The sequence below is a fragment of the Sulfitobacter sp. M05 genome, from assembly GCF_029285175.1.
In the GTDB taxonomy this organism is placed as follows: Bacteria; Pseudomonadota; Alphaproteobacteria; order Rhodobacterales; family Rhodobacteraceae; genus Sulfitobacter.
Genome location: NZ_JABEDH010000001.1, coordinates 1,192,605 through 1,248,114, shown reverse-complemented (window position 1 = coordinate 1,248,114; position 55,510 = coordinate 1,192,605). Strand labels below are relative to the sequence as shown.

At 57.2% G+C, this 55,510-nt stretch carries 59 protein-coding genes (2 of these 59 only partly in view); 37 read left to right on the top strand and 22 right to left on the bottom strand.

Annotation, left to right across the window (positions count from 1 at the left end; genetic code table 11):
- The 24 genes from HKX44_RS06285 to HKX44_RS06170 form a co-directional block, all read left to right on the top strand.
- On the top strand, positions 1–27 hold the 3' end of the coding sequence (locus HKX44_RS06285) for an NADH-quinone oxidoreductase subunit C (protein WP_276150418.1). It extends 582 nt beyond the left edge of the window; only the last 27 of its 609 coding nucleotides appear in the window; its start codon lies beyond the left edge, outside the window; the stop codon is at positions 25–27.
- Positions 27–200: a hypothetical protein gene (locus HKX44_RS06280; protein ID WP_276150417.1), complete on the top strand. Its 174-nt coding sequence runs from the start codon at positions 27–29 to the stop codon at positions 198–200. The genes HKX44_RS06285 and HKX44_RS06280 overlap by 1 nt, the downstream gene beginning before the upstream one ends.
- 115 nt (positions 201–315) lie before the next feature.
- On the top strand, positions 316–1,560 hold the full coding sequence (locus tag HKX44_RS06275) for an NADH-quinone oxidoreductase subunit D (RefSeq protein ID WP_276150416.1): 1,245 nt from the start codon (positions 316–318) through the stop codon (positions 1,558–1,560).
- 73 nt (positions 1,561–1,633) lie between these two features.
- Positions 1,634–2,824, top strand: coding sequence for an NADH-quinone oxidoreductase subunit E (locus HKX44_RS06270; protein WP_276150415.1), 1,191 nt, complete (start codon positions 1,634–1,636; stop codon positions 2,822–2,824).
- Between the two features lie 34 nt (positions 2,825–2,858).
- A complete protein-coding gene (locus HKX44_RS06265) occupies positions 2,859–3,851 on the top strand; it encodes an endonuclease (RefSeq protein ID WP_276150414.1) in 993 nt (330 codons plus the stop codon).
- An 18-nt stretch (positions 3,852–3,869) separates the two neighbouring features.
- The gene (locus tag HKX44_RS06260) at positions 3,870–4,121 is read left to right on the top strand and encodes a DUF5337 domain-containing protein (RefSeq protein WP_276150413.1); all 252 of its coding nucleotides are present in this window, start codon (positions 3,870–3,872) and stop codon (positions 4,119–4,121) included.
- Positions 4,122–4,204: 83 nt separating this feature from the next.
- The gene (nuoF, locus tag HKX44_RS06255) at positions 4,205–5,500 is read left to right on the top strand and encodes an NADH-quinone oxidoreductase subunit NuoF (RefSeq protein ID WP_276150412.1); all 1,296 of its coding nucleotides are present in this window, start codon (positions 4,205–4,207) and stop codon (positions 5,498–5,500) included.
- On the top strand, positions 5,500–5,907 hold the full coding sequence (locus tag HKX44_RS06250; RefSeq protein WP_276150411.1) for an MAPEG family protein: 408 nt from the start codon (positions 5,500–5,502) through the stop codon (positions 5,905–5,907). Before nuoF ends, HKX44_RS06250 begins: the two co-directional genes overlap by 1 nt.
- A gap of 41 nt (positions 5,908–5,948) precedes the next feature.
- Positions 5,949–6,308, top strand: a complete 360-nt coding sequence (locus HKX44_RS06245) for a DUF5333 family protein (RefSeq protein ID WP_276153699.1) — start codon at positions 5,949–5,951, stop codon at positions 6,306–6,308.
- A gap of 209 nt (positions 6,309–6,517) precedes the next feature.
- Complete coding sequence (locus HKX44_RS06240) at positions 6,518–6,850, top strand: hypothetical protein (protein ID WP_276150409.1); 333 nt, start codon at positions 6,518–6,520, stop codon at positions 6,848–6,850.
- Between the two features lie 116 nt (positions 6,851–6,966).
- Complete coding sequence (locus tag HKX44_RS06235) at positions 6,967–7,368, top strand: DUF5333 domain-containing protein (RefSeq protein WP_276150408.1); 402 nt, start codon at positions 6,967–6,969, stop codon at positions 7,366–7,368.
- A gap of 4 nt (positions 7,369–7,372) precedes the next feature.
- Entirely contained in the window at positions 7,373–9,388 is a 2,016-nt protein-coding gene (nuoG, locus tag HKX44_RS06230) for an NADH-quinone oxidoreductase subunit NuoG (protein ID WP_276150407.1), read from the top strand.
- A gap of 5 nt (positions 9,389–9,393) precedes the next feature.
- Positions 9,394–9,780: a hypothetical protein gene (locus tag HKX44_RS06225; protein ID WP_276150823.1), complete on the top strand. Its 387-nt coding sequence runs from the start codon at positions 9,394–9,396 to the stop codon at positions 9,778–9,780.
- 6 nt (positions 9,781–9,786) lie between these two features.
- Positions 9,787–10,821: an NADH-quinone oxidoreductase subunit NuoH gene (nuoH, locus tag HKX44_RS06220; RefSeq protein ID WP_276150406.1), complete on the top strand. Its 1,035-nt coding sequence runs from the start codon at positions 9,787–9,789 to the stop codon at positions 10,819–10,821.
- Between the two features lie 7 nt (positions 10,822–10,828).
- Positions 10,829–11,323: an NADH-quinone oxidoreductase subunit NuoI gene (gene nuoI / locus HKX44_RS06215; RefSeq protein WP_025045074.1), complete on the top strand. Its 495-nt coding sequence runs from the start codon at positions 10,829–10,831 to the stop codon at positions 11,321–11,323.
- Positions 11,320–11,751 (top strand): carboxymuconolactone decarboxylase family protein, encoded by a 432-nt coding sequence (locus HKX44_RS06210; protein ID WP_276150405.1) that lies wholly within the window; start codon positions 11,320–11,322, stop codon positions 11,749–11,751. Before nuoI ends, HKX44_RS06210 begins: the two co-directional genes overlap by 4 nt.
- The gene (locus HKX44_RS06205) at positions 11,748–12,350 is read left to right on the top strand and encodes an NADH-quinone oxidoreductase subunit J (RefSeq protein ID WP_276150404.1); all 603 of its coding nucleotides are present in this window, start codon (positions 11,748–11,750) and stop codon (positions 12,348–12,350) included. Before HKX44_RS06210 ends, HKX44_RS06205 begins: the two co-directional genes overlap by 4 nt.
- A 74-nt stretch (positions 12,351–12,424) precedes the next feature.
- The gene (gene nuoK / locus HKX44_RS06200; protein WP_025062630.1) at positions 12,425–12,730 is read left to right on the top strand and encodes an NADH-quinone oxidoreductase subunit NuoK; all 306 of its coding nucleotides are present in this window, start codon (positions 12,425–12,427) and stop codon (positions 12,728–12,730) included.
- Between the two features lie 4 nt (positions 12,731–12,734).
- A complete protein-coding gene (gene nuoL / locus HKX44_RS06195) occupies positions 12,735–14,834 on the top strand; it encodes an NADH-quinone oxidoreductase subunit L (protein WP_276150403.1) in 2,100 nt (699 codons plus the stop codon).
- Positions 14,834–16,396 carry an NADH-quinone oxidoreductase subunit M gene (locus HKX44_RS06190; protein ID WP_276150402.1) on the top strand — a complete coding sequence of 521 codons (1,563 nt, stop codon included), beginning with the start codon at positions 14,834–14,836 and terminating at the stop codon, positions 16,394–16,396. Before nuoL ends, HKX44_RS06190 begins: the two co-directional genes overlap by 1 nt.
- Positions 16,397–16,407: 11 nt before the next feature.
- Positions 16,408–17,850, top strand: coding sequence for an NADH-quinone oxidoreductase subunit NuoN (nuoN, locus tag HKX44_RS06185; protein ID WP_276150401.1), 1,443 nt, complete (start codon positions 16,408–16,410; stop codon positions 17,848–17,850).
- Between the two features lie 49 nt (positions 17,851–17,899).
- Positions 17,900–18,634, top strand: coding sequence for a biotin--[acetyl-CoA-carboxylase] ligase (locus tag HKX44_RS06180; protein WP_276150400.1), 735 nt, complete (start codon positions 17,900–17,902; stop codon positions 18,632–18,634).
- Positions 18,635–18,647: 13 nt separating this feature from the next.
- Positions 18,648–19,424, top strand: a complete 777-nt coding sequence (locus tag HKX44_RS06175) for a type III pantothenate kinase (protein WP_276150399.1) — start codon at positions 18,648–18,650, stop codon at positions 19,422–19,424.
- Positions 19,424–21,094: a ribonuclease J gene (locus HKX44_RS06170; RefSeq protein ID WP_276150398.1), complete on the top strand. Its 1,671-nt coding sequence runs from the start codon at positions 19,424–19,426 to the stop codon at positions 21,092–21,094. Before HKX44_RS06175 ends, HKX44_RS06170 begins: the two co-directional genes overlap by 1 nt.
- An 86-nt stretch (positions 21,095–21,180) precedes the next feature.
- On the opposite strand, the gene HKX44_RS06165 is transcribed toward HKX44_RS06170, so the two are convergent.
- The 4 genes from HKX44_RS06165 to HKX44_RS06150 all read right to left on the bottom strand — a co-directional run bounded on the left by HKX44_RS06165 (position 21,181) and on the right by HKX44_RS06150 (position 26,640).
- Entirely contained in the window at positions 21,181–22,755 is a 1,575-nt protein-coding gene (locus HKX44_RS06165; RefSeq protein ID WP_276150397.1) for a DEAD/DEAH box helicase, read from the bottom strand.
- A gap of 157 nt (positions 22,756–22,912) precedes the next feature.
- The gene (locus tag HKX44_RS06160; protein WP_276150396.1) at positions 22,913–23,833 is read right to left on the bottom strand and encodes a glycosyltransferase family 2 protein; all 921 of its coding nucleotides are present in this window, start codon (positions 23,831–23,833) and stop codon (positions 22,913–22,915) included.
- Positions 23,830–25,437 carry a peptide chain release factor 3 gene (locus HKX44_RS06155; RefSeq protein ID WP_276150395.1) on the bottom strand — a complete coding sequence of 536 codons (1,608 nt, stop codon included), beginning with the start codon at positions 25,435–25,437 and terminating at the stop codon, positions 23,830–23,832. The genes HKX44_RS06160 and HKX44_RS06155 overlap by 4 nt, the downstream gene beginning before the upstream one ends.
- Before the next feature lie 189 nt (positions 25,438–25,626).
- Positions 25,627–26,640, bottom strand: coding sequence for a Hint domain-containing protein (locus tag HKX44_RS06150; RefSeq protein ID WP_276150394.1), 1,014 nt, complete (start codon positions 26,638–26,640; stop codon positions 25,627–25,629).
- 237 nt (positions 26,641–26,877) lie between these two features.
- Between HKX44_RS06150 and HKX44_RS06145 the strand changes: the two genes are divergently transcribed.
- The 6 genes from HKX44_RS06145 (at position 26,878) to HKX44_RS06120 (ending at position 32,118) form a co-directional block, all read left to right on the top strand.
- Complete coding sequence (locus HKX44_RS06145; RefSeq protein WP_276150393.1) at positions 26,878–27,657, top strand: SDR family oxidoreductase; 780 nt, start codon at positions 26,878–26,880, stop codon at positions 27,655–27,657.
- A gap of 5 nt (positions 27,658–27,662) precedes the next feature.
- Entirely contained in the window at positions 27,663–28,784 is a 1,122-nt protein-coding gene (locus HKX44_RS06140; RefSeq protein ID WP_276150392.1) for a hypothetical protein, read from the top strand.
- A gap of 98 nt (positions 28,785–28,882) precedes the next feature.
- A complete protein-coding gene (locus tag HKX44_RS06135) occupies positions 28,883–30,241 on the top strand; it encodes a sodium:proline symporter (RefSeq protein ID WP_276150391.1) in 1,359 nt (452 codons plus the stop codon).
- A gap of 34 nt (positions 30,242–30,275) precedes the next feature.
- Entirely contained in the window at positions 30,276–31,385 is a 1,110-nt protein-coding gene (locus HKX44_RS06130) for an ABC transporter ATP-binding protein (protein WP_276150390.1), read from the top strand.
- A gap of 9 nt (positions 31,386–31,394) precedes the next feature.
- Entirely contained in the window at positions 31,395–31,757 is a 363-nt protein-coding gene (locus tag HKX44_RS06125) for a Lin0512 family protein (RefSeq protein WP_276150389.1), read from the top strand.
- Positions 31,750–32,118, top strand: a complete 369-nt coding sequence (locus HKX44_RS06120) for a Lin0512 family protein (RefSeq protein ID WP_276150388.1) — start codon at positions 31,750–31,752, stop codon at positions 32,116–32,118. The genes HKX44_RS06125 and HKX44_RS06120 overlap by 8 nt, the downstream gene beginning before the upstream one ends.
- Here HKX44_RS06120 and HKX44_RS06115 read toward each other — a convergent pair.
- Entirely contained in the window at positions 32,115–32,780 is a 666-nt protein-coding gene (locus tag HKX44_RS06115) for a YafY family protein (RefSeq protein WP_276150387.1), read from the bottom strand. The genes HKX44_RS06120 and HKX44_RS06115 overlap by 4 nt on opposite strands.
- A gap of 1 nt (position 32,781) precedes the next feature.
- A complete protein-coding gene (locus HKX44_RS06110) occupies positions 32,782–33,105 on the bottom strand; it encodes a hypothetical protein (RefSeq protein ID WP_276150386.1) in 324 nt (107 codons plus the stop codon).
- 223 nt (positions 33,106–33,328) lie between these two features.
- Between HKX44_RS06110 and tatA the strand changes: the two genes are divergently transcribed.
- From tatA to HKX44_RS06090, 4 genes are read left to right on the top strand one after another with little or no spacing between them, the layout of a single operon-like run.
- A complete protein-coding gene (gene tatA / locus HKX44_RS06105) occupies positions 33,329–33,550 on the top strand; it encodes a twin-arginine translocase TatA/TatE family subunit (protein WP_276150385.1) in 222 nt (73 codons plus the stop codon).
- Positions 33,551–33,553: 3 nt separating this feature from the next.
- Entirely contained in the window at positions 33,554–34,012 is a 459-nt protein-coding gene (gene tatB / locus HKX44_RS06100; RefSeq protein ID WP_276150384.1) for a Sec-independent protein translocase protein TatB, read from the top strand.
- A gap of 3 nt (positions 34,013–34,015) precedes the next feature.
- Entirely contained in the window at positions 34,016–34,894 is an 879-nt protein-coding gene (gene tatC / locus HKX44_RS06095) for a twin-arginine translocase subunit TatC (protein WP_276150383.1), read from the top strand.
- Positions 34,895–34,919: 25 nt separating this feature from the next.
- Positions 34,920–35,762, top strand: a complete 843-nt coding sequence (locus HKX44_RS06090; RefSeq protein WP_276150382.1) for an ATP-binding protein — start codon at positions 34,920–34,922, stop codon at positions 35,760–35,762.
- A 96-nt stretch (positions 35,763–35,858) separates the two neighbouring features.
- Here the strand turns inward: HKX44_RS06090 and HKX44_RS06085 are convergent, their stop codons facing one another.
- The 9 genes from HKX44_RS06085 to radA all read right to left on the bottom strand — a co-directional run bounded on the left by HKX44_RS06085 (position 35,859) and on the right by radA (position 45,604).
- Positions 35,859–36,797: a Hint domain-containing protein gene (locus tag HKX44_RS06085; RefSeq protein ID WP_276150381.1), complete on the bottom strand. Its 939-nt coding sequence runs from the start codon at positions 36,795–36,797 to the stop codon at positions 35,859–35,861.
- A gap of 397 nt (positions 36,798–37,194) precedes the next feature.
- Positions 37,195–38,421: a peptidoglycan DD-metalloendopeptidase family protein gene (locus HKX44_RS06080; protein WP_276150380.1), complete on the bottom strand. Its 1,227-nt coding sequence runs from the start codon at positions 38,419–38,421 to the stop codon at positions 37,195–37,197.
- Between the two features lie 62 nt (positions 38,422–38,483).
- The gene (locus HKX44_RS06075) at positions 38,484–39,146 is read right to left on the bottom strand and encodes a protein-L-isoaspartate(D-aspartate) O-methyltransferase (protein WP_276150379.1); all 663 of its coding nucleotides are present in this window, start codon (positions 39,144–39,146) and stop codon (positions 38,484–38,486) included.
- Positions 39,143–39,928, bottom strand: a complete 786-nt coding sequence (surE, locus tag HKX44_RS06070) for a 5'/3'-nucleotidase SurE (RefSeq protein ID WP_276150822.1) — start codon at positions 39,926–39,928, stop codon at positions 39,143–39,145. The genes HKX44_RS06075 and surE overlap by 4 nt, the downstream gene beginning before the upstream one ends.
- 173 nt (positions 39,929–40,101) lie before the next feature.
- On the bottom strand, positions 40,102–40,737 hold the full coding sequence (locus HKX44_RS06065) for an SDR family NAD(P)-dependent oxidoreductase (protein WP_276150378.1): 636 nt from the start codon (positions 40,735–40,737) through the stop codon (positions 40,102–40,104).
- 42 nt (positions 40,738–40,779) lie between these two features.
- Positions 40,780–42,264, bottom strand: a complete 1,485-nt coding sequence (purF, locus tag HKX44_RS06060) for an amidophosphoribosyltransferase (protein ID WP_276150821.1) — start codon at positions 42,262–42,264, stop codon at positions 40,780–40,782.
- A 160-nt stretch (positions 42,265–42,424) separates the two neighbouring features.
- On the bottom strand, positions 42,425–43,543 hold the full coding sequence (locus tag HKX44_RS06055) for a PAS domain-containing sensor histidine kinase (protein WP_276150377.1): 1,119 nt from the start codon (positions 43,541–43,543) through the stop codon (positions 42,425–42,427).
- A gap of 108 nt (positions 43,544–43,651) precedes the next feature.
- Positions 43,652–44,206, bottom strand: coding sequence for a CvpA family protein (locus tag HKX44_RS06050; RefSeq protein WP_276150376.1), 555 nt, complete (start codon positions 44,204–44,206; stop codon positions 43,652–43,654).
- A gap of 30 nt (positions 44,207–44,236) precedes the next feature.
- Positions 44,237–45,604, bottom strand: a complete 1,368-nt coding sequence (gene radA / locus HKX44_RS06045) for a DNA repair protein RadA (RefSeq protein WP_276150375.1) — start codon at positions 45,602–45,604, stop codon at positions 44,237–44,239.
- Positions 45,605–45,836: 232 nt separating this feature from the next.
- On the opposite strand from radA, the gene HKX44_RS06040 reads away from it, so the two are divergent.
- Complete coding sequence (locus HKX44_RS06040) at positions 45,837–46,100, top strand: hypothetical protein (RefSeq protein WP_276153196.1); 264 nt, start codon at positions 45,837–45,839, stop codon at positions 46,098–46,100.
- 64 nt (positions 46,101–46,164) lie between these two features.
- Positions 46,165–47,553 carry a PepSY domain-containing protein gene (locus tag HKX44_RS06035; protein WP_276150373.1) on the top strand — a complete coding sequence of 463 codons (1,389 nt, stop codon included), beginning with the start codon at positions 46,165–46,167 and terminating at the stop codon, positions 47,551–47,553.
- A 131-nt stretch (positions 47,554–47,684) separates the two neighbouring features.
- On the opposite strand, the gene HKX44_RS06030 is transcribed toward HKX44_RS06035, so the two are convergent.
- The 3 genes from HKX44_RS06030 to alr form a co-directional block, all read right to left on the bottom strand.
- Positions 47,685–48,467 carry a DNA repair protein gene (locus HKX44_RS06030; RefSeq protein WP_276150372.1) on the bottom strand — a complete coding sequence of 261 codons (783 nt, stop codon included), beginning with the start codon at positions 48,465–48,467 and terminating at the stop codon, positions 47,685–47,687.
- A gap of 146 nt (positions 48,468–48,613) precedes the next feature.
- Complete coding sequence (locus HKX44_RS06025) at positions 48,614–49,063, bottom strand: paraquat-inducible protein A (RefSeq protein ID WP_276150371.1); 450 nt, start codon at positions 49,061–49,063, stop codon at positions 48,614–48,616.
- Positions 49,060–50,094, bottom strand: coding sequence for an alanine racemase (gene alr, locus HKX44_RS06020; protein ID WP_276150370.1), 1,035 nt, complete (start codon positions 50,092–50,094; stop codon positions 49,060–49,062). Before alr ends, HKX44_RS06025 begins: the two co-directional genes overlap by 4 nt.
- A 242-nt stretch (positions 50,095–50,336) precedes the next feature.
- Here alr and HKX44_RS06015 point away from each other — a divergent pair, with 242 nt between their 5' ends.
- Entirely contained in the window at positions 50,337–51,659 is a 1,323-nt protein-coding gene (locus HKX44_RS06015) for a dienelactone hydrolase (protein WP_276150369.1), read from the top strand.
- Between the two features lie 143 nt (positions 51,660–51,802).
- Here the strand turns inward: HKX44_RS06015 and HKX44_RS06010 are convergent, their stop codons facing one another.
- The 4 genes from HKX44_RS06010 to HKX44_RS05995 all read right to left on the bottom strand — a co-directional run.
- Positions 51,803–53,299, bottom strand: coding sequence for a replicative DNA helicase (locus HKX44_RS06010; protein ID WP_276150368.1), 1,497 nt, complete (start codon positions 53,297–53,299; stop codon positions 51,803–51,805).
- Between the two features lie 169 nt (positions 53,300–53,468).
- Positions 53,469–54,146: an orotate phosphoribosyltransferase gene (locus HKX44_RS06005; RefSeq protein WP_276150367.1), complete on the bottom strand. Its 678-nt coding sequence runs from the start codon at positions 54,144–54,146 to the stop codon at positions 53,469–53,471.
- Between the two features lie 68 nt (positions 54,147–54,214).
- Positions 54,215–55,249: a dihydroorotase gene (gene pyrC, locus HKX44_RS06000; RefSeq protein WP_276150366.1), complete on the bottom strand. Its 1,035-nt coding sequence runs from the start codon at positions 55,247–55,249 to the stop codon at positions 54,215–54,217.
- A 33-nt stretch (positions 55,250–55,282) separates the two neighbouring features.
- Positions 55,283–55,510, bottom strand: partial view of a phosphoadenosine phosphosulfate reductase gene (locus tag HKX44_RS05995; protein ID WP_276150365.1) — the final stretch only. The gene runs 729 nt beyond the window's last position; the window shows 228 of its 957 coding nt (coding positions 730–957); its start codon lies beyond the right edge, outside the window; it ends in the stop codon at positions 55,283–55,285.

Sequence of the window (55,510 nt, the reverse complement as noted above, 5' to 3'; positions counted from 1 at the left end):
GATGACAAAGCTGAAGGTGCCAAGTAATGGGCGGCATTTGGTGGCTGATCATGTCTGCATTGACAGCGATCCCGATGCTGAAACTCTTGCCGTTTTTCGGCATCAATAAATACTGGGCCGCAGTCTGTCTGGTGCCCCTCGGTCCCGTCGCCCTGTTGTGGTGGATGGGCATGAAGCTGCAAGAATTGGAGAAGCTATGATTGACCTTCTTGAAGAGATGATAGCCAAGCTGTTCGGTCAGCGTGAACAACAGCCCATTCGCGTGCGTGCGGATGACGAGCGGCCGATTGACAAGCAGTTGAAGGGGCGGAAATAATGGACGGCGATATGCGCGTGAACACCTATGATGACGGGTCTACAGATGCCGTCACGGGTGAACAGAAGATCCGCAACTTCAACATCAACTTTGGCCCGCAACACCCTGCGGCGCACGGTGTTTTGCGCCTTGTGCTTGAGCTGGACGGCGAGATTGTAGAACGTTGCGACCCGCATATTGGTCTGCTGCACCGTGGCACTGAAAAGCTGATGGAAAGCCGGACGTATCTGCAAAACCTGCCGTACTTTGACCGGTTGGATTACGTGGCCCCGATGAATCAGGAACATGCCTGGTGCTTGGCGATCGAGAAACTGACGGACACGGTTGTGCCGCGCCGCGCCAGCCTGATCCGCGTGTTGTTCTGTGAAATCGGTCGTGTTCTCAACCACTTGCTGAACGTCACAACGCAGGCGTTGGACGTGGGCGCCTTGACCCCGCCGCTTTGGGGCTTCGAAGAGCGCGAACAGCTTATGGTGTTCTATGAGCGTGTCTGTGGCGCGCGTCTGCATGCCGCATACTTCCGCCCCGGTGGGGTGCATCAGGACCTGCCTGCCGGTTTGCTGGACGATATTCAGGCCTGGTCTGAACAGTTCATGACCAAGTTCATGGTCGATATCGACGAGTTGTTGACCGAAAACCGGATTTTCAAACAGCGTAACGTCGATATTGGCATCGTGACTGAAGAAGACATTCTGAACTACGGGTTTTCCGGTGTGATGGTACGCGGCTCCGGCCTTGCATGGGATTTGCGCCGCTCGCAACCTTATGAATGTTACGATGAATTCGAGTTTGAAATTCCTGTTGGCAAGAACGGCGATTGTTTTGACCGCTATCTCTGCCGGATGGAAGAAATGCGCCAGTCGGTGCATATCATCCAGCAGGCCATCGTGAAGCTGAACGCACCCGAAGGGCAGGGCGATGTCCTTGCGCGTGGCAAAATCACGCCGCCGGCCCGTACCGCGATGAAAACCAATATGGAAAGCCTGATCCACCACTTCAAGCTTTACACCGAAGGGTTCCACGTGCCCGCTGGCGAAGTTTATTGCGCTGTGGAGGCCCCCAAGGGCGAGTTCGGCGTTTATCTTGTGGCAGATGGCAGCAACAAACCTTATCGCTGCAAAATCCGCGCCCCTGGCTTCCTGCATTTGCAGGCGATGGACCACATTAGCAAAGGCCACCAACTGGCTGATGTTGCTGCGATTATCGGCACGATGGACGTGGTCTTTGGAGAGATTGACAGGTAATGCAGCATCCGCTGCATTTCCTTTTTGAAAATACCGGGCGGTACGCCGCCATCAGATACGAAGGCTAGGATTCATGCTCCGCCGACTACACCCAGATCAACCGCAGGCATTCGCCTTTACCCCCGCCAATCAGGCTTGGGCCGAAGCGCAGATCACAAAATACCCCGAAGGCCGTCAGGCCTCTGCCATCATTCCACTGTTGTGGCGTGCGCAGGAGCAAGAGGGCTGGTTGACCCGTCCGGCAATTGAACATGTTTCCGAAATGCTGGGGCTGGCCTATATTCGGGGCCTTGAGGTGGCGACTTTCTACTTTATGTTTCAGCTGCAACCGGTTGGTTCTGTTGCCCATATTCAGATCTGTGGCACCACGACCTGCATGATCTGCGGGGCCGAGGATCTTGTGGCAGTATGCCGTGAAAAGATCGCCGAACAGCCGCATGTGTTGTCTACGGATGGTAAGTTCTCTTGGGAAGAAGTCGAATGTCTGGGGGCTTGCGCTAATGCGCCGATGGCCCAGATCGGCAAGGACTACTACGAGGATCTGACCGCCGACAAGTTGCGCGCCCTGCTGGATGATCTGTCTGCCGGCAAAGTGCCGACACCAGGACCGCAGAATGGCCGCTATGCCGCAGAGCCGGCGTCCGGGTTGACCAGTTTGACCGAATTCGAAAGCGGCAAGAAACAGCATAACGCCTCCGTGCAGCTGGCTGTGGACATCGGTGATACGGTCAAGCGGATCGATGGTACCGAAGTGCCCTTGCTTACCCCATGGCAGGGGACTGCGGCGAATGCCTCTGCGAAGCCGAAGGCCAAAAAAGCCGCGGCACCAAAGCCGGCCAAGGGTGCAACTGCGGATAAGACTGGCGTGACCAAGCAAGAAGCAGTTGCGACATCCAAGGCAAAACCGGTTTCCAAAGCCGAGCCCAAGGCAACAGCGGCAGATGCGCCGGCAACAGCGGCGGTGGGCAAGAAACCCAAGATGATGAAGGCACCGCGCAAGTCGGGACCGGATGATCTGAAGATGATCAAAGGTGTGGGACCAAAGCTTGAAACCATGTTGCACGACATGGGAATTTTCCACTTTGACCAAATCTCCAAATGGGGGGCGGCAGAAGTGGCTTGGGCCGATGAGAATCTGAAAGGGTTCAAGGGCCGTGTGACCCGTGACACATGGGTGGATCAGGCACAGAAGTTGGCGGCTGGCGAGGAAACGGCCTTTTCCGCCAAGGCCCGAACGGACGGGCGTTACGACAGCGAGGAGTAAGCCCGCGCTGTCGCCATAGGGGGTGTGAACGAAGATGACACAGACGGAAAAACGTTCTGAATGTAAGACCATGTGTTGGATCATTGCTGCCATTGCAGGTCTTGTGCTGATGCTGCTGTTGTACAAATTTATCGGGCTGGGCGGTTTTTGGTCGTGTCTTCTCGGGCTGATCGGCGGTCTTCTTATTGCGTATTTTCTGCCACGTTCAATCTGTCGCGATGCCGCTGCTTCTGCGGATGCCCCACGGGCCGCGGCCCTTGACGTTGGCCAGAACAGCCCCGCCGTTGCCAGCGCAGTTACCGGTGATACTGGCGTCACAAATGCAACCGTGGCCACGCCAGAGACAGCTGCATCAGAAGGTGCCGCTGAGACTGCCGATGGTGAGATTGCAACCGGGGCAACGGATAGTGATACACCAAGCGCAGCACCGTTGAAGGCGGTCGAGATCAAGCCGTCGACCGCGCTTGCAGGAGAGGCTGAATTGGCCGCGCGCAAAGGGACATGGAAGTACGAAGCCCCTGCCGTCGAAGAAAAATCTGCGGTGAAGTCAACCGCGGCAAAGGCCACGGCGGCTGTGACACCGGCAGAGGTAAAACCAGCGAAAGGTGCAGCCGCAAAGAAGGCCGCCCCAAAAGCTGCCGCGAAAAAGGCCCCGGCAAAAACCGAGGCAAAAGCAGCGACCAAGGCTTCAGCCAAAACACCGGCCAAGAAAGCACCGGCAAAAACCGCGGCGAAACGCACACCGGTTGCGGCGGATGGCAAACCGCTGGTCTATGATGCTCCACCGGCAGAGGGCAGTGACGATCTGAAGTTGATCAGCGGCGTAGGCCCTAAACTGCAACAGACTTTGAATGAATTGGGCATCTACCGGTTTGACCAGGTGGCTGGTTGGCGTAAGAAAGAAATCGAATGGGTCGATGCCCGTTTGCGTTTTAAAGGCCGGATCAAACGTGACGACTGGATGTCACAGGCCAAGATTTTGGCCAAGGGCGGCGAGACAGAGTTCTCAAAGCGCAAAAAGACGTAAGAACGATCGGACCCGAGTGTGAACCAACAGGAAAACAGTGGCTCCGCACAGGATCAGGCCCTTGCAAAAAAGGGCCGGATGGTGGGGCTGGTTATTGCGATTACCATGATACTTTGGGTGATTGCGAATTTCTCGGTGGCGAAGCTAGGGCTGGAAATGCGCTATTCGCTGCTGTTTGATTTTGCCGCACTGGCTGCGCTGTTTTGGGCGATGGTCGTGATCTGGCAGATGTGGCAGGCACGGCAGGCTGACAGAAAGTCGGGCCGTTAGATAAGTTTAACCGGCCTGCACGTTGGGCCGAGATACCAAAGACCGGCCCGAAGGGGCCGCGCAAGAATAGATAGGGTGCAGCAATGCTTGCAGATCAGGACCGCATTTTTACCAACATCTACGGGATGCATGACCGCACGCTGAAGGGCGCGCAAAGCCGTGGCCATTGGGATGGCACGGCGGATATCATCAAGAAAGGTGCGCCTTGGATCGTTGACCAGATGAAGGCATCCGGTTTGCGTGGGCGCGGTGGTGCGGGCTTTCCAACTGGCCTGAAGTGGTCGTTTATGCCAAAGGAAAGCGATGGCCGTCCCAGCTATCTGGTGATCAACGCCGATGAATCCGAGCCTGGCACATGTAAAGACCGCGAAATCATGCGCCACGATCCGCATACGTTGATCGAGGGCTGTCTGATTGCCTCTTTCGCGATGAATGCCCATGCCTGCTATATCTACATTCGCGGCGAATACATCCGCGAGCGCGAGGCGCTTCAGGCGGCGATTGATGAAGCCTATGATGCAGGCTTGGTTGGTAAGAACGCCTGTAAATCCGGTTGGGATTTTGACATTTACCTGGCGCATGGCGCTGGTGCCTATATTTGCGGTGAAGAAACCGCCTTGCTGGAAAGCCTTGAGGGCAAAAAGGGTATGCCGCGGATGAAGCCGCCGTTCCCTGCGGGGGCGGGGCTTTATGGGTGCCCGACCACCGTGAACAACGTGGAATCAATTGCCGTGGTGCCTACGATCCTGCGCCGTGGCCCTGAATGGTTCGCCGGATTTGGCCGCGCCAACAACGCCGGCACCAAGCTGTTTGCGATTTCTGGCCATGTGAACAACCCCTGCGTTGTGGAAGAGGCGATGTCGATCACCTTTGAAGAGCTGATCGAGACCCATTGCGGCGGCATCCGCGGCGGCTGGGACAACCTCAAGGCCGTGATCCCCGGCGGCTCCTCGGTGCCGATGATCCCCGGAGCGCAGATGAAAGACGCGATCATGGATTTCGACTATCTGCGCGAGCAGCGTTCGGGTCTGGGCACCGCGGCGGTGATTGTCATGGACAATTCTACCGATGTGATCAAAGCGATCTGGCGTCTGGCGAAGTTTTATAAACATGAATCCTGTGGCCAATGTACGCCTTGCCGTGAAGGTACTGGCTGGATGATGCGGGTTATGGACCGTCTGGTGACAGGGGATGCGGAACCCGAAGAAATCGACATGTTGCTGGACGTGACCAAACAGGTTGAGGGGCATACAATTTGCGCCCTTGGTGATGCTGCAGCATGGCCTATTCAGGGTCTGATCCGGCATTTCCGCGACGAGATTGAGGACCGGATCAAGCATAAGCGTACCGGCCGTGTCTCTGCTGTGGCCGCTGAATAATGGACGCTTTTGCAGCCTACAATCATGCGCTTTTGGCGCTGGCCATCTGGGCGTTGCTGTCGATTGTCCTTTCGGGGTTGTCAACCGTGGGCCGCACGCCGGAAAACCGAAGTGATTGCGGTAAGCCAATTCGTGATTACGCAAGTGTCTCTTATCGGCGCGAACGGGCTTTTGCGAATGCGGTCGAAGTCTCCGGACCGTTTATTGCTGCCACATTGGCCGCGATTCTGGCAGGGGCCTCGCCGTTCATGGTAAACCTGTTGGCCTCTGTTTTTGTTGTATCGCGCATTGCGATGGCGGTTGTTCATATCAGGACCGAAAACCAACCACTACGTTCGATCACCTTTTTGATCGGCTGGGTTTGCATGATTGGGCTGGCAATCACGGCAATTGGGGCGGTTCTCTGAAACCGCTCCGGCTTTCCTTTTTCGCCGCGGTCTTGCCGGTGATGGCGCTGGCACAGGGCAAAGCGCCCTTGCCAGAGTTTGCTGTTGAAATGAACTTTCAATCGACCATGGCCGAACGTCTTGCGGAACGTTGCGACGGGCTTGACTTTGATCATGCCGGATCAAAGCGCCACATGCTGGCTTTGCTGGCAAAATTCAGCGACAGGGGCATTCCGGCGCGCGAATTGGGCACCTATTTCGCCCCAGTGGCTCCTGAACGTTATGATCCCTATTTCGCCGCCTTTCTAAAAAAATATGACCTGACAGAAGACAGCCCCCAGCAAGGGTATTGCAACGCGGGATATGCGGCTGCCGAGTGGCGCACGCCAATTGGGCGGATGTTAAAGATTGTCGCGCAATGAAGGGGCCGGGGGGGCACGGCAGAAGGCGAGTGCGAAAGCGGTGACGATACAAAGGTTGCCTGACGCGCGAATTTAGCAAATATGTGGGGCAAATGGAAAACCCATGAACAAGAACAGGAAAGCCAGTCAAAAGATGGTTCCGATTCCCTCAAAGGTAGCGGACCGCAGGCTAAACCAAGCAAGAGTTTAGAAATGAAGAGGGCGCAGAAATGAAGAAGCGTTGTTTAACGATTGCCCTGATATTGGGGGTGATGGCAGGCTGTACAGACAGCAAGAACCGCATTGCCTTTGACGGCCAGTACTTCCGCGTGAAAGTGGCCAAGGTTGATGGGCAGAGGGATGTGTTCTCTGTGCGCATTCGCGATGTGGCGCGGTCGCTTGATGGCGCGCGCGAGGCGGGACGCCATGCAGGCACAGCTTATTGTGTCGAACATTATGGCAGTTCCAAGATCACTTGGGCGGTGGGGCCGGACACACCACCCGAGCAATTGCAGATCACGGATAATACGCTGGTGTTTCAGGGGGCTTGCCCTCAGCTTTGAAACCCGGCGACACGGGGGCGTTGATGGCAGGTTAGGGACCTGTTATTGCATAACAATGGGGCCAAACCCATGTGGGACAAGGGCAAACTCGCCCGCACTACATGAGGAACTAAGTGATGAAAATTCTGGTTGCAGCATTTCTGGGCGCAAGCCTGCTGGCCGTTCCGGCCATTGCCAAACCGCCCCTTCGGGAGGTCGCCGCCATTGACGATGCCTTGTTTGATCTAGGTATCGCCGACCGTATCCGTAAGAATTGCCCAGTGATCAGCGCCCGGATGTTCCGGGCCATCGGGTATGTCCGAAATTTGGAGAAAAAAGCCCGCGACATGGGGTATACTCAGGCAGAGATTGAAGCCTATACGGACAGTGATGTCGAAAAGGACCGGCTGCGCGCAAAAGCGGCTGAATTTTTCCGCGCACGGGGGGTCGATACTTCTGACCCGCAAAGCTATTGTGCGTTAGGACAGCAAGAGATTCAAAAATCGAGCCGGATCGGTTCGTTACTAAGAGCAAAGTGAACCAATGAGCGACCTGCGCAAGATCATCATCGACGGTAAAGAAGTTGAAACTGAGGGGGCGATGACGCTCATTCAGGCGTGTGAGCAAGCGGGGGTCGAAATTCCGCGTTTCTGTTACCACGAACGCCTGTCGATTGCGGGCAACTGCCGCATGTGTCTGGTCGAGGTTGTCGGTGGGCCGCCAAAACCCGCAGCCTCCTGTGCGATGCAGGTCAAGGATTTGCGCCCCGGTCCCGAAGGTCAGCCGCCGGTTGTAAAGACCAATTCACCTATGGTGAAAAAGGCCCGCGAAGGGGTGATGGAATTCCTGTTGATCAACCATCCGCTGGATTGCCCGATTTGCGATCAGGGCGGCGAATGTGACTTGCAGGATCAGGCGATGGCATACGGTGTCGACTTCAGCCGTTATCGCGAGCCGAAGCGGGCGACCGAAGATCTTGATCTGGGTCCTTTGGTTGAAACCCATATGACGCGCTGTATCTCCTGCACGCGTTGCGTCCGTTTTACCACCGAAGTGGCTGGCCTGCATATGATGGGTCAGACGGGGCGTGGCGAAGATGCCGAGATTACGTCCTATCTGGGTCAGACACTTGATTCGAACTTGCAGGGCAACATCATTGACCTGTGTCCGGTTGGCGCGCTGGTCAGTAAACCATATGCCTTTACCGCGCGGCCTTGGGAATTGACCAAGACCGAATCCATCGACGTGATGGATGCACTGGGGTCCAACATCCGTGTGGATACCAAAGGTCGTGAAGTGATGCGGATTCTGCCGCGCAACCATGACGGCGTGAATGAGGAATGGATTTCCGACAAAACCCGCTTCGTCTGGGACGGTCTGCGTCGCCAGCGTCTGGACACACCTTATATTCGTGAAAACGGTAAACTGCGCAAAGCGGACTGGCCCGAAGCGCTGGCGGCTGCGGCTGCGGCGATGAAGGGCAAGAAAGTCGGCGGTCTGGTCGGTGATCTGGCCTCTGCGGAAGCGGCCTATGCGCTGAAGGCGTTGATCGAGGGGCAGGGCGGTTCTGTTGAATGCCGCACCGATGGTGCGAAACTGCCCGCCGGTAACCGCTCTGGCTATGTTGGGACGGCGACGGTTGAAGATCTGGACAATGCACAGGCGATCATGCTGATTGGCGCGAATCCTGCGGTCGAAGCGCCGGTGTTGAACGCACGCATTCGCAAAGCCTGGACCAAAGGCTGCGGTATTGGCGTGGTCGGTCCTAAAGCTGACCTGACTTATGAAACCATGCACATCAGCGATGATCCGGCGATGATGACAGAACTATTGTCGCGGGATCATTCCGAGGTGCAGGACAAGCCGTCTGTGATTATCATCGGGCAGGCGGCCCTGTGCCGTGAGGATGGCGCGGCGATCCTGGCCGAAGCGATGGCACTGGCCGAATCGACCAAATCCACCTTCATGGTGCTGCATACGGCAGCGGGCCGTGTTGGCGCGATGGATGTCGGCGCAACAAGCGAAAATGGCATTACCGATGTGCTGGCGGCAGAGGTTATCTATAACCTTGGTGCCGACGAGGGTGACATTCCTGCCGGACCATTTGTGATTTATCAAGGTTCGCACGGGGATCGTGGCGCACATCGCGCGGATATCATTCTGCCCGGTGCCGCCTATACCGAAGAGGCCGGTCTTTTTGTGAATACTGAAGGACGCCCACAATTGGCCGCGCGGGCAAGTTTTGCACCGGGGCAGGCCAAGGAAAACTGGGCAATCCTGCGGGCCCTGTCTGCGGAACTGGAGGTGACACTGCCGTTCGATTCCCTTGCCGATTTGCGCAAGGCCTTGGTCAAGGATGTACCGCATCTTGGGCAGGTTGACGTGGTGGCGCAAAACGATTGGCAGCCCCTTGCACGTGGCAAGGTTGGCTCTGATCCTTTCGTGCCGGCGATTGCCGATTTCTATCTTAGCAACCCGATTGCACGGGCCAGCCAGCTGATGGCCGAGCTATCCGCCAATGCGGCGGCGCGGGCTGCGGCACCTTTGGCAGCCGAGTGAGAACGATGGCAGCCTTTGCCCTCTCAACGGCCGCAATGGGGCTGGCTGGTTGCGCGCCGCAAGCGCCGCTTGCATCGGATTTTATCCCTGAATATAGGGGCGTAGAAACCGCGCTTCTGGATGGGGATCTGGTGCAATTCAATGTTGCAATGACCAAAGCACAAAGCGGTCAGGACGTGGCTGACTATGCGGAATGTGCGGCGGCGCAATACACGCTTATCCGTGGATACGGATTTGCACGACATGTGCGCACAAATGTGGCGCAAGAGGCTGGCCTTTGGCGGGGCGATGCTGTTTATACGATCTCGCCGAGCTTGCCACGTGGCATAAAGACAATCGATGCCGAAGTGACCGTTGCACATTGCGTCGAAAAGGGCATTCCGAGGGTATGACAAACAATGGTTGAATTCTTTACACAAACCGGCCTCGGCATGGGGCTTTTGTTGGTCGGGCAGGTGTTGCTGTTGGTGGTGCCTTTGCTGCTGGCATTGGCGTTTCTGATGTATGCAGACCGCAAGATCTGGGCCGCTGTTATGATGCGGCGCGGCCCCAACGTGGTTGGCGTATTTGGCCTGCTACAGTCCTTTGCGGACTTCCTGAAATATATCGTTAAAGAGGTCGTCGTGCCCGCCGGTGCCGACCGCGCGGTGTTCTTCCTGGCCCCGATGATTTCTTTCGTCATGGCAATGATTGCATGGGCGGTTATCCCGTTTAATGAAAACTGGATTCTCGCCGATATCAATGTCGCAATCCTCTATGTCTTCGCGATTTCCTCGCTTGAAGTATATGGTGTGATCATGGGCGGTTGGGCATCCAACTCGAAATACCCGTTCCTTGGCTCGCTGCGCTCTGCGGCGCAGATGATCTCTTACGAGGTCTCAATTGGTTTGATCATCATCGGTGTGATTATCTCAACGGGGTCGATGAACTTTGGCGCGATCGTTCAGGCACAAGAGGGCGGTGGCGGTCTGCTACACTGGTACTTCCTGCCGCATTTCCCGATGCTGATCCTGTTCTTTATCAGCGCCTTGGCTGAAACCAACCGTCCGCCGTTCGATTTGCCAGAGGCGGAATCAGAACTGGTTGCCGGCTATCAGGTTGAATATTCATCCACGCCGTTTCTGTTGTTCATGATCGGTGAATTGGTTGCAGTTGTGCTGATGTGTGCGCTGGTGTCGCTCCTGTTCCTTGGTGGTTGGCTGTCACCTGTGGCGTTCCTGCCGGATGGCTTCTTCTGGATGTTCATCAAGATGTTGGGCGTGTTCTTTGTCTTCTCAATGGTGAAGGCAATCACCCCGCGCTACCGATATGACCAACTGATGCGTCTGGGGTGGAAAGTCTTCCTGCCGTTCTCATTGTTCTGGGTGGTGTTTGTGGCCTTCGCGGCGAAATTCGAATGGTTCTGGGGCATCTACGCCCGCTGGCCGATGTGAGGATGATATGAGTCAAACCGATTTTTCCCGCAAAGCCGGATATTTCCTGCTCACTGACTATGTCAAAGGCTTCATGCTGGGCATGCGTTACTTCTTCGCGCCCAAGGTCACGCTGAACTATCCCCACGAAAAAGGGCCGCTGAGCCCGCGTTTTCGCGGTGAACATGCGCTGCGTCGCTATCCCAACGGGGAGGAGCGCTGTATTGCCTGTAAACTGTGTGAAGCCGTGTGTCCTGCGCAGGCCATCACAATTGATGCCGAGCCGCGGGATGACGGCAGCCGTCGCACAACACGTTACGACATCGACATGACCAAATGCATCTACTGCGGTTTCTGCCAAGAAGCTTGTCCCGTGGATGCGATTGTCGAAGGGCCGAATTTCGAGTTCTCGACCGAGACGCGCGAAGAGCTGTATTATGACAAGGACAAGTTGCTGGACAACGGTGCCCGCTGGGAAGCCGAGATTGCCCGCAACCTCGAAATGGATGCACCTTACCGATGAGCGATCCGAGCAACCCCTTTGAAGCGATGATGAAGCAGGCGCAGGAAATGGCGAAAGCCGTGCCTGCGATGGATGCTTTTTCGCCGAAGGTGTTCGAAGCCATGATGGGCACGATGCCAAAGGACATGATGGAAATGATGTTCGGCAACGGTCTGAATGCTGGTGGTCTGGACGCGCGGACGCGACTGTTGCTAACGCTGGCCGGTCTGACAATGCAGGGCGCACAAAATGATGTTGCAGTCCGTCAAACAGTGCGCCATGCGATCGAGGCAGGGGCCACACGACAGCATGTAACTGAAACAATTGCACAAATGTCTGTCTTTGCCGGTCTGCCGGCGATGACCCGTGCGACGGAGCTGGCCAATCAGGCCATGGACGAGAAAGAAAACGACATGAAGGGCGACGACATGAAGGGCAGCGGAGCATGATTGTTTTTGCATTTTACCTGTTTTCGATTTGCGTAATTACCGGGGGGCTGTTCACCGTGGTCAGCCGTAACCCAGTGCATTCCGTATTGTGGCTGATCCTCGCATTCCTGTCTTCGGCAGGTCTGTTCGTGCTGTTGGGTGCGGAATTCGTGGCGATGTTGTTGATCATTGTCTACGTCGGCGCGGTGGCCGTGTTGTTCCTGTTTGTGGTGATGATGCTGGATGTCGACTTTGCCGAACTGAAGGCAGAGATGGCCAAATACATGCCGCTGGCCTTGCTGATCGGGATGATCATTCTGATGCAGTTCGTGATGGCCTTTGGCGCATGGGAAACCAATGCCGCGGCCGAAGGATTGCGCACGCAGGTCACTGATCTTGATGTGCAAAACACTGCGGCTTTAGGTCTGATCCTGTATGATGACTATTTCCTGATCTTCCAACTGGCGGGCATGATCCTGCTGGTGGCGATGATCGGTGCGATTGTCTTGACCCTGCGCCATCGTGTGGATGTCAAACGTCAGGATGTCGTCGCGCAGATGATGCGTGATCCGGCCAAGACGATGGAACTGAAAGATGTGAAGCCTGGGCAAGGGCTTTGAGGGACCTGGAATTTTTAAAAATTCCTACCGTTTTCTTTTGAAGAAAACGAATAACGACGGAAAGACAGTGAACGATGATCGGACTTGAACATTACCTGACAGTGGCGGCAACGCTATTTGTCATCGGCATCTTCGGGCTATTCCTAAACCGGAAGAACGTGATCATTCTGTTGATGAGCATCGAATTGATGCTTTTGGCGGTGAATATCAATCTGGTCGCTTTCTCCAGTTTCCTTGGGGATATGGTGGGGCAGGTTTTCACACTGTTCGTGCTGACCGTTGCAGCGGCAGAGGCCGCGATCGGTCTTGCCATCCTTGTTTGTTTCTTCCGCAACCGTGGCACTATCGCGGTTGAAGATGTCAATGTGATGAAGGGCTAACCACATGGAAACCATCATCCTTTTCGCACCCCTTGTCGGGGCCATCGTTGCCGGCTTCGGTTGGAAGATCATCGGCGAGGCGACAGCCCAGTGGTTGACCACCGGCTTGTTGTTTCTGGCTGCGGCCCTGTCTTGGGTCGTCTTCCTGACGCTGGAAGGGCCGACCGAACACATCCAGATCTTGCGGTTCATTGAATCCGGAACAATCAGCACGGATTGGTCCATTCGCATGGACCGGCTGACCGCGATCATGTTGATTGTTGTCACCTCGGTTTCGGCGCTCGTGCATCTCTATTCCTTCGGCTACATGGCGCATGACGACAATTTCAACGGCGAAGGCGAAAGCTATCGCGCGCGCTTCTTTGCCTATCTGTCGTTCTTTACTTTTGCGATGCTGATGCTGGTGACGGCGGATAACCTTGTCCAGATGTTCTTTGGCTGGGAAGGTGTGGGCGTTGCCTCCTATCTGCTGATCGGTTTCTATTACAAAAAACCCAGCGCCAATGCGGCTGCGATCAAGGCCTTTGTGGTCAACAGGGTAGGGGATTTCGGCTTTATCCTGGGTATCATGGCGCTGTACTTTATGACGGACAGCATCCGCTTTGATGATATTTTCGCGGCGGCCCCTGATCTGGCCGAGCAAACTATCAGCTTTTTGTGGACCGATTGGAACGCGGCAAACCTGATTGCCTTCCTGTTGTTCATCGGGGCGATGGGTAAATCGGCGCAGTTGTTCCTGCACACTTGGTTGCCTGATGCGATGGAAGGTCCGACACCAGTGTCCGCCCTGATCCACGCGGCCACAATGGTTACGGCGGGCGTCTTCCTTGTGTGTCGTATGTCACCTTTGATGGAATTCGCACCAGAAGCCATGATGTTTGTCACCTTCATCGGTGCAACCACGGCATTCTTTGCCGCAACTGTCGGGCTGGTGCAGACTGATATCAAACGGGTCATCGCCTATTCCACCTGTTCGCAGTTGGGGTATATGTTCGTTGCCGCTGGTGTTGGCATGTATTCAGCAGCGATGTTCCACCTGTTCACCCACGCGTTTTTCAAGGCGATGTTGTTCCTTGGCGCAGGGTCGGTCATCCACGCGATGCACCACGAACAGGACATGCGGAATTATGGCGCGCTGCGCAAAAAGATCCCGTTTACCTTCGCTGCGATGATGATCGGCACCTTGGCGATCACCGGTGTTGGCATTCCATTGACGCATTTCGGCTTTGCCGGTTTCCTGTCCAAGGATGCGATTATTGAAAGCGCTTGGGCCGGTGGTTCTATGTATGGGTTCTGGTTGCTGGTGGTAGCCGCAGCGATGACCAGCTTTTACAGCTGGCGCCTGATCTTCCTTACTTTCTATGGCACCGCGCGCGGCGACAAACATACGCATGAACATGCGCATGAAAGCCCGATGGTGATGCTTGTGCCTCTGGCAGTGCTGGCCGTTGGGGCGATCTTTGCCGGTATGATCTGGTTCAAGCCATTCTTTGGCGATCACAAATATGTCGCGGACTTTTACAACATCCCGCTGGTGGAAATGGCCGAAGGTTCTGACACCCATGCAAGCGGTGCCGAGGACAGCCACGGCAAATCCGATGAAGGGCACGATGCCCACACCGGTCACCATGCGGCCTTTGGCGGCGCGCCGGGTGAGGGGGCTTTGTTCTTTGGTCCTGACAACACGGTATTGGCGGATGCCCATGGCGCGCCCAAGTGGGTCAAGGTTGCACCGTTCATCGCAATGTTGTTCGGCCTGATCATGGCGCTTTGGTTCTACATCTGGAACCCAAGCCTGCCCAAGAGACTGGCCGAGAACCAAAAGCCGCTTTACCTGTTCTTCCTGAACAAATGGTACTTTGACGAGCTGTATAATGTGGTCTTTGTCAAACCCGCCAAAGCGATCGGTCGGTTTTTCTGGAAACGTGGTGATGGCAACGTCATCGACGGTTCACTGAATGGCATCGCCATGGGCATTGTCCCGTTTTTCACACGGCTCGCCGGTAAGGCGCAGTCTGGCTATATCTTCACCTATGCTTTCGCCATGGTGATCGGCATCGCGGTGCTGGTGACATGGATGACGATGTCCGGAGGGGCGCACTAATGGACACCCACTTGCTTTCCATTATCACGTTTTTGCCGGCTCTAGCGGCAGTGATCCTTGCCGTTTTCCTGCGCGGCGATGATGCAGACGCGCAGCGCAATGCCAAATGGCTGGCGCTGATCACCACCACAGCGACTTTTGTGATCTCGCTGTTTGTGTTGTTCGAATTCGACCCGCAAAACCCGGGCTTCCAATTCGTAACTGAGGCAGAGTGGTTGCTGGGCCTGAAATACCGCCTTGGTGTTGATGGGATTTCCATCCTGTTCGTTATGCTGACCACCTTTATGATGCCGCTGGTGATTGCCGCGTCGTGGAATGTCGACAAGCGCGTCAAAGAATACATGATCGCCTTCCTGCTGTTGGAAACGCTGATGCTGGGCGTGTTCATGGCGCTGGACCTGATCCTGTTCTACCTGTTCTTCGAGGCAGGCCTTATCCCGATGTTCCTTATCATTGGCATCTGGGGCGGTGCGAACCGGATTTACGCCAGCTTCAAGTTCTTCCTTTACACCTTCTTCGGGTCGGTTCTGATGTTGGTCGCGATGGTTGCAATGTTTGCAGACGCGGGTACAACCTGCATCGGCGGCTGCGACGTCAGCCTGCTGAACCATCAGTTCGGTTCCGAGAGCTTTAGCTTGCTGGGCATTCAGATTGTCGGCGGTATGCAGACCCTGATGTTCCTCGCCTTCTTTGCCAGCTTCGCGGTTAAAATGCCGATGTGGCCAGTGCATACATGGTTGCCCGATGCCCACGTACAGGCGCCAACAGCGGGGTCTGTTGTCCTTGCGGCTATCCTGCTGAAAATGGGCGGCTATGGCTTCTTGCGCTTTTCGCTGCCGATGTTCCCGGTAGGGTCGGATGTCATGGCACCGATGGTGTTGTGGATGTCGGCGATTGCCATTGTCTATACCTCGCTGGTTGCACTGGTGCAGGAAGACATGAAAAAGTTGATTGCCTATTCATCGGTTGCACATATGGGTTTCGTGACCATGGGTATCTTTGCGGCAAATCAGCAGGGCATTGACGGGGCAATTTTCCAGATGATCAGCCACGGGTTTATCTCTGGTGCGTTGTTCCTTGCGGTGGGCGTGATCTATGACCGGATGCATACCCGCGAGATCGACGCTTATGGCGGTTTGGTTAACCGGATGCCGGTCTACGCGCTGATTTTCCTGTTCTTCACCATGGCCAATGTCGGCCTGCCGGGAACCTCTGGTTTTGTCGGTGAATTCCTGACGCTGGTTGCGGTCTTCCAGGTGAACACATGGGTCGCCGCCGTTGCTGCAACCGGTGTGATCTTCTCGGCGGCCTATGCTTTGTGGCTCTATCGCCGCGTCGTCATGGGCGAGCTGATTAAGGAAAGCCTGAAAGGCATCAAGGACATGAGTGCGCGCGAAAAATGGATTGTTGCGCCGCTGGTTGTGATGACCCTGCTTCTGGGCGTCTACCCGGCGCTGGTGCTTGATATGATCGGCCCCTCTGTAACAGCTCTGGTCGAAAACTACGCAAGCGCGGTGGAGGCGGCTGACACCGCCATTCAGTCCGCCGCTGCTTCACACTAAGGATAGATGCGATGATTACCGCAGACCTGAACGTCATTCTGCCCGAAATCCTGTTGTCTGCCTTTGCGCTGGCTGGGTTGCTGGTGGCTGTCTACACTACAAAGGACAAGGTCGGCGGAATGCTGGTCTGGGCCACGGCCCTTGTGTTTGTCTTGCTGGCGACATGGATCGGCAGCACAGGTGAGGGGACGCAGATCGCGTTCAATGGCATGTTTGTGCAGGACGGCTTTGCCCGGTTTGCAAAGGTGACCATCCTGTTGTCCGCAGCGGCGGTTCTGGTGATGTCCGAAAGCTATATGCGGACCCGTGGTTTGCTGCGCTTTGAATACCCCATTCTGGTGGCGCTTAGCGCGGTTGGGATGATGATGATGGTGTCGGCAGGGGATCTGATGGCGCTTTACATGGGGTTGGAGCTGCAATCGCTGGCGCTTTATGTTGTGGCTTCGCTGCGCCGCGACTCTGTGCGCTCGACCGAGGCGGGCCTGAAGTATTTTGTGCTGGGGGCGCTGTCCTCTGGTCTGTTGCTGTATGGCGCGTCGCTGGTCTACGGCTACGCAGGCACCACGTTGTTCTCGGGCATTATCACCACGGCGCAAGCTGGCGAAACCTCCATCGGTATGTTGCTGGGTATTGTGTTCCTGATTTCAGGTCTGGCGTTCAAGGTATCCGCCGTGCCGTTCCACATGTGGACACCAGATGTTTATGAAGGTTCGCCCACACCGGTCACGGCATTCTTTGCCACGGCCCCGAAGGTTGCAGCGATGGCGCTGTTTGCCCGTGTGATGCATGACGCCTTTGGCAATGCGGTCAGCGACTGGAGCCAGATTGTTGCGCTTCTTTCCTTGCTGTCGATGTTTCTGGGCGCGGTTGCCGCGATTGGCCAGACCAATATCAAACGCCTGATGGCATTCTCTTCCATCGCCCATATGGGGTATGCTCTGATGGGGCTGGCGGCAGGCACGGCCTTTGGGGTGCAGGCAATGCTGGTCTATATGGCCATCTATGTAACGATGAACGTCGGGACATTTGCCTTTATTCTGATGATGCAGAAAGACGGTGCGCCTGTGACGGACATCAGTGCGCTGAACATGTATGCCAAAAGCCACCCGGGCCGCGCCATGTCGATGCTGGTTCTGTTGTTCTCACTGGCTGGCGTGCCGCCGATGTTGGGCTTCTTTGGCAAGTTCTACGTGCTGCGTGCCGCCTATGATGCCGGGCTTGCATGGTTGGCTATTGCCGGTGTGATCGCCTCGGTGATCGGTGCATATTACTATATTCGGATCGTGTTCTATATGTACTTCGGTGAAGAGCAGAGCGAGCAGCTTGACCAGTCTTCCGGTCGTATCCTGCCTGTGTTCCTTACGGTGTCTGCCCTGATCATGGTCTTGGGTATCATCAACATGTTTGGCGTCGAAGCCGCCGCATTGGAAGCAGCCGGCGCGCTGGTGAATTGAGCGGGCTGCGGCCGATCTTCGGTATGAATGACCTCTGGGTTCGGTCGCGATGAGCGACTGGCCGGAGGGATATTCCCGCCATGTGCTGGATGTGGTTGACAGTACCCTCGCCGAAGCGGCGCGGATGCTGCCGACACTATCGGGCCCGACGTGGATCCTTGCACTCGAACAAACAGCCGCACGTGGACGCCGCGGGCGGGCATGGGCCACCCCCAGAGGGAACTTTGCCGGCACATTGGTGATGCGGCGCGTCGAGACACCAGCAGTCGCGGCGCTGCGCTCCTTTGCTACCTCGCTTGCCCTATATCGCACCTTTGTCGCGGTGACGGGGATGGCCGATGCGTTTTCTCTGAAATGGCCCAATGACGTGTTGCTGTACGGCGGCAAGGTGGCAGGGATTTTGCTGGAAAGCGTTGGTGAGCATCTGGTCACCGGTATTGGCGTCAATCTTGCACATGCCCCAGATCCCGATCAGGTCGAGGCGCGGGCGCTCAAACCAATGAGCCTTGCCCGTGACCTTGACATTGAGGTCGCCCCTGAGGTTTTTCTGGATGTACTCGCAGGCGAATACGCACTTTTGGATGTACAGTTTCGCACCCATGGTTTCGCCCCGATCCGCCGCGCATGGTTGGACCACGCGGCGAAATTGGGCGAGGTGATCACCGCTCGTACGATGCGCGACGAGACCGTAGGCACTTTTGACGGGATCGACGAGAGCGGCAACCTGATCCTGCAAACATCCAAGGGTGCGGTGCTGATTGCAGCCGCGGACGTGTTTTTCTAAACGGAGTTTTGTAATGCTTTTGGCGATTGATTGCGGCAATACCAATACGGTTTTTTCGATCTACGACGGGTCTGAATTCATTGCCACATGGCGCACGGCAACCGATTGGAAGCGCACAGCGGATCAATACTATGTCTGGCTGGTGTCCCTGATGCGATTTGAAGAGGTTACCGCTGATATTACCGATGTCATCATTTCATCTACGGTCCCGCGTGTGGTGTTTAACCTGCGGGTTTTTGCGGACAGATATTTCAACACCCGACCTATGGTGGTGGGCAAGGCGGGATGTACCTTGCCTGTCGATGTGCGGGTCGATGAAGGAACCGCCGTGGGGCCGGATCGTCTGGTGAATACTGTCGCCGGGAATGACCTGTTTGGCGGTGATCTGATTGTGGTCGACTTTGGCACTGCAACCACCTTTGATGTGGTGGACACGGATGGGGCCTATGTTGGTGGCGTGATTGCGCCGGGAGTAAACCTGTCGCTTGAGGCGCTGCACAATGCGGCGGCGGCCTTGCCCCATGTCGATATCAGCCAACCGCAACGTATCGTTGGCACCAACACTGTTGCCTGTATGCAATCCGGTGTTTTCTGGGGTTACGTCGGACTGGTTCGTGAGATATGTGCGCAGATAAAGGCGGAACGTGGCCGCGAGATGCGCGTGATTTCCACCGGTGGTCTGGCCCCGCTATTTCAGCAGGCAGTAGACCTGTTTGATGAATTTCGCGATGACCTGACGATGCACGGTTTGACCGTGATATATAAGTATAACAAGGATTTAGCTGACTAATGAGCAGTGAACGATTGATCTATCTGCCCCTCGGTGGGGCAGGTGAGATAGGCATGAATGCCTATGTGTATGGCTACGGTAAGCCGGGCAAGGAGCGTTTGATCGTTGTCGATCTGGGCGTGGCCTTTCCGGATATGGACGGCAGTCCGGGTGTGGATTTGATCATTGCGGACATCGCTTGGCTGCGTGACCGCAAGGATCGCATCGAGGCGGTGTTTGTCACCCATGCCCACGAAGACCACGTAGGCGGCATTGCCCATACCTACGGACAGTTGCAAGCGCCTATCTATGCGCGCAAGTTCACGGCCAATATTGCGGCCCGCAAAATGGACGAACATGGCCATCCCGCAGATGCAATCCATGTGACGTCAGCCTGGCCGCATCAGGTAACGGTTGGCCCATTCACAGTAGGTTTCCTGCCGATTTCCCATTCCATCCCTGAAAGCTCGGCTTTGGTCATCGACACCCCGGAAGGGCGTGTGATCCATTCCGGTGACTTCAAGATCGACCTGACACCGGGTGTGGGCGAAGCCTATGATCCAGAGCTTTGGGCCGAGGTCTGTAAGGATGGCGTCAAGGCACTGGTCTGCGACAGTACAAATGTGTTCTCTCGGAATCCCGGTCGTTCCGAAGCAACGGTTGGCCCGGCGATTGAAGAACTGGTCAGCAGCGCCGAGGGCATGGTTGTTGCGACAACATTCGCCTCTAACGTGGCGCGGGTGAAAACGCTGGCAGTTGCGGCGGACAAGGCGGGGCGTTCGGTTGTCTTGCTTGGACGTGCAATGAAACGCATGGTCGAGGCCTCGCTTGAAACCGGTGTGATGAAGGATTTTCCTCCGGTGGTCAGCCCAGAGGATGCCCGCGGCATTCCACGCGAAAACCTGATGTTGCTGGTGACCGGATCACAGGGCGAACGCCGCGCGGCAAGTGCGCAGCTGGCCCGTGGCAAGTTCCAAGGGATCGAGATGAAGGAAGGGGACATGTTCCTATTTTCCTCCAAGACCATTCCCGGCAACGAAAAAGGTGTGATCCGCATCATCAACCAGTTCTCTGAACGCGGTGTCGATGTGGTGGATGAATCTTCGGGCGGGCATTACCACGTGTCGGGCCATGCCAACCGTCCCGACCTCGAAATTCTGCATGATGTGGTTAAACCACAAATCCTGATCCCGATGCATGGCGAACACCGCCATCTGCGTGAACATGCCAAAATTGCCGACGCTAAAGGCATCAAAGGTGTGCTGGCCGTGAACGGCATGATGATTGATCTGTCCGGCAATACGCCGAAAGTGGCAGAGTATATCGAGACGGGCCGCACCTATATCGACGGTTCGGTGCAGATCGGTGCGCTGGACGGGGTGGTCCGTGATCGTATTCGCATGGCTTTGAACGGGCATGTTACCGTGACGGTGATCCTTGACGATGAGGACGAACCATTGGGCGATCCTTGGGTGGATGCCATGGGCTTGCCAGACACAGGGAAATCCGGTGCATCCTTGGTCGATGTGCTGGAAGAAGACCTGAGCCAGTTTCTGGGACGGTCCAAGGCGGCAACCCTGCGGGATGATACCAAGTTGAACGACGGCTTGAAACGGGTCGTGCGTCAGTCTGCCAATGATGAAATTGGTAAGAAACCAGAGGTAACGGTGGTGGTCAGCCGGTTAAGCTGATCACAGCACAACGCCACAGGGTGAAAACAAGAAAGGCCCCGCAGTGATCTGAGGGGCCTTTCTTGTTTGTTTTGTTCGAGGCCTACCTAGCTTGCTGGCCGGTCGGCAAAGCTCAGTTCGATGAACTCGGGCGTGTGATCGCCAAGACCGACAACCCTGTTGTCGCCCCGATCGTTGTTGCCCCGTCCACCACGGTTGTCGTTACGCCCGCCGCGATTGTCATTGCGCCCACGTGAAGAGGAGGCGTTGTTATTGCGGTTGTTGTCGGAACGGTTTTCCTGAGTGTCGGAACGTGACTTTGACGGCGCTTTGGCGGCGGCTGGTTTTGCCTCGCGCTTGGGCGCTTCCGTCTTGGTGCCTGCGTTTGAGGTATCTTCGACCTGCGGTGCATCTGCTGCCTTGGGGGCATCATCCGTCTTACGGCTACGCGACCTTGTGCGCTTTGGCTTGTCGGTCTTTACCTCAGCATCCTCTGCCGGTTTGGCAGCGTTATTTTCAGGAGCTTTGCCAGCACCAAGCGGGTTTTCCAGACGCGGGATCTGATGCTGCACCAGACGTTCGACGTCTTCGAGGTTCTTTTCGTCGCGTGGCGTGCAGATCATGATTGCGGTGCCATCCCGACCGGCGCGACCGGTCCGGCCAATGCGGTGAACATAGTCTTCGGCGTGACTGGGCACATCGAAGTTATAGACGTGGCTGACAGAAGGCACATCCAGACCGCGCGCAGCCACATCAGAAGCCACCAGAAAACGCAGGTCGCCCTCGCGGAAGCCCTCAAGCGTCTTGGTGCGCTGGCTCTGGTCCAGATCACCATGGATCGGGGCCGCATCATAGCCGTATTTTTTCAACGACTTGGCGACAATATCCACATCCATCTTGCGGTTGCAAAAGATGATGGCATTGCTGCACTTTTCGCCTTCGGCATCAATCAGCGCCCGCAAAACCTTGCGCTTTTCAGACCCTTCACGGTCCTTGCGCGATGCTTTGAACTCAAGAACCCCTTGGGTGATATTCTTGTTTGTCGTGGCCTGACGGGCGACTTCGATCCGCTCAGGGTTGGACAAAAACGTATTGGTGATCCGTTCGATCTCGGGGGCCATCGTGGCTGAAAAGAACAGGGTCTGGCGGGTGAATGGTGTCAGGCCAAAGATGCGTTCGATATCGGGGATGAACCCCATATCCAGCATCCGGTCGGCTTCGTCCACCACCATGATTTTTACATCATTCAGGATCAGTTTGCCGCGTTCGAAATGATCCAGAAGGCGGCCCGGTGTCGCGATCAGAACATCAACCCCCTTGTCGATCAGAATGTCCTGTTCCTTGAACGAAACACCCCCGATCAACAGCGCCTTGGTCAGCTTCACATGCTGCGCATACGTGTCGAAGTTTTCAGCAACCTGCGCGGCCAGTTCCCGTGTCGGGCACAACACCAGAGACCGTGGCATCCGCGCGCGGGCGCGGCCACGGGCCAGCATGGTGATCATTGGAAGGGTGAAACTGGCGGTTTTACCTGTGCCGGTCTGGGCAATGCCAAGGACATCGCGGCCTTCAAGGGCAGGGGGGATCGCACCGGCCTGAATGGGTGTCGGGGATTCGTACCCGGCCTCGTCGATGGCCTTGAGCACTTTGGGGCTGAGCTTTAGATCAGAAAATTTTGTCATATGTGTCCGGTTATTGCGGACGCTGATTTGGCCCGCTGCATCAGTCATATCGGCCTTCTTGGCCCAAGGGCGGCACCTGCCGCGACATGTTGCGCACCGATAACAACTTGCACCGCGCACGTCAAATAGATCGCTTATTTGGGCCTGTCTTTGGCGTTCAGCGCGGAAAATGCTTGGGAATTGTGGTATTTAGGTCAAGGTTTGCCCGTTTCAGCAGCCCCTGTGCGGACAGCCGCTGCCGTAGGGCGGGGGTATCGCGGCACACCTCGTCAAAGAAGGCCTCCAGCGCGGTCTTGCCGCCCTCTGCTTCGATCATTTGAAACAGTTCATGCATCGACAACCCACCTTTATCGCGGGGGCGGTTGGGGGCCAGTTCAGCGCGGTAAGACCCTTTTTCCAGCCGGTGGCGATAGGATGAATACCAATCGTCCCAATCACTTGCGTGGCAATGGGCAAGGTCAATGTCAGGCGTTGTTTCTGGCCCCTGAAGCATCTCGTCGTGCTGGAATGCGTTGTGGATTTGCACCCGCACACCACTCAACCCGCTGCGCACAAAGCACTTTCCTGCCAGATGGCTGAGGAATCCGCCCTTCAGATAGGGGCCATAGGTCGGATAAAGCCCGGCCACGATTTTCTGGCGGTCGGGCCCGTTGGGGACAAAGGCCTTAAAACTGGTCCCATCGCCCGCCAGTTGTTCCATCGGGCGGATGCGGGCGATCTTCTGCTCTGGGGGGAGGGCGGCAAGAACTGCGGCGACCGGCTGTTGCGCAACAAGGAATTCATCCACATCCATGTGAATCAGCCAATCCACCTCGGCGCGCCGACCATAGGCATGGGTGGCATTGCGGGTTTGGCGCACCTGATGTTTCTTTGGCGGTTTGCCGTTCCACCATGCCTCATTACAAAGCGTCGGGCGTATCTTGGGGTGCGCCTTGAGCGCATCAAAGGCGGCCTGATTGTCGTCATCCAGATAGATGTACAGCCTATGCGCGCCCGCCTCGAGGTGGTAGGCGGCAAAGGCCAGAATGTCGCGAACCGGCGCGAGGATCGTGGCGCTGATCCCCCAGGTCGCTGTCACACCATCATTTCCTTGGTCGATGTCAGTCGTACATCGGGATAATCACGCTCGACCCGGTCGATGTCCCATTGCAGCCGCGTCAGGTAAACAATGTCACCATCATGGTCATGGGCGATATGTTGCGGGTTGGCCTGGGTAAACTTGTCCACCGCCAGTTTTTCCCCATTCACCCACCGCGCAGAGGTGAACTGCGACTGTTCAAACCGGACCGGCAGGCCATATTCCAGCTCGATCCGGCTGGCCAGAACTTCGAACTGCAACTGGCCCACCACGCCCACGACAAAGCCGGAGCCGATGGAGGGTTTAAATACTTTTGCGGCCCCTTCTTCGGCAAATTGCATCAGGGCTTTTTCCAGATGCTTTGACTTCAACGGATCGCCCGCACGCACGCCTTGGAGGAGTTCGGGCGCGAAGGACGGGATACCTGTAACGCGCAAAGCTTCCCCTTCGGTTAACGTGTCACCGATCCGCAATTGCCCGTGGTTGGGAATGCCGATGATATCGCCGGCCCAGGCCTCTTCTGCGAGCTCCCGATCGGAGGCAAGAAACATCACCGGATTGGTGATCGCCATCGGTTTCTTGGTGCGCACATGGGTCATCTTCATGCCGCGCAAAAAGTGCCCCGAGGCGAGGCGCACAAAGGCGACGCGGTCGCGGTGCTTTGGGTCCATATTGGCCTGAACCTTGAAAACAAAGCCGGACACTTTGGTCTCTTCGGGCAGAATCTGACGGGGCTCTGCTTTTTGGATCTGTGGTTCGGGGCCAAATTTGGCGATGCCTTCCATCAACTCCTTGACGCCGAAGGAATTGATTGCGGAGCCAAACCAGATCGGGGTCAGTGACCCTTCCGCCATCAACTCAGCGTCGAGTGGCGGCATCAACTCGCGTACCATCTCAAGGTCTTCACGCAGCTTTTCAAGCAGATCGGCAGGCACATGTTCGGCCAGTTTTGGGTCATCCAAGCCGTTGATTTCAATAGATTCAGAAACTTTATTCCGGTCGGCGCGGTCCATCACTTCAAGTCGGTCGCGCAAAATATCGTAACAGCCGATGAAATCACGGCCAACCCCGATTGGCCAACTGGCTGGGGTCACGTCAATCGCAAGGTTTTGCTGAATTTCGTCGATGATCTCAAACACATCGCGGCTTTCGCGGTCCATCTTGTTACAGAAGGTCAGGATTGGCAGGTCACGCATCCGGCAGACTTCAAACAGCTTTTGCGTTTGGCTTTCCACGCCCTTGGCCCCGTCGATCACCATCACGGCAGCATCCACAGCCGTCAGTGTGCGATAGGTATCTTCTGAGAAATCCGAGTGGCCGGGTGTGTCAACAAGGTTAAAACGGAACTCTTTGAAGTCAAACGACATGGCCGAGGCTGAAACAGAGATGCCGCGGTCTTTTTCCATCGCCATAAAGTCAGAGCGGGTGCGGCGGGCTTCGCCTTTGGCACGCACCTGACCGGCCATCTGGATCGCGCCACCAAACAGAAGGAATTTCTCTGTCAGCGTGGTTTTGCCAGCATCCGGGTGGCTGATGATGGCAAAGGTTCGGCGGCGGGCTATTTCAACCGGTAGATCGGGGCGGTTATTCTGTGTGTCCAACATCTTGCGTGCCGTTCCTCATGTGTTTCTCACCGATAGGTCGGGGAAAGGTAAATGTCGGGTTGTTTGTCACCCTGCGTTCATCGGGCGTACACATACCCTAGATACCAGTGGAAACAAGGGTTGTGGTGTTTTTCGACGGGGCACAGGGCCACGCGCTGCCAATCAACGACAAGGCAGTGTCGGTCAGTTTTAGCGCCCTGAGGCTTTGCGCAGCAGCTCTGCAATGTCGTGGCGGTCCAACAGGGACTCACTGACGTCCAGTCCGGCATGGGGCAGGTCGGAGTGGCCGGGGATCACATCGCCCATGGCCGCAGATAGAGCTTTGGGCAGGACCGGTTTGGTACGCATGTCGATCAGCATGGTTTCCGCTGCGATGCCCTCGGCATAGACGATCTGGTGACTGTCAAACAGCAGTTGGAAGTAGTCGACAAATCCGCCATCCATCACGGTCACTGAAGTGCCATTTACTAGATGGCGGGCTTTGACCAGAATTTCGGCACGTCCCGCCCCCAGTTCGTCGCTGCGTTGATAAATAAACAGCCGATGATCGGGGCTGACGATCAGGTCGTGATCGTTGTTAAGAGTGCCGGCGAGAATCTTGACTGGCGCGAATTCCCCCAGCGCGCGCACGGTGGTCTGGCCGATCCAACGCAGCGGTTGCACGCCGTCATCGCGGGTCAGGATAGAATCCCCGACGGCAAGGTCTTCGATCAGCCGCTGCTCACCGGTCGCCAGCGTGATGTGGGTGCCCCAGGTAAAGGACACACAACCGACCTGCGCGAATTTTTGCTGCGCGGTGGTGGTGTCAATGCCGACCAGACGGTATTCGACACCGCTGTGCAGGGCGGTCAAGGGAAGCAGATAAACGGCGGCGGCATCACCCTTTGCGTCGACCTCGACCAACAGCAACGCCTCGTGAATGCCGCCGTCGCCGGCCATAAAACTAAGCGCGCTGTCAAGTACAAGCGTCGAGCGCGGCGTGCCAACACCAGAGTCTGACGCGATGCGGAAATGGCTGTCGGGACCGTCAAGCACACCAAGGCGCTGGGTCGTGATGCCGTAGGGCAGTTCATAGATGTCATCCAGCACCAGCTCGCGGGCAAAGGACACCGGATCGCCCGTGTTTGCACCATCCGTGGCGACAAAGCCTTGTGCAGGGTAGACCGCCAATACTTGTGCGGGGGCGGGGCGTGAACGTGCCATTCTGGTCCTCTGTGCTTTGGGGCTGGCGGCAGCCTATCGCAATTCGGGTAAAAATTGTAAGATTGATCGCCACTTCTCGCTCTGATTGAGGAAATGGGAGGTGCGTGATGTCTAGGGTTAAACTCAGGGAGGTTTAGGCCAGGATTGTGTCGGGGCTGGGTCAAGGCTGCGGTGTTTTGCTGGCGGTTGACGGTTGGCGTGATAGGTCTGGGGAAACAGAAACAGGGGAATCGCGCCATGGATTTGGGAATCAAAGGGAAAACAGCACTGGTTTGTGCGTCATCCAAAGGGTTGGGGCTGGGCTGTGCCGAAGCATTGGCGGAGGCGGGTGTCGATCTGGTGATGAATGCCCGCGGCAGTGACGCGCTTGAGGCTGCAGCCGAACGGTTGCGCAGCAGCTATGGCGTTTCAGTCACCACTGTGGCCGCAGATGTCGCCACCGCCGAAGGGCAGGCGGCTGTGATCGCGGCGGCAGGTGACGTGGATATTCTGGTCAACAACGCGGGCGGCCCACCTCCCGGTATGTGGTCCGACTGGGACCGCGAGGATTTCATCAAGGCGCTGGATGCCAATATGCTGGCCCCGATTTCCCTGATCAAAGCACTGGTGCCCGGCATGATGGAGCGTGGCTGGGGCCGGGTGGTCAACATTACCTCGCAATCCGTGCGCGCGCCGATTGGTGTTCTGGGCCTTAGCAATTCGGCCCGCACCGGTCTGACCGGCTATGTCGCAGGCACATCACGGCAAGTGGCGGGATCAGGCGTGACAATCAACAACCTGTTGCCCGGCATCCACGCCACAGATCGCGCTGATGCGCTGGACGGGGCGGTGGTGAAATCGCGTAACATTTCGCTTGAGGATGCGCGCAGTGAAAGGGCCGCAACCATTCCAGCCGGTCGTTATGGCACCCGTCAGGAATTCGGCGCAGCTTGTGCGTTTTTGTGTTCCACCCATGCCGGGTTCATCGTGGGCCAGAATTTGCTGCTGGATGGTGGCGCAACCAACCTGACGATGTAATTGATATGGCTGAAAAATTCTCGCTCAAGGATCACCTGTTCAATCCGCAGACTATTGCGCAGCTGGCGGCGGAGTTTGCCGCCGGCGTGCCTTCTTTTGATGCTTCCGGTTTTCAGGCCAAGGCCCTGTCAGGTTTTGCCGAGCGCGAATTGATGGAGCGGCTGGAATGGATGGCCGATTGCGCAGAGGCGCAGTTGGCGGCGGATTTCCCGACCATGGCAAGCCAGTTGGAAGCAGCACTGCCTGCGCCGCTTGATCCATCCTTGCGCGACGATGATTTCGGCCATTTCATCCACGCCGTGCCCGGTATTCTGGCCGTGCGCCATGGGCTTGAAAACCACCGCGAACGGGCGCTTGACCTGCTTTATGAGGCGACAAAGCGTTTTTCGATGGAGTTTTATATCCGGCCCTTCCTGAACCGCTGGCCGGACGAAACGCTGGCCCGTCTGGCGCTTTGGGCGCAGGACGATAACTACCATGTGCGCCGGTTGGTTAGCGAGGGCACGCGCCCGCGTCTGCCATGGGCCAAGTCGGTCACGCTGGAAACTGCGCAGCGGGTGCCGTTCCTGACACAGCTCCATGCGGACAAGACCCGTTATGTCACGCGGTCGGTGGCGAACCATCTGAACGATATTGCAAAGCAAGAGCCAGATCTGGTGATCGGGTTGTTGCAGGACTGGCAGCGCGCGGGGCGTCAGGATGCCAAGGAACTGGCGTGGATGACGCGCCATGCCCTGCGGGTCTTGGTAAAACAGGGGCATTCCGGCGCTTTGGAGTTGCTAGGCTATCGCGGTGATGTGCCTGTACAGGCCAAGCTGACCTTGGGGGCAGAGAGCTATGCCATCGGGGACCGGCTGGCGATAGCCTGTGAATTGTCGGCGGATCAGACCCTGCCGGTGATGGTAGATTACCGCATCATCTTTGCCCGTGCAGGCGGCAAGACGGCGGAGAAAGTGTTCAAACTCAAGGTGTCAGAGATCAAGCAAGGCAAAACGCTCAGCCTGTCGAAAAACCATTTCCTCAAAGGGGACGCGACAACTTTCACCCTGTATCCCGGGCAGCATGAGGTGGTTGTGCAGGTCAATGGCCAGGATCTGGCCCGTGCCGGTTTCCAGCTGACCGCATAGGCCGATCACATTTGCGGGACAAAAGGGGATCACCGGTGGTCGTTTGTGGCATTGGCAGCTAATCCTGCGCTAATCACCACCAGTTAAAGGGCCGCCCGATGCAAACCACTGTTCTGATTTCACTGTTAGCGGCCATTCTGGTTGCCAGTCTTCTGGCTGCGCCTAAACGCGCGTCAATCGACGGGTTTTTTGGCGGGCTTAGTGCTGAAGGGCGGGCACCAGGGCTTTGGGTGTTGGTTCTATCACAGGTCACCACGTGGATTTTTGCACGTTCCCTGATGAACGCTGCCATTCTGGGATATTACTACGGAATCGCAGGGACACTGGCCTATGCGGCCTATTACGGGTCCTTCCTGACCGGCGGTTTCATCGTGGCGCGGCTTCGGGCGAAAGGGGCGCGGTCGATGCAAGATTGGCTTGGTGCCCATTTTGGTGCGGCAGGGAACCTCTGTTACAATCTGGTGATTGCGCTGCGGCTTTTGTCCGAAGTGTTTGCCAATCTACTGGTTGTTGGGTTGATCTTTAACGCAGTACTCGCCGGCAGTGGTGCCACGGCCATCATGATCGTTGCTGTTTTGGGGCTGGCCTATTCCGCTTGGGGCGGGCTGTCGGCGGCCTTGCGCACGGATGTTGTGCAGATGTCGGTGTTTCTGGCGGTTTTTGGTGTGGCCTTTATTGCGTTGATCGCCAGCCCCGGATTTGATTTGGGCGCGGTGGTGACGGCACCGGGGGCATCGGGGGCCTATAACGGATGGGTGTTGCTGGCGGTGGCTGCGTTGCAGGTGTTCTCTTATCCCGCCCATGATCCGGTGATGATGGACCGTGGATTTATCGCCGATGAGGCGACCACCAAGGCCTCGTTTCTACATGCGTTCTGGATTTCCACGCTGTGTATCATCGGCTTTGGCTTCTTTGGTATCCAGGCCAGCCTGACCGGGGCGGCCTACGAGGGACAGTTGATCGGCACATGGGCCGTGATGTTCCCGCCTTGGGTCTTTGTTGCCCTGATGATTTCCCTGTTGGTGTCCGCCCTGAGCACACTGGATTCGGCCTTGGCTTCTGCTGCACGTTTGGTGGTCGAAGAGCTGCGCCTTGCGCCGCGCACGCTGGCGGGCGGGCGTCTTGTGATGCTGGGTTTTATGGTGGCGGGCACGGGATTGACGCTTTGGGGCAATGCCTCGCTGTTTGATGCGGTCGCGGTCAGTGGTACTGCGTCGATGTTCCTGACGCCGGTCTTGGTTGTCGGGCTGGTGATGGGCCGCGACGTGGCGCTATGGGGATACCTTGTTGCCTTTGGTGCGGCGGTAGTAGGCGCTATTGCCTATTTCGGGCGCAGCTGGGCGATGGTGGCCGCTGTCCTGCCCGAGGGGCACAAATACGAACAGCTGTTGGTGATTTGTCTGGCTGTTCTGCTGGTCGGCTTTGCCGGAGTGCTTGCGGCGGTGCGGCGGGGCTGATAGCAGTTTTTCCGAGTAATTCCATCGGATATCTATGACCCTTGTTGCCTCTACGCCGGACCAACCGGTAGTTCCGCGCCTTGAAATCAAGGACCTGCGTCGTTCCTTTGCGGACCGTCCGGTTGTTGATGGTGTGTCACTGCAAATTATGCCGGGTCAGGTAACCTGCCTGCTGGGGCCTTCGGGGTGCGGTAAATCCACGACCTTGCGGATGATTGCCGGTGTCGAAATGCAGGACAGTGGGACAATCCATGTGGATGGCAAGCTGATCTGTGACACGGTGTTTCGCATCCCGCCCGAGCGGCGCGAAATTGGCTTGATGTTTCAGGACTTTGCCCTGTTTCCGCATCTGTCGGTGGCGGATAATGTGGCCTTTGGCCTGAAGGGATCAAAGGCAGAGAAACGCGTCCGGGTAGAAGAACTGCTGGCGCGGGTTGATCTGTTGCGCTTTATCGACGGCTATCCGCACCAGTTGTCAGGGGGCGAACAACAACGCGTTGCGCTGGCACGGGCATTGGCCCCCAAGCCACGTATCATGTTGATGGATGAACCGTTTTCGGGGTTGGACAACCGCCTGCGCGACGGCATCCGCGACGAAACCCTTAGTATCCTCAAAGAAGAAGATACCGCCGTTCTGCTGGTCACCCATGAACCGGACGAGGCCATGCGAATGGCGGATGAAATCGCATTGATGCGCGACGGCAAGATTGTGCAGCAGGGTGCCCCTTACAATGTTTACACTCGGCCTTTGGACCGCGCGGCGGTTGCGTTTTTCTCGGATGCAAATGTGATCGAGGCGACCGTCGAGGGAGCGCTTGCGCAAACAGCCTTCGGGCGGTTTCTGGCCCCCGGTGTGGCGGATGGTACGCGGGTGCAGATCGTGTTTCGCCCGCAACATGTGCGGATCGATTTTGACCGTGCGGGCAAGGGGCCAAACCCCACAGCAAAAGAGGGGATGCCGGCACGGGCTGTGGTCTCGCGGGCGCGGTTTATGGGGTCGGAAAGTCTGGTTGAATTTGTATTGGACCATGACGGATCTACCCTGCGGGCGACGGTGCCGAATGTATTTTTGCCGCAACCCGGTGCGGTGATGTGGCTGACGATCCCGCGCGACCGGTGTTTTGTATTTCCGTTTGATGAATAGGATTTTGTGATGGCTGACACGTTGCTTGTTGAGTTTGGAATGGGATCGTCGCTGCGGCGGGGGGACTATACCCAAGCGGCAGAGCGGGCGGTGCGCGATGCGCTGTGGCACAACTCGATCAATCTGGCGGAACTCTTTGGATTTGACAAAACCGCGATGCAGATCACGCTGGACGTTGGCGTACAGCAGCCGGACCGCGTGGATGTCGAGGTGCTGAAAGCGGTGTTTCCCTATGGCAATGTGACGGTGAATGTATCGCAAGGCGGTCTGGATGTGCCGCGACCTGTGGGGCAAGAGGGGGGCGGGCATCCCACCGTGATGGCCAATGTCGCGCTGTCCGTTGGGTTTGATATGGAGCGGGCAGATGGGTGATCTGACAACGATGCACCGCGTCATCATAGAGATGGGCATGGGCAATGACCTGCACGGGATGGATTACACCAAAGCAGCGAGCCGCGCGATTGAAGACGCGCTGCGTCACTCATCTTTGCCGCTTTTCGCGGTAACGGACTTGTCGCATGAAGAGATGCGGGTGCAGGTGACAATCGGTGTTCAAGAGCCGGACAAGCTGGACTTGGTGGCGCTGACGGCAAAGCTGCCACGCGGCAAGGCCGAGGTACGCGCGGTTCATGGCGGGTTGAACGTGCCAGCAGGGGGCGAAACGATCGTGGTTGCACAGGCGAGCGTAGAGGCGTTTTTGCCACCGCAATCCGGCTGGAAGCTGAAACCCTAAGGCACGTAATCCGCCAGCGTCTTGCCCGGCTCATCGACAAACAGGTCGGGCAGGGCCTCGGCGCTTTCGATCAGATCAAGGCGGAAGACGCGAAAACCCTCGCGCAATTCACACCACGAGGTCAGGGTCCAGACGCGGCCCCAATACTCCATATGCAGTGGCCGGATCACACGGCTGGTCACAGCATTTTCGCGCGAGGTGTAGGTCAGGCGCACTTTTTGGCGGGCTTTGACCGCAGAGCGCAGCAGCGGCATATGCGTGAGGTTGCGCGTCGGATCGGCAAAGGGGTAAACCGCGAATTTCCACGCTTCTGCTTCGGCAATGGTCTGGGCGGGCAGTACGGCGTCGATCTTGTCTGCCAGTGTTTCCGACGCGGTTTTTAATGCATCATCAGCGGCTTGGCCGACAATTGCCAGCCCAAGGTTCAGCGCCTCAAGCTCGGAGGCGGTCAAGGTCAGGGGCGGCAAGCTGATCGCTTGGGTAATCATATAGCCCACTCCGCGCTCGCCCTCGATGGGCACCCCCGATGCGCTGAGCGTGTCCATATCGCGGTAGATGGTGCGTGTGGATACCTCTAGCCGTTCGGCAATGTCCTGCGCGCGGTAAAGTTTACCGTCGCGCAGGATCTGGATGATGTCAAAAAGACGATCAGTGCGGCGCATGTTACTCCTGTTGGTATTTGATCAACCCGTGACGCATCGAGACATGCGCGGGGTCAATCATCTGCAGCATCGGGGCGGCAATGGGATCGGCCATCATCGCCTCAGCGGTGGATTTGGCCGCCGCCATTGTGGTCCATGTGATGTGATCGTTCCATGTGCCCGCGTCATCGCAAGACAGGGTGCGACCAAGGACGGTGCCGCTGGCCTTGAGTATCGGTTCAATCGCACGGGCCGCGCTGACAAAATCCGCAGGCTCGGTACCTTCGATCAGGCGAAATGTCACGATTTCGGCGACAGTTGCAGTTTGGACTTGGGTCTGGGACATGAGAAACTCCTTTGGTCATGTGTGAGACCCATCTAGGGGATGCCAACTGACATAAACCTGTCAGTTGGGTGCGGCAAGGGGTGATTATTTTTGCGCCGGTGCCCGAAACGCACGGGCGAAACGGCTTTGCCACTTTGCCTTGCGCACGCAGCTACCTAAAACAGAAATTGAAATAACAGATCGGGCGTGGCGTCGATATGCCTGTCCCAAAAGGAGAAATGACATGTTGAATAATATTGGTTTGCCGGGCCTTTTGCTGATTGCGGTTGTGGTTCTGGTGCTGTTCGGGCGCGGCAAGATTTCCAGCCTGATGGGTGAAGTCGGCAAGGGCATCACCAGCTTTAAGAAGGGCATCAACGAAGGCGAAAAAGAACTGGCGGATGAGTCCAACACCGTTGAGACCGAGGTTGTCGCCGAAAACGATACGACCAAAGACAAGGTTTAATCCATGTTCGATCTGGGCTGGACCGAACTGCTGGTCATCGGGATCGTGGCGCTGATTGTTGTCGGCCCCAAGGACCTGCCGATCCTGTTTCGTAAGGTCGGACAGTTTGTCGGCAAAGCCAAAGGCATGGCACGCGAGTTCTCTTCTGCGATGAATGATGCGGCGGACGATAGCGGTATGCGCGAAATGTCCACGTCGATCAATAAATCGCTCAAGGCGGCGACCAATCCGGTGGGCACGGCGATGGATGGGGTGAAATCTGCGGCCAAGTCGCTGACCGATCTGGACCCGGAAAGCGAAACCGGCAAATTGTCGGCGGAACGTGCGGCAAACGCTAAGAAAATTCAGGCGGCAGGGGCACGTGCAGCGGCAGAACGCAAGCAGCGGGAAGCGGCGGAAGCGATGGCCAAAGCTGAAGAGCTTGAGGCGGCAGCAAAACCCCCGGCAGCGGAAAAAGAGTAACACATGAGCGCGACAGACGATATTGACGACAGCGCAGCGCCGCTGATCGAACATCTGGCAGAGCTGCGCACGCGGCTGATCCATTCCGTGATTGCCTTTATCATCGGGATGGTGATCTGCTTTACGGTTTGGAACCCGATTTTCAACTTTTTGACCAGTCCTCTCTGTTCGGCCATGGCAGAGCGTGGGCAGGAAGATTGCGGGCTGATCCTGATCAAGCTGCAAGAGGGCTTCTTTGTTGCCATCTCGATCTCGCTTCTGGGCGGGTTGGTCCTGGGCTTTCCCTATATCAGCTACCAGATGTGGCGGTTTGTGGCGCCGGGGCTGTATAAGAACGAAAAGGGCGCGTTCCTACCGTTTCTAGTCGCTTCGCCCATCATGTTCTTCATCGGCGCGTCGTTTGCGTTCTACGTGGTCACCCCGCTAGCGTTTGATTTCTTTCTGGGGTTCCAGCAGGGATCACTAACCGGTGACGACTCGGAAGCGGTGGCGAACGGTGTGGCCGGCATCGCCTTTCAGGGATCAGCGCAGGAATACCTGAGCCTGACAATAAAATTCATCGTGGCCTTTGGTCTGTGTTTCCAATTGCCTGTGCTGTTGACGCTGATGGGCAAGGCCGGGTTGGTCAGCGCTGAGGGGCTGGGCAATGTGCGCAAATATGCGGTTGTTGCGATTCTGGTGCTGGCGGCGTTGGTCACGCCACCGGATGTGATTACCCAAGTGATCCTGTTTGTGGTGGTTTACGGACTTTATGAGCTGTCTATCCAATTGGTGAAACGGGTTGAAAGGCAGCGCGAAGCCAAGCTGCGGGCCGAAGGTTTCTATGACGAAGATGAAGACCTGCTGGCCGAGTTTGACGACGACGAAGATGACTTGAAGTGAAGGGGCCGTATCTATGCCAAACGCGATGATCGATGACCCCATGGACCGGATCGCCGCCGCACTTGAGCGGATGGCACCGGCACCGCTTGCGGCCCCCGACTTTGACGCGGCGACGGCCTTTGTCTGGCAGACTGAACCCGACCGTCTGGAACCGGTGGGCAAAGTCAGCCGGGTGGATCTGTCCTTGCTGCTGGGGGTGGATCGGTCGCGCGATACCTTGTTGCAGAATACGCGCCAGTTTGCTGCTGGATTGCCGGCAAACAACGCCTTGCTCTGGGGCGCGCGAGGCATGGGAAAATCAAGCCTTGTCAAAGCGATACACGCTGATGTTGTCGCAACACATGAGGCATTGCGGATCGTTGAGTTACAACGTGAAGACCTGCCATCGGTGGGCCGTTTACTGAACCTTCTGCGCGGCGCGTCGCAGCGATTCATCCTGTTCTGTGATGATCTGAGCTTTGGCAATGACGATGCGCATTACAAATCGCTCAAGGCGGTGCTGGATGGCGGGATCGAAGGGCGGCCAGACAACGTTGTGCTTTATGCCACGTCAAACCGCCGCCACCTGATGCCGCGTGACATGATCGAAAATGAACGCGGATCAGCGATTAATCCAGCTGAGGCGGTCGAGGAAAAAGTGTCCCTGTCGGATCGGTTCGGTCTGTGGTTGGGGTTCCATCCGTGTGATCAGGACCAATACCTTGCCATGATCCGTGGCTATTGTGACGCCCATGGTGTGCCGATTGACGACGAGACCCTGCGCGCGGAAGCCATCGAATGGCAGGCGACACGCGGGTCGCGCTCTGGCCGCGTTGCTTGGCAGTATTTTGTGGATTTGGCAGGCCGCAAAGGTGTGCCCCTCCGCTAGAGCGTTTCGAGTAAAACGGCCCCTTCGTGCGCTGCCTCCCGCCATGTTTGAATTCGAAAAGGGCGGCGTGATGTCTCGATTTAATCTCGAAAAACTCTAGGCATAGGTCGGAAGACAGGCGGCTTCATAAGATTTTGCAACAACAAATGCCTGCGGGCCAAAGCTGTCTGTATCCATACAGAGTGCGGGAAACCGCCGGAAAATTTCGTTTTTTGAGGCCAGCGAGAGGGCCTGCATCGCGGCGGGACCGGGATAGAAACTTTCGCTCAACATGCCGCTGGTTTGCAAGACAAAATGGCCGTCCAAAAGCAGATGGCAATAGGTGAACTCCGGCTGTGGCATCCGGTAGATTGTATCACCGTTTAGCAGGTCTTTGGCCCGAATAAAGGCTGCATCGGTTCCCAACAGTAATTCCGCCCGCCAGTCTTCGACAAGGATTGCGTGGTTCGGAGAGACTGCGATGTCACGATCGTTGTTAAATGTACCTTTGCTGATGATGATCGGGGCAAGGTCACCATCGGCTTTCACGGTGCTTTTTCCAATCCATTCGATGGCCTGTACGCCACCGTTGTCGGTGTTGACCAGATCACCCTCGGACAGATCTTCAATCCGACGCGGGCCTTGGGGGGTATCAATTAGGGTATCAGCTCCAAAGCAGGTGATATCCTCGTAATCCCAACCGGTGCCGCTATCCACCCAACCACCGGCGTTGCCCAACAGGGTATCCCCTGTTTCAAAGGAGGACCCCGGCGTAGGGAGCCAGTACCATTGGCCGGCTACCTGAAAAAAGGCAACAGGTTCGACAACGTCCTCTACGCCATCGTTATCCGTATCCATCCGCACATTGAGGATGGAACCGCCGTTTACGACTGCGTTGGTGTGATTGCCATCTGATGTGGTGACAAGTTGGTTGGAATCGCCCGAGCCAAACCAATCCATCTGCGCATCATCATCGGTGATGGTAATTGTCAGTTCAGGGGTGGAGGGGATGTTATATCCGGTCCAGCGATAGCCGATGCCATTATAGGTTGGCATGGGTTATCTCCCAATCCGATGTGCACCCGATTCCGGGACACAGGCATTTTTCGCAGCTTGCACATTGCTTGCGGGGGGTGAAAACACGGGGCGAACGGGGCCATCTGCGCCGCATTCCATCTCTTTGAAATTGTAGTCGTCAAACATTGTTCAATCCAATCGCATTTGATGCGTTGAATTGTTTCTATTTCAGCAACGGGGCGTGATGAGGGCAGAACCGCACAGTTTGAGGCAAACTTGGGGCAATTTAGGGGTAAATTGGCGTGAAGCCGGCCCATTGGGCCAGCTTGTAGCGTTTCGCGTAAAACTTGAATCCCCTGCTCGCGGCCTCTCTTTCTGACTGAACGCGAATAGGGGCGTGGTATCTCAGGTTGAGCGTGAAAAGCTTTGGTCTGGATCAGTTCAGGAAGGGCGCAGGGTCCACACTGTCAAAGCCTTTGCGCACCTCGAAATGCACATAGGCATCATCACCGTTGCGCAGCTTTGCAATCTGTTGGCCACGGCCCACGCTGTCCCCTTTGGAAACCGTCACATCGGTCACATTGGCATAGACGGTTAACAGGTTTCCGGTATGGCGCACGACGACAATCGGAACCCCTTCGGCGCTTTTGGTTATCGCCGCCACTGTGCCGCTGTCAGCGGCTTTTACGGGCGAGCCGTCAGCCGCTTTGATGTTGATGCCTTCGTTGCGGCCCTTGGCATAGCCGCGAATGATGCTGCCGGTGACCGGGGTGGTCATCTTGGTTGCCTTGGCCGGTTTGGTTGTCTTGCCGACATCTGCCACGGGTTTGGAGGGAGCCTTGGTCGCTGCCGGTGCCGGTTTCGCGGCTTCATCCTGCGGCAGGGGTTTGGTCGCCGAGGGCGGTGTTGGAGTGGGGGTGCCGATGCCCGGTGCTGTGGTTGTCGCCGCAGCGCTCTCGGCTGGTGTTGCTTTGCGGGCCGGTGGGTTCTGCTTGGCCACAGGGATCAACAGATACTGGCCCGCGCGCACGGCGAAATCCGCCCCCAGACCGTTCCATTCTGACAGGGCTTTGACCGGCACATTATAGAGGCGTGCAACCGTATAGGCGGTTTCCCCACGCTCTACCTTGTGGCGCACCGGTTCCTGTCCTGTCTGCACAGGCGCGGGGGACGGTACGGGGGGCAGAGCGGCGGTTTGCACACCGGGTGTTGCGGGCGCGCGGTCGATGGCACCGCCTGCAAGAGAGCTAATGTCCACAGGCTGGATCGGACCACTTGCAGCGGCACCGGTGGCGGGGGATGGTTCTGCCACGCGACCGGGCAGGGCGATGATTTCGTCTTTGCGCAGGGCGTCGTCGACATTGATACCGTTAAAGCGCGCCAATGCCTCGGGGTCTACGTTTACCCGGTTTGCCACGTCTGCCAGGGTGTCACCGCGACGGGCCACGGCGACCTGGTAGTTGGGGTATGAGATCACCCCACGGTCATCGGGCCGGGGGCGGTTGGCCAGCGGGCCAGTTGCGGCACTTGCGGTTGAAAAGCCGCCGCCGATGCCGCGCAGATCAAAGTCGAGCGGTTGATCACCGCAGGCCGTCAGAAGGGTGGCGCTGGCGGTGGCCAGCAGGCTCAACCGAACCTTACGGCGCATATGGGAAGGGCGCATCTGCTTGTCCTCTTTACACTCGGGTCCCCCGTGTGTCCGGAGGTTCTGGTTCTTTTAACTTATTATCCGTCTTTGCCCAAGCCCTCTAGCAGAGGAACAAAACGGACAGAACGCATTTCGTCATATTCAAGCCCGCTTGCGGTTTTTCGCACACGGATCAGGTGCTGTACCGCATCCGACTGTCCCACGGGCAACACCATGATGCCGCCCTCCTTGAGCTGTGCCAGCAGCGGGCCGGGGGGATCTTCGGCGGCGGCGGTCACGATGATCCGGTCAAACGGTGCCTGTTCGGCCAATCCGAAACTGCCGTCTGCGGTGATGGCGGTGATATTGACCAGATCAAGATCCTGAAAAATTCCGCGCGCCTCATGGACCAGACGGCGGTGGCGGTCGATGGTATAGACCCGTCGCGCCAGTTTGCTGAGGATGGCGGCCTGATAGCCGGATCCCGTGCCAACCTCCAACACCTTGTCACGGGGGCTAACCTCAAGGGCCTGTGTCATGAGGCCGACAACGGACGGTTGGCTGATCGTCTGGCCGCAGGCGATGGGCAGCGGCATGTCCTCATAGGCGCGCCCGGAAAACAGGCCCTTGATAAAGGGGCCGCGGTCAACATTTTCCATCGCTTCAAGGACGCGGCTGTCGGTCACGCCTTTTGAACGCAGCGCATAGAGAAACTGCATTTTGCGCTCAGCGGTCGAGTGGTCTGCGTCGTCGTCTGTCATGAGTTGATGCCAGCAAGGCCCTCCATCATGTCATGTGCGGTCAAATCAGCGCGCATCGGCGTGACGGAGATATATCCCTCAAGGTTGTAGGCCGCATCAGACCCTTGGGCGGTCTTGACTTGTTGATCCCCGCCTTTGATCCATGAAAACCGCCGCCCCGAAGGTGCGGTATGGGGTTCGGTGCCAAAGACCACACCGGGCCTGCGCCCTTGGGTGGCAAGCCGCGTCCCTTTCACGTTGCCCGCCGCGACGGGAGGAAAATTCACGTTGTAAAACAGCGGGTAATCGGCATCCTCGTCCGGTGTGTTGCGCAGGATGCGGCGCAATACGGCTGCACCGTGTTTTAAGGCGGCCTCAAAAGGGTCATCCAGTTCGCGGTTGGCCGGGCCAAAGTATTGAGACAAGGCAATCGCCGGCAAGCCCTGAAGCGCAGCTTCCATCGCACCACCAATGGTGCCGGAATAGAGCGTGTTTTCGGCAGAGTTGTTGCCACGGTTGACACCGGACAGCACCAGATCGGGCGGGCAGTCTTTCATCACGTCATGCACCGCGACCAGCACACAATCCGCAGGAGAGCCTTCGGCGGCATAGCGGCGCTCCCCCAACTGGGACATCATCGTGGGATGGACATAGTTGATGCAATGACCAACGCCGGATTGTTCAAAGGCGGGCGCCACGGTCCAGACTTCGCCCTCCGGTCCGGCCAGATCGGTTGCGATGGCATGTAGGGTTTCAAGCCCCGGTGCCGTGATCCCGTCGTCATTGGTGATGAGAATGCGCATGTCCAAGCCCTTTTCCATAGCGTTCTGCATTTTCCAGAAAAGCCCATGTCGCGCCGAATGCTCAATCCCGTGGAATGGGGGAACGTGCGGGCAACGGGATCAAAATCGAAACGCTTTGGTCTTGAATAGGTGAGGGGGCAGTGCGCGGCAAGCGCCGGCTTGGCGACAACAGACTAAAGTTGCGCCAAAACCGCAGCGGCTTGCGTGTGGATATCGCTCAGGCCGTCGCGGGATTCACCGGGAAAGAATCTTGCGCGGGTTGCTGTTGGCATCGGCGCGGGGGTCAGGATGCTGACCTTAGGACCGATGTTCGCCGTTTCGGCAGCCCATGCGCGCGCCAATGCGATTTGCGCCGCCTTTGTCGCGCCGTAGGCTCCGAAAAATTTCTGGTCCAAACGGGGATCGTCGAAAAACACCGCCTGACCGGACTGGCCCAGCAAAGGCGCGACATAGGTGATCAGGGTTGAGGTTGCGGTGACATTGCCGGCGACAGATTTCGCCATGTCCTTGGCATCGATGTGATCCGCGGGCGCAAGGGGCGCGGCATGGATCGCGCAGTGCAGCCACATATCAAGGCTGCCCCAACGGTCATGAATGCCGCGACACAGCACTGCCATGGCGTCAGCACTTGTCACATCCATCGGTGCCAGGGTCGCGGCACCGCCTTTGGCCTGAATGCGATCATCCAGTTCCTCAAGCGCACCGGTGGTGCGTCCCACAGCGATGATGTGATGGGTTGTAGCCAGCGCTTCGGCAAGGGCGGCACCCAACCCGCGGGACGCGCCGGTGATCAATGCTGTTTTGGTCATGGTTATCTGCTTGTTTTCTGGTGGTTTGAGAAGGCGGGCAGGTTACTCTGCCGCCGGTTTCATCTGGAATCCCTTATCTACCTGGTCGGCGGGAGAAACCGGATAATCACCCGAGAAACAGGCGTCACAATACTGCGGGCACTTTGCATTGCGCCCGCCGGCTTCGCCAACCGCGCGGTAGAGCCCGTCAAGCGAGATAAACTTGAGACTGTCGACATTCAGATGGTCGCGCATTTCCTCTTCGGTCATGGTCGCGGCCAGCAATTTGTCGCGCTGCGGTGTATCCACGCCATAAAAACAAGGCCATGCGGTGGGTGGCGAGGCAATGCGGAAATGCACCTCCTTGGCACCGGCATCGAGGATCATTTCTTTTATCTTGCGGCTGGTGGTGCCGCGTACAACGCTGTCGTCAACCAGAATGACCCGCTTATCCTTGATCAGGGCGCGGTTCACATTGAGTTTCAGACGCACACCCATGTTACGAATCTGCTCTGTCGGTTCGATAAAGGTGCGGCCCATATACTGATTGCGGATGATGCCCATGGCATAGGGAATACCGGATTCAAGGCTGAAGCCAATCGCCGCCGGCGTGCCGGAATCGGGCACGGGACAGACTAGATCGGCCTCGACGGGGCTTTCCTTGGCCAGTTCACGGCCGATCGCCTCGCGGGTTTCGTAAACAGAACGCCCTCCGAGGATGCTGTCAGGCCGGCTGAAATAGACATGTTCAAAGATGCAGAAGCGCGATTCCTGACGGCGGAACGGGAACTGAGATTCGATGCCCTTGGGCGTGATCACAATCATCTCGCCGGGTTCAATTTCGCGGACGAATTCGGCACCGATGATATCCAGCGCGCAGGTTTCCGAGCTGAGCGCCCAGCCGTCTCCGACCTTGCCAAGCACCAGCGGACGCACGCCCAGTGGATCACGCACACCGATCAGTTTTGTGCGCGTCATCGCCACAACAGAGAATGCCCCCTCAACACGGCGCAGCGCATCTTCCATTCGTTCAGGGATCGTGCGTTGCAAGGAACGGGCCATCAGGTGGATGATACATTCACTGTCCGAGGAGGACTGAAAAATACTGCCCCGTTCGATCAGTTCGCGGCGCAGGGCATTGGCATTGGTGATGTTGCCGTTATGTGCAATGGCCGCACCGCCCATGGCGAATTCACCGAAAAACGGCTGTACGTCGCGGATCGCGGTTGGCCCCTTCGAGCCTGAGGTGGAGTAGCGCACATGGCCGATTGCCAATTCTCCTGGCAAGGTCTCCATCACTTTTTGCGATGTAAAATTGTCGCGCACATAGCCAAAGCGGCGGGCGGATTGAAAACCGGCTTCTGGGTCGTGGCTGACGATACCGCCGGCCTCCTGACCGCGATGCTGCAAGGCATGGAGGCCGAGGGCGACGAAATTCGAGGCATCGGCCACGCCGATCACACCAAAAACGCCGCATTCTTCTTTCAGTTTATCATCGTCGCCTGCGTCACGCAGATAGGACGTATCAAAGGGATGGGCGGGGGGCATGATTTTCGGGGAAATCTTGGGCACGGGTGGGCTGCTCCGAATCCAGTTGGGGACGGACACTATGTAGGAGGATTAATCCCCGGTGTCACCCCGCAGCGCAGCATATGTAAAATTTGTGTAAATCCGGTCAGCTTGTGCCAAAGGGTGCAAAAATGCGGGATCAGGCGCAGCGGGGGCGGTTGGTTCGCCCCCGTTGGTCTGCGCTGGGGGCGTCGCCCGATTTCGGCGACTGGCCGACGCAGAAGCCAGGTACGGAAAAACGAGCCTCTGCGCCGGATTGATCGGGTCGGTTTTGCGCGGCCAGGGTGCCGCCGCGGGCCGAAATCAGCCGTTTGACCGCAAACAGGCCATAGCCGCTTTCGGCACGGAACTGGCTGTGGTTCATGACTTTCAAGGCGTCGTGCGAAAACCCTTTGCCGTTGTCGGTCAGGGTCACTTCCAGCATCCCGGTCCGTCCCTGGCGTATGTCGATCCTGATCTTCATCCGGTCACGTTGCCCGTGCTTCAGGGCATTTTCGATCATGTTGTGCAGCGCGATCTGCATCACGGTACGGTCAGTGCTTATCGTGGCAACAGATGTCGTAACGTCATGGATGTGAGTCGGGTCGAGTGTTTCGAGAATAGTCTGACATAATGCGGGGAAACTGAAGACAGTTTCCGGATTACCTTCGGAGGCAACCTCGACGTGTTGCAATACCTCTGACACCAGATCCATCGTCTTTGTTGCGATGCGGTTGAGCGCATCCAGCAGTTCAGTCGTACTGGTGCTTTTTTCGTCGGGTTCTTCGCGCAACAAAGCAGTGATGGCTGAAATCTGGCGCATGGGTGCGCGCAGATCATGGGCCGCGAGGGCGATAAACTGCTCCATCTCAGCCGCAAGGGTTTTGAACTGTACTTCCGCGTCCTGTGCATTCTGCTCTGTGGTCAGATCCGTCGAATATCCTACCAACCGGGTTACCTTCCCATCTCTGTCCATATCTGGGCATAGGGTTGTGCGAAAGCTGCGCGTGATACCCGCGACAGGCAGGTCAAGTTGGTAAGTTGATACCTTACCGCTATCGCGCGCACTGCAATGGCAGGCATAGGCCCTGCGCCCGTAGGCCTGAGGATAAACGTCTAGCGCGGTGCGGCCCAGATAATCCGACAGGGGGCGAGCCGATTTGCGAAGCGCAAAGTCGTTGACCGCTGCGTAAACTGGCTCGCCGGCGTCATCAATGTGCAGGACAAAAACAGGCGCCGATACCAAGTTGAAATCACGATATGAGTGCTGAGAAGTCACCAAGTGCCCCTTTTCCGGTGACCTGACAGCTACTACAACATCGTTAACGAGGGATTACTCACCCCGAAAAAATAGCGGTTTCGGAACGCTTTCGCTGCGCCTGTCGGCTTATTCGCCGCAGGTCCCGACGAGCGCTTCATAGCGCGTGGTGATCCAGCCAAGGGCCGCTTCGGGGTTTTGTTCTTCGATCTGGCCGGTAAAGCGCGAGAACACCACCGCAGAGCGGCTTTCGTCTACGATTGTAAACTGCTGGCCGGTGATCACGGTTTTGTAGACAAAAAATGCAATCGCCACCAACAGGATCCCGCGGGCCACACCGAAAATAAACCCAAGTCCTTGATCAAGCCCGCCCAAAACAGAACGTTGCACAAGAGATGAAAACAGCGGAGTGAACAGTGACACCACGATCAGGGCAATGGAAAACACCACTGCGAATGCACCAATGATCGACAATTCACAGCTGTCCGCCAAAAATTCGCCCACCACCGGAAGTTCGCTGACCATGGGTTCGACCCGCGGTGCGAATAAAAATGCAAGAATGGCGGCAGCAATCCAGCCGACAATCGCCATGGCTTCGCGCACAAGACCGCGACCATAGGCCAGCAAGGCTGAAAGGATGATGACCAGCGCCACCACGCCGTCAATAATCGTAAAACCTTCCATTGTCGTCCTGCCCCTTACCCGATAGGCGCGTTATCCCGCGCCAAAAATTTCACCAACAAAGCCGGTCAGATCGCTCATTGTATTCAGCGATATGCCACTCGCCGCTGCGGTTTTGCCACCGGCAGGAGCGATAGCGCTGGTAAAACCAAGTTTTTGCGCTTCTTTCAACCTGTTTTCGGTCTGGCTGGCCGGTCTAAGCGCACCGGATAGGCTGATTTCGCCAAAAACCACGGTTTCGGCGGGCAATGCCGTGTCTTCCCGCGCGCTTAACAAGGCGGCAGCGACAGCCAGATCGGCGGCGGGTTCGGATATTTTCATGCCACCGGCAACGTTTAGATAGACGTCCAGACCGGCAAAAGGAATGCCACATCGCGCTTCAAGCACAGCGAGGATCATGGCAAGGCGACCAGAATCCCAACCGACAACGGTGCGACGCGCCTGTGAGTGGGGTGAGGGGGCGACAAGGGCCTGTAGCTCGACCAGCACAGGGCGGGTGCCCTCGATTCCGGCAAATACAACCGATCCGGCGGCGGGTTGGCCGCGCTCTGAGAGGAACAAGGCAGAAGGGTTGGTCACCTCAGCCAGCCCCTTGCCGGTCATTTCAAATACACCGATTTCATCCGCAGGACCAAAGCGGTTTTTGACGCTGCGCAGGATACGGAACTGGTGGCCGCGTTCGCCTTCAAAATAGAGGACCGTGTCGACCATATGTTCGACAACCCGCGGCCCGGCAATCGCGCCTTCCTTGGTGACATGGCCGACAAGGATCACTGAGGTGCCGGTGCGTTTTGCAAATGCGGTCAGCTCATGACTGGCTGCGCGTACCTGGGACACCGAACCGGGGGCGCTTTCGACGTTGTCGGCCCACATGGTTTGAATCGAATCGATGATGGCAAGCTGTGGGCGTTCCTTGTCCAGCGTGGTCAGGATATCGCGCAGGTTGGTTTCCGCCGCCAGCTGCACCGGCGCATCTGAAAGGCCAAGGCGTTGCGCGCGCATTCGGACCTGCGCCGAGGCCTCTTCGCCAGAGACATAAATTGTTTGCAAACCGGCCTTTGCAAAATGCGCAGCGGCTTGCAGCAATAGGGTGGATTTCCCGATGCCGGGGTCGCCGCCGACCAGAATGGCAGAGCCGGCCACCAACCCGCCGCCCAACACGCGGTCAAGTTCGCCGATGCGTGAAAAACTGCGCGGTGGCGGGGCTTCTTCGGTGGAAAGATCGGTCAGCTGGACAGAAGAGCCGCGCCGCGCGCCCAGGGATTTGCTGGGCGGACCGGCAGAAATGCCTTTGTCTTCCTGAATGGTATTCCAATCGCCGCAACCGTCACAGCGGCCCGACCATTTGGTGAAACTGGCACCACATGCGGTGCAGGAGAATGTCTTGACGGGTTTTGCCATGGCAAGGGTTGTGGCGCAGAGGGGGCGGGGCGTCAAAGGGAAAAGTGGTACTGCGGTGCTGTGCCAAAAAGACGAGCTTTTTCGGTTCCCCTTCTGGTGCGTTCGCGCAAAACCTTCTAAGAGCCTTAGCATGTTAAACGCGCTGCCTTTCCTTTGCAGATACCTTACACCTCTCGCATTAATCTTTGCGATGGCTGCATCCGGCTTTGCCCATTCTGGTCCAAAGAGAGCGATGTCACCCGAGCTTGCGATTTATGTTGCAGCAGGTGGTTCGCTTGCCGATATCTGTGGCGGTTCCGACGAAAAGGGCAGCGCATCCGGCCAAAAATGTGAAGCCTGCCGCTTGATTGGTGCGGTGCTTGTACCACGCAACTGTCATGGGGTTCCGCTTTTGATTTCTGATCAGACGCGGGTTCTGACCTTTGTCGCCAAGCGGCTTCACCATACGCGACCGCTTGATCCAACACGTCTGACGCGCGCGCCCCCCACAGCCTGAATTCGACAACCTGAATTCTAATTTCACCCGCGATTTTGCGGTCAAAAAGGCTTGGAGCCAACACATGACATCGACTGAAACCAACGCGCAGCCCGAGGGCGGTGCGAACAAACTCTATTTTGCAGCTTGGCGCTGGCATTTTTATGCCGGACTTTTCGTCATTCCGTTTTTGACGGTTCTTGCAATTACTGGCATGGCCATGCTGTGGATTGCATGGGTCGACGGGCGTGACGGGGAGCGCACCGAAGTTGTGCCGCAGGCCATTGTGCAGCCCGTATCAGCGCAAGCTGACGCTGCCGTGTCTGCCATCCCGAACGGTGTATTAAAACAATATGTCGCCCCTAGAACCGAGAATCTGGCGGCGCTGTTTCGCGTTGACGCGGAGGGGAATGCCACAATGGTGGCTGTCGATCCTTATACCGCGCAAGTGATCGAGACATTTCCGCGCCGCAGCGGGTGGTATGATTTCGTAGATAACATTCACAGTGACCTGATGCTGGGCGTTACCGGTGACAGGATGCTTGAAACAGCGGCTTCTCTTTCGTTGGTTCTCATCGCAACCGGGCTTTATATGTGGTGGCCACGCGCGGCGGGCTGGCGACATGCGTTGATCCCCAGCTTTGGCCGCGGGCGTGCTTTGTGGAAATCCCTGCATGGGGTCGTCGGCATTTGGCTTTCCTTCTTTTTGGTCTTCTTCTTGATTTCCGGGCTGGCTTGGGCCGGTATCTGGGGGGGCAAGGTGGTGCAGGCCTGGAGCCAGTTTCCTGCGGATAAATGGGATAATGTCCCCTTGTCGGACGAGACCCACGCCAGCATGAACCACGACCGCCGCGAAGTGCCTTGGGCGCTGGAGCAAACGCCAATGCCTGCATCCGGCAGTGATGTTGGGACCGCTGGTGTGCAAACGGGTGCCGTCACTCTTGATACAGTCGATGCTCTTGCGCGGGAAATCGGGTTCGACGCCCGCTATCAACTCAACGTGCCGCAAAACGAAACCGGTGTGTGGACGATGAGCCGCGACTCGATGAGCACGGATAGCACTGATCCAATGTCCGACCGGACTGTCCATGTTGATCAGTACACCGGCAAGGTTCTGGCGGATGTGCGCTATGAAGACTATTCGCTGGCGGGCAAGGCCATGGCCGTGGGTATTGCCCTGCACATGGGAACGCTGGGCTTCCTCAGCGTGCTTGCCAACACGGTTGTCTGTTTGTCGGTCTTGTTCCTGTGCGTCAGTTCAATCGTCCTGTGGTGGAAGCGACGTCCGACCAAGGCGGGGCGCCTTGCCGCGCCACCGATGCCGAAAGAGCTGCCTCTGTGGCAAGGTGCGGTGCTGGTCGGTCTGGGTGTTTCAATGGCCTTTCCGATGGCCGGTCTGGCTCTGCTTGCCGTGCTTGTATTGGACACGTTGATCTTGTCCCGTTTGCCAAAGCTGCGTCGCAGCCTGACCTGAACAAAGCCCGGCACCGCGCGTCCCTGTGCGGTGCCGGGTTCCCGTCCAGCTTGTTTTAACGCCGAATTTTGCCAAGACCCAAATGCGACGGCCAAGGGTTTTCGATGATAAACCGCTGCCCGTCCGCTTGGCTATTCGGCGGCCTTGGGCTGTAGATCAACGATGGTATTGTCCAATGCAGCCTGATCCGCCTTATGCCGGCTTTCAAGACCCAGCTCCGGCAGGATTTCCTGCATCTCTGCGCGTAGCCGTTCCAATTGCGCCACGGCCACGCTTTCCTCCAGCTCCACCTCATGCAGCCAGTGTTTTAAATCGGTGCTGATGCCCTTGGCTTGCTCCAAGCGGCTGTTGAACAGGGCAATCTCTTGCTGGCGTTCTTTGAGGAAACTGCGGGCACGGGCGATTTTGTCGTCGGAATAAACCTCTGCCAGTTCACGGCTGATATGGCTCATCTGGGCCGCAACCTCCAGCAGGGCCGGCTCCAGCGTGCTAAGGTCTGGGTGGTCACGCAGATAGGCCAGACGTTCGCGCACCGCATCGAATTCCGAACTTAATTGAAAGGTTTCCGCGCGGTCCGCCGCATGAGCGGCACTATAGGCCTGAGCGACGTCTTGCATTCCGATAGAAAAGCGGCGGTGAGAGTTCTCAAGGACCATGATGCGCCGGTTGGAAGGCAAGAAAAAGCACAGGCCAAGGGCCAGAATACTCAGGCCGATCTGCACATACATACCAGCGTTTTCGATTTGTTGGCCCTGATATCCCAAGTTCAGGTCAATCCAGGACCATAATCCAAGTGCCGCCATTGCGCTGGCCCCAATCAAGGCCAGAGCGCTAAAAAGGAAAACGACAAACGCGAGACGTTGCAGCAAAAACTGAACAAAATACGCAAGTGTGCGAAACGTAGACAAAGACATCCCCCCGGAAGCATCTGTCGGCAAGTTTACGCTTGGTCATCATTATTTGCATGAAAAAAGTCGCAAATGCGGCGGTCGTCATGGCAAAATGTCGCAAATGCCACAGTTAATCCGTGGTTTGTTTCTGAATTCGGCGCAATCAATCGCTAATCCAAAGATTGTCCTGTTTTCCAACTGATCCACAGCGAGGTCAGAATGCAACCGGTGAACAAGTATAGCCCCCATGCGACCTCGATCCGGCCCAGACCAATGCCTTTGGACAGGGTAATATAAAGTGCGATCAAAAAGATGTCTGCCATCGCCAGCTTGCCCAAGACATTCAGCGCTGGCAGGGCAACGCGGCTCAGCAGGCCGAAATGCACCAAGGCCAGCGCGATTGTTTTGAGGTAGGGGGCAAAGAGCGCAAACAGTGTGACCACCAGCGCCAGAAAGATATCCGAGGCCCAAAGCGATTGCAGCCCGGTCAGCACCGAGATTTCGTTGAGGGAAAATAGCGGCAGCAAACCGGCCCGCATCAACGGGGCCCACCATGCGACCGGATAGGCCACCAGCAGGCCAAGGTTCAGGATGGTGATGATCCTGTTGTGCCGGCTCACGTCAGATAAACACGATCATAGCGCGCACCCAGCGATGTCAGGATTTCATATCCGATTGTCCCGGCAAATCCGGCCACCGTATCAACGGACTGGTGCAGGCCGATCAGCTGCAAATGTTCAGGTACTTGCGACAGGCGGCTGATATCCACTGTGATCATATCCATAGAGACCCGCCCGATCACCGGCACTGGCTGGCCGTCATATGTCAAGGTTGCGCCTTGGCCCATAGCGCGGATCAACCCGTCGGCATAACCGGCCGCAATGGTGGCCACGCGGGTTTCTGTCTTGGCGACAAAGGCATTGGCATAGCCGACACTTTCCCCCGCTGCCACATCGCGAATCTGGATCACGGGAATGTCCAGCGTGACCACTGGCGTGGCATCAATAAATGGCAGGCCACCATAGAGACCGACGCCGGGGCGGGTGATGTCAAAGTGGTACTTCTCGCCCAACAGGATGCCGCCGGTTGCCGATAGGGATCTTGGAATATCAAGGCCTTGCGTCATATCGTTAAAGCAATCAAGTTGCATCTGGTTCATCACGTGGTCAGGATCATCCGCACAGGCCAGATGTGACATGATCACCACGGGCTGCTGGGCAACCGCAATGTCGCGCACGGCAGACCATTCCGCAGGCTCCATCCCCAGCCGGTTCATACCGGTGTCCAGCTGTATCCCGAAAGGATGGCCCGGCAGGGCCTCGACATGGGTCAGCAACTGGTCGACAGAGTTGATCATCGGGGTTAGGGCCGCCGAGCGGATCATGTCCGCATCTCCCGGCATATGGCCCGAAAAGACGCAGATGTCCGGGCCGGACCCAAGTGCGCGGCGCAATGCGACACCTTCTTCGGCAGCGGCCACAAAGAACCCGCGTGCGCCGGCATTGGCCAGTGCCGGACCAACCTTGGCGATGCCCAGCCCGTAAGCGTCGGCCTTGATCACAGCAGCGGTTTCACTGTTGGTCATCTTGTCCAGTGCCTGCCAGTTTGCGGCGATCGCCGTGAGGTCGATCGTCAGGGTCGCGGTGGTCATGGTGCTAGGGTCCTGTGGCAGTTGGTACGGGCAGGGGCGGGATGTGGCCCGACCTGTGACTGACTTAACCAAATCGGGCAACAGGAACAAGCAGGCCCAAGGGCTGCGCGCAAGGCAGTGACGCTGAACCGTAATACATTCCTGTGATGTTAATATGCGCTGATGGGATGCAACGTCACGGAATCGATACTTGCCCTACAGTCATCCCCGCGCAAGGCTGTGCCCAACCTGAGGAGGAAAACATGCTGAAGACATCTTTGAACAGAGCCCCGATTGCCGTGGCGCTTGGCCTTGCCGCAACCGCTGGCTTGGCGGAAAACCGCATCGACACCCAATTGCCCACCGCCCCGGAACTGGCCGCCTACGGGGCGCTGCCTGTTGGGGTGCGCCAACTGGACATGGTAAATCCGGGCCAGATCGACATTTTGTCCATCGATCCGGCTGCGGATAAACCGGCAGAGCTGCCGACCTATGATCGTCCGCTGACTGTCGAAATGTGGTATCCTGCGGCTGAGGGTGCAACGGGGGACACCAGATTGAAGGCCTATCTGCGCGATGGCACCACCGAGGTTTCCCTGACAGGTCGTGCCCTGCGCGATGCCACCCCGGCAGCGGCGGTAGGCTATCCGCTGGTACTGATCAGCCATGGGTATCCCGGCAACCGTTTCTTGTTGTCGCATCTGGCTGAAAACATCGCCTCCAAAGGGTATGTTGTGGCCTCGATTGATCACACTGACAGCACTTACCGCACACAGGCCGCTTTCGGCTCTACCTTGGTGAACCGTTCGCTGGACCAGCTGTTCGTGCTGGAGGAGATGGTCAAACTGGCGGCGGAGGGCGGTGATTTTGCAGGTCTCTATGACGCGGATAACACGGGCCTTATTGGGTATTCCATGGGCGGATACGGTGCGATTATCACAGCAGGCGGCGGTGTGACCGAAGCGTCGGTTGCGTATCCTTGGGGTGGGCCGCATGGCACCTTGGGCATCCACCAAGCTGGCAGTGCGACCCATAAGGAGCTGCCGGACCCACGGATCAAAACCGCCGTTGCCATCGGCCCTTGGGGGATGAACACGGGGTTCTGGGACGCCGATGGGCTGGCCGGTATCGGCATCCCGATGTTGTTTATCGCAGGGTCGCAGGATTCCGTATCGCTGTACGAAAAAGGGGTGCGTGCGATTTGGGAAAATGCCTCAGACCTGCCACATGCCCTACTGACCTTTGAAAATGGTGGTCACAACACCGCAGCCCCGATGCCGGCCCCTGCCGAAAGTTTCTACTTCAACGAAGACAAGGGGTTTGACATCTCGTCGCATTACACAGACCCGGTTTGGGACACGGTCCGCATGAACAATATCGCCCAGCATTTTGTGACGGCCTGGCTGGATCGTGGCCTGAAAGCGGATGCTGACAAAGGGGCCTATCTTGAGCTGATCGAGAACTCCAATGGTGGTGTCTGGTCAATGAATGAGGACGGCACCCCCAAGGCAGACCATAGCGCATGGAAAGGCTTTGCCCAAGGCACGGCGGTTGGCTTGCGCTATGAGGTTAAGTCGGTGGACTGATTTCAGGCGGTTTGCGTGGTAACTTTTCAGTAAGGTGGACTGTGTTGCGCAAATCTATGGGAAACCACGGCTTTTCAAAGTGAAACCTCTGCCCGGTTTGGGTAGAGGTTGCTTTTTGTCCTGTGGAGAAAATCAACCCAAGGTTAGAATTCCTGCTCGCCACCGCCCTGTTGCCAAGGTTTGGCAAGGTTACCAAACCGGGTGAAACGCCCTTCAAAGCTCAGCTCGACTGTGCCGATGGGGCCGTGGCGCTGTTTGCCGATGACAACCTCGGCGCGGCCATGCAGCCGTTCCATATCTTCTTGCCAGCGGGCCATCGCCTCAAGGTCGTGATCGCCAGGCTTTTCGCGTTCTTTATAGTATTCCTCGCGGAACACGAACATCACAACGTCGGCGTCCTGTTCGATCGATCCGGATTCCCGCAGATCGCTCAGCTGCGGGCGTTTATCTTCGCGGTTTTCGACCTGGCGCGACAGCTGCGACAGGGCGATTACGGGAATGTCCAATTCCTTGGCAATCGCCTTGAGGCCCATGGTGATTTCCGAGATTTCATTGACCCGGTTGTCGGATTTCCCGGTGCCGCGCACCAGTTGCAGATAGTCGATGATCAACACGTCCAACCCGTGGGTCCGCTTCAGACGGCGCGCGCGCGCGGCAAGCTGGCTGATTGGCAGGGCAGGCGTGTCGTCGATATAAAGCGGACAGGCCTCCAGCGCCTTGGCCGCATCGACAAACCGGCGGAACTCGGTTTCTGACATATCGCCTGAGCGGATCTGCTGAGACGGGATTTCGGCCGCTTCGGATAGGATACGGGCGGCCAGCTGTTCGGCGCTCATTTCCAGCGAGTAAAACCCGACAACCCCACCCTCGACGGCCCCTTCTGAGCCATCGGCAAGCCGGCCACGTTTGTAGGCCTTGGCGACGTTAAAGGCGATGTTGGTCGCAAGCGAGGTTTTCCCCATGGAGGGACGACCCGCAAGGATCAGCAAGTCAGACCGGTGCAAACCGCCCAGCTTGCCATCCATGTCGATCAGGCCGGTGGAGACACCTGACAGCCCGCCATCGCGTTGATAGGCTGTATTGGCCACATTAACTGCGTCGGTTACCGCTTTGAGAAAGCTCTGAAATCCACTTTCTGTCTGGCCTTGCTCGGCCATTTTGTACAGCTCTTGCTCGGCTTCGACGATTTGTTCGCGCGGCTCGGATGAGACGTCGACTTGCGCGGCCTTGGCAGAGATATCGCGGCCCAATTGGATCAGGTCGCGACGCACCGCCAGATCATAGATCATCTGGGCATAGTCACGCGCGGCAAAAGCTGAGATCGCAGCACCGGCCAGACGGGCAAGATAGGCAGGGCCACCCAATTCTTTCAGCCCCTCGTCGTCTTCCATAAACGCCTTGAGGGTCACGGGCGAGGCGAGGTTGTTCTTGGCAATGCGTTGGGATGCGATGTCAAAAATGCGGGCATGTACAGGGTCGTAGAAATGTTTGGGCCCGATGATCGCAGCGATGCGGTCATAAATATCGTTGTTGGTCAGAATTGCGCCCAGAAGCTGCTGTTCGGCCTCGATGGAGTGCGGCATCGTTTCCGGTGCCTGCACGGCAATATCATTCGCGTTCAGTGACGTGATTTCGTTCATTGGTTCACCCGTTTTCCCACGGCATCGTTTAAAGTGCGCGAGGCGATCGCGCAAATTGTATGTTTTGTGGATAAGACGCAAAAGCCGTGACTGCCACAACATCTTGCCTCAAGAGTGCTGTCGCGGTCAATATCGGGTGTTATTAGGGCGCGTCAAATTTGCGCAGGCGCTACTTCTTATGGCGCTCCTGCCATTCGGTTGGCGCGTTCAAAAAGGCTTCGACCTCTCGCAGGGTGGTGGCGTCAAAAGCGTTTTGCGCCTTGGCTTCGGCCAGAACGTCCCACCATGTGCAAAGGCTGTGCAGTGCGATCCCGTGATCGCCAAGGGTCTTTTCCGTCTGCGGGAAGATGCCATAGTAGAAGATCACAGCGGTATGGGCACAGGTGGCCCCGGTTTCGCGGATGGCATCAACAAAGCTGAGTTTCGAGCCGCCGTCAGTGGTCAAATCTTCAACCAGCAGTACGCGTTGGCCCTCGGTCATATCCCCTTCGATACGGGCGTTCCTGCCGTAACCTTTGGGCTTTTTGCGCACATAGGTCATCGGCAGGGCCATACGTTCTGCCACCAGAGCGGCGAAGGGAATGCCTGCGGTTTCGCCGCCAGCGATGTTGTCAAAGGCCTCGAAACCGGCGTTGCGCATGACGGTGACGGTCAGAAAATCCATCAGCGTGCTGCGGATACGCGGATAGCTGATCAGCTTGCGGCAATCCACATAGGTCGGGCTGGGCAGACCGGAAGACAGGGTAAACGGGTCTTTGGAGTTGAAATTCACCGCCTTAATCTCAAGCAACATGCGGGCGGTCAGGCGGGCCAATTCGGCGGCATCAGGGTAGCTGGAAGGGATCATGCATGTTCTCCGGATGATGATTGTGTGGCTCTGGCCTAGGGGTGGTATTCCACAGAAGGCTGGCGTGATTAGGTAACGGACCAATTCAGCGGCATATCAGGGTCAAATACGGTGACAGGACCGTCTGGCGTTTCGATATGTGTTGGATATTCAGGCGCTTGCCGCGTCAGGGTGATGGTGTCCTCGTTCACGGGCAGGCCGTAGTACGTGGGGCCATTGCGGCTGGCGAAGGCCTCAAGATGCTCCAGCGCGCCGTCTTGTTCAAAGACTTCAGCGAGGATCGACATGGTGTTTATTGCGGTGAAACACCCTGCGCAGCCACAGGGCAACAGCTTATTGGCGTCAGTATGAGGGGCGGAATCCGTGCCAAGGAAATATCGTGCATCGCCAGATGTTGCAGCGGCGCGCAGGGCAAGGCGATGGACCTCGCGTTTGGCGACCGGCAGGCAATAATAATGCGGCTTGATACCACCGGCCAGAATATGGTTCCGGTTGATCACCAGATGATGGGTTGTGATGGTCGCCGCCAGATTTTTGGGTTGCGATTTCACATAATCGACGGCATCGGCTGTGGTGATATGCTCCATGATCACGCGCAGATCGGGATGTTTGCGGCGGATCGGGTCCAGCACACGGTCGATAAACACGGCTTCGCGGTCAAAGATATCCACGTCGCTGTCGGTAACTTCGCCGTGGGTGCAGAGAGGAAGGCCAATCTCGGCCATCTTTTCAAGGGTTTGCGCGACATTATCAAAGTTGGCAACGCCGCTGGACGAATTGGTGGTGGCCCCGGCTGGATAGAGTTTCACGGAATGGATCAGACCGGCAGCATGGGCGGCGGCCACGTCTTCGGGATCGGTATTTTCGGTCAAATACAGGGTCATCAGCGGAGAAAACCCGCTACCCTCGGGCAGAGCCGCGACAATCCGGTCACGATATGCAGTTGCATCCGCCATAGTTACTACGGGCGGCACCAGATTGGGCATGATGATCGCACGGGCGAAATGGGCGGATGTGTGAGGCAAAACAGCGCGCAGCATATCGCCGTCGCGCAGATGCAGGTGCCAGTCGTCAGGACGGCGGATCGTCAGTGTTTTTGTCATGGGTGCGGCGGTAGCACAGCTATCTTCGCAGGACTAGTCCTGATCTGCTTCGCTTTGCGCGGCGGCAGCGCGGGCGTCATGCAATTTGCGCAATGTGATCCTGAATCGCGGTGCCCGCATCCGGGCTGATACATTGGCACATAGGGCTTCGACCAAACCAGTGCGCCCTTCGGACTCGAATGTGTCCAACAGGTTGCGCAGATACGGGCGGTAATCACGGCGCGCGCGATAGAGTTCGGCAAAGAACGGTACGGTCAATTC

Bases quoted from the DNA above. Each gene is read 5' to 3' on its own strand.
- HKX44_RS06080 (WP_276150380.1), bottom strand. From the start codon at position 38,421: ATGCGCCCTTCCCATATGCGCCGTAAGGTTCGGTTGAGCCTGCTGGCC.
- HKX44_RS06210 (WP_276150405.1), top strand. From the start codon at position 11,320: ATGAGCGATCCGAGCAACCCCTTTGAAGCGATGATGAAGCAGGCGCAG.
- HKX44_RS06165 (WP_276150397.1), bottom strand. From the start codon at position 22,755: ATGACAAAATTTTCTGATCTAAAGCTCAGCCCCAAAGTGCTCAAGGCC.
- HKX44_RS06180 (WP_276150400.1), top strand. From the start codon at position 17,900: ATGAGCGACTGGCCGGAGGGATATTCCCGCCATGTGCTGGATGTGGTT.
- nuoL (WP_276150403.1), top strand. From the start codon at position 12,735: ATGGAAACCATCATCCTTTTCGCACCCCTTGTCGGGGCCATCGTTGCC.
- tatC (WP_276150383.1), top strand. From the start codon at position 34,016: ATGAGCGCGACAGACGATATTGACGACAGCGCAGCGCCGCTGATCGAA.
- nuoK (WP_025062630.1), top strand. From the start codon at position 12,425: ATGATCGGACTTGAACATTACCTGACAGTGGCGGCAACGCTATTTGTC.
- HKX44_RS06005 (WP_276150367.1), bottom strand. From the start codon at position 54,146: ATGATCCCTTCCAGCTACCCTGATGCCGCCGAATTGGCCCGCCTGACC.
- HKX44_RS06035 (WP_276150373.1), top strand. From the start codon at position 46,165: ATGACATCGACTGAAACCAACGCGCAGCCCGAGGGCGGTGCGAACAAA.
- HKX44_RS06155 (WP_276150395.1), bottom strand. From the start codon at position 25,437: ATGTTGGACACACAGAATAACCGCCCCGATCTACCGGTTGAAATAGCC.
- tatB (WP_276150384.1), top strand. From the start codon at position 33,554: ATGTTCGATCTGGGCTGGACCGAACTGCTGGTCATCGGGATCGTGGCG.
- HKX44_RS06050 (WP_276150376.1), bottom strand. From the start codon at position 44,206: ATGGAAGGTTTTACGATTATTGACGGCGTGGTGGCGCTGGTCATCATC.
- HKX44_RS06245 (WP_276153699.1), top strand. From the start codon at position 5,949: ATGGCGCTGGCACAGGGCAAAGCGCCCTTGCCAGAGTTTGCTGTTGAA.
- HKX44_RS06170 (WP_276150398.1), top strand. From the start codon at position 19,424: ATGAGCAGTGAACGATTGATCTATCTGCCCCTCGGTGGGGCAGGTGAG.
- HKX44_RS06090 (WP_276150382.1), top strand. From the start codon at position 34,920: ATGATCGATGACCCCATGGACCGGATCGCCGCCGCACTTGAGCGGATG.
- HKX44_RS06225 (WP_276150823.1), top strand. From the start codon at position 9,394: ATGGCAGCCTTTGCCCTCTCAACGGCCGCAATGGGGCTGGCTGGTTGC.
- HKX44_RS06085 (WP_276150381.1), bottom strand. From the start codon at position 36,797: ATGCCAACCTATAATGGCATCGGCTATCGCTGGACCGGATATAACATC.
- nuoF (WP_276150412.1), top strand. From the start codon at position 4,205: ATGCTTGCAGATCAGGACCGCATTTTTACCAACATCTACGGGATGCAT.
- HKX44_RS06040 (WP_276153196.1), top strand. From the start codon at position 45,837: ATGTCACCCGAGCTTGCGATTTATGTTGCAGCAGGTGGTTCGCTTGCC.
- nuoG (WP_276150407.1), top strand. From the start codon at position 7,373: ATGAGCGACCTGCGCAAGATCATCATCGACGGTAAAGAAGTTGAAACT.
- HKX44_RS06075 (WP_276150379.1), bottom strand. From the start codon at position 39,146: ATGACAGACGACGACGCAGACCACTCGACCGCTGAGCGCAAAATGCAG.
- HKX44_RS06175 (WP_276150399.1), top strand. From the start codon at position 18,648: ATGCTTTTGGCGATTGATTGCGGCAATACCAATACGGTTTTTTCGATC.
- nuoN (WP_276150401.1), top strand. From the start codon at position 16,408: ATGATTACCGCAGACCTGAACGTCATTCTGCCCGAAATCCTGTTGTCT.
- nuoI (WP_025045074.1), top strand. From the start codon at position 10,829: ATGAGTCAAACCGATTTTTCCCGCAAAGCCGGATATTTCCTGCTCACT.
- HKX44_RS06110 (WP_276150386.1), bottom strand. From the start codon at position 33,105: ATGTCCCAGACCCAAGTCCAAACTGCAACTGTCGCCGAAATCGTGACA.
- tatA (WP_276150385.1), top strand. From the start codon at position 33,329: ATGTTGAATAATATTGGTTTGCCGGGCCTTTTGCTGATTGCGGTTGTG.
- HKX44_RS06120 (WP_276150388.1), top strand. From the start codon at position 31,750: ATGGGTGATCTGACAACGATGCACCGCGTCATCATAGAGATGGGCATG.
- purF (WP_276150821.1), bottom strand. From the start codon at position 42,264: ATGCCCCCCGCCCATCCCTTTGATACGTCCTATCTGCGTGACGCAGGC.
- HKX44_RS06280 (WP_276150417.1), top strand. From the start codon at position 27: ATGGGCGGCATTTGGTGGCTGATCATGTCTGCATTGACAGCGATCCCG.
- radA (WP_276150375.1), bottom strand. From the start codon at position 45,604: ATGGCAAAACCCGTCAAGACATTCTCCTGCACCGCATGTGGTGCCAGT.
- HKX44_RS06265 (WP_276150414.1), top strand. From the start codon at position 2,859: ATGACACAGACGGAAAAACGTTCTGAATGTAAGACCATGTGTTGGATC.
- pyrC (WP_276150366.1), bottom strand. From the start codon at position 55,249: ATGACAAAAACACTGACGATCCGCCGTCCTGACGACTGGCACCTGCAT.
- HKX44_RS06205 (WP_276150404.1), top strand. From the start codon at position 11,748: ATGATTGTTTTTGCATTTTACCTGTTTTCGATTTGCGTAATTACCGGG.
- HKX44_RS06030 (WP_276150372.1), bottom strand. From the start codon at position 48,467: ATGTCTTTGTCTACGTTTCGCACACTTGCGTATTTTGTTCAGTTTTTG.
- HKX44_RS06150 (WP_276150394.1), bottom strand. From the start codon at position 26,640: ATGGCACGTTCACGCCCCGCCCCCGCACAAGTATTGGCGGTCTACCCT.
- HKX44_RS06010 (WP_276150368.1), bottom strand. From the start codon at position 53,299: ATGAACGAAATCACGTCACTGAACGCGAATGATATTGCCGTGCAGGCA.
- HKX44_RS06250 (WP_276150411.1), top strand. From the start codon at position 5,500: ATGGACGCTTTTGCAGCCTACAATCATGCGCTTTTGGCGCTGGCCATC.
- HKX44_RS06145 (WP_276150393.1), top strand. From the start codon at position 26,878: ATGGATTTGGGAATCAAAGGGAAAACAGCACTGGTTTGTGCGTCATCC.
- HKX44_RS06065 (WP_276150378.1), bottom strand. From the start codon at position 40,737: ATGACCAAAACAGCATTGATCACCGGCGCGTCCCGCGGGTTGGGTGCC.
- HKX44_RS06115 (WP_276150387.1), bottom strand. From the start codon at position 32,780: ATGCGCCGCACTGATCGTCTTTTTGACATCATCCAGATCCTGCGCGAC.
- HKX44_RS06240 (WP_276150409.1), top strand. From the start codon at position 6,518: ATGAAGAAGCGTTGTTTAACGATTGCCCTGATATTGGGGGTGATGGCA.
- HKX44_RS06235 (WP_276150408.1), top strand. From the start codon at position 6,967: ATGAAAATTCTGGTTGCAGCATTTCTGGGCGCAAGCCTGCTGGCCGTT.
- HKX44_RS06015 (WP_276150369.1), top strand. From the start codon at position 50,337: ATGCTGAAGACATCTTTGAACAGAGCCCCGATTGCCGTGGCGCTTGGC.
- surE (WP_276150822.1), bottom strand. From the start codon at position 39,928: ATGCGCATTCTCATCACCAATGACGACGGGATCACGGCACCGGGGCTT.
- nuoH (WP_276150406.1), top strand. From the start codon at position 9,787: ATGGTTGAATTCTTTACACAAACCGGCCTCGGCATGGGGCTTTTGTTG.
- HKX44_RS06130 (WP_276150390.1), top strand. From the start codon at position 30,276: ATGACCCTTGTTGCCTCTACGCCGGACCAACCGGTAGTTCCGCGCCTT.
- HKX44_RS06270 (WP_276150415.1), top strand. From the start codon at position 1,634: ATGCTCCGCCGACTACACCCAGATCAACCGCAGGCATTCGCCTTTACC.
- alr (WP_276150370.1), bottom strand. From the start codon at position 50,094: ATGACCACCGCGACCCTGACGATCGACCTCACGGCGATCGCCGCAAAC.
- HKX44_RS06140 (WP_276150392.1), top strand. From the start codon at position 27,663: ATGGCTGAAAAATTCTCGCTCAAGGATCACCTGTTCAATCCGCAGACT.
- HKX44_RS06275 (WP_276150416.1), top strand. From the start codon at position 316: ATGGACGGCGATATGCGCGTGAACACCTATGATGACGGGTCTACAGAT.
- HKX44_RS06135 (WP_276150391.1), top strand. From the start codon at position 28,883: ATGCAAACCACTGTTCTGATTTCACTGTTAGCGGCCATTCTGGTTGCC.
- HKX44_RS06190 (WP_276150402.1), top strand. From the start codon at position 14,834: ATGGACACCCACTTGCTTTCCATTATCACGTTTTTGCCGGCTCTAGCG.
- HKX44_RS06125 (WP_276150389.1), top strand. From the start codon at position 31,395: ATGGCTGACACGTTGCTTGTTGAGTTTGGAATGGGATCGTCGCTGCGG.